Genomic DNA, 57671 nt, shown 5'->3' with positions numbered 1-57671 from the left:
CTGTTCTTCAATCTCATGTGAATCGGAAATCCCACGGAACAGAAGGTCGCGAATGAATGCAACGCCAACTGCGGCAAACATGGCGAGCACTACCACGACAAGGCACAACACGGGCCGCCACAACCGGATCGGCTGGTCTGGCAACAAGGCCTGATCGAGAACGCGGACGTTCCCGATCCGTCCCACCTCCAGAATCTGCAACTGCTCGATGTTGTTCAGCAAACCGACGTATAGGTCGTTGCTGATCTTGACGTCACGCTGGGTCGTCACCACCTGCCGTTGGGTCTCCGGCAAATGATCGATGCGTTGGCTAAACGCAGCCGATTGGAACTGGAGCACCTTGATCTGGTGATCGAGCGCGACCACCGTCGGATTCGTCGGCTCAAAGAGAGTCAGCGCCTCCGCGCGTTTTTGCGTCAGCGTGCCGATCTGGGTCTCATTGTCGGCAGATTGCTGCAGGACTTCGCGGGCCTCACCGTCGAGATCCACCGATCCCAATCTGCTCCGGACCACGGCATAGGCACTCTCCGCCATATCGAGTTTCTGGCGCAAATCCGGTACCTGACTGCGCAGGAACATCAGCGATCGCGCAGCCTGTTCCGCCTTACGTTCCTCGTTCTGGCCGACATAGTGGTGTGCGATATCGTTCAGGATCGACGTGATCAACACCGGATCGCTACCACGCAGCTTGACCTGTAGAACATTGGAGTCCTTGCCTAGCTCACTAATGGAAAGATCACGTTGAAGCTTGTCGATCGTCTCCAGACGCGATTGCCGCGTAAGCCGGAAGCGAGCACCGACTGCCGCGCGAATCGAGCTCACCTGCAAGACGATGGAGCCGTCGTCGGTCATGTAGGTCTCGGTCTTGCCAATCCGGCCAACAACGTCCCGTTCGAGGCCGGCTCCCGAGAGTCTGTAGGTTTCCGCGTCCAGAACCGTCAAGCGGTACTGTTCTCCCTCGAGTCCGACGGGAACGTCGAAGCGCTGGACGCTTGCACGCTCCTCGCCCCACGTGTAGCCACCCATGCCCAAAAATCCCGGTTGCGACAGCCCCTTATTGGATCGCGCGATGGCACGGCCGATGAGTGGGAAACGGGCTGGCTCGGCCTCTATGTATAGGCGCAGGTCGTCGACTGACGAAGCCACGACGAGCCGTGACTGAAGCACCTGCATCTCCGTATCGGCGGACGACTTCACGTCGAGCATCGACGAAAGGTCCTGACCCAGCAGCGACGATGCGGTGGTCGCAGCAGAACCCTCGTCAACCTGGGTGATGATGTTGACCTGATACTGCGGATCCGACAGCAGTACCGCCACGATACCGAGAACGGACACGGTCCCGAAGATCCACACCATCATGCGGCGGTAAAGCATGAAGACATCGAGCATCGCCGCGAGGTTGAACTCTTTTTCGGCGGCTGGTTCGTGCGGAGCGTAAGGCAGCTTCACTGTCCACCTCCACCAATGCAGACCGCCTGGGAACACACGCGGTGAACGGATGGTTCGCCCAGTTTTTTCAACCTCATTACCCAGTAGTCGATGCCCCCTATCAAAGCGTCGCGACATGTACGGAACGCAGAGACAGGCAAGCCCATGGGGTCATCGATATCCACATCGTCGAAGCAGCGTATCGAGAAGATGCGGCCCCGCATCAGGGGATAAATGGATTGCAGGCTTCGTGTTTGTGCCGCCGTCATCGTCAATATGAGTTCCGCGTCGCTCGCGATCTGCCGCGTCAATCGCATGGAACGGTGCGCACGAATGTCGATGCCGATTTCGGAAAGTACCGCGACGGCCTCGGTCGTCGCAGGTTCGCCCGCCTCCGCCGCCAGACCAGCGGAACAGACGTGCAGACCTTCGACGCGCTGCTGAAGCAGTGCCGCAGCCATCGGACTGCGGCAAAGGTTTCCGTGGCAAACCGTTAGAACGTTGTAAATCATCTGGTTTTGCTTTCTTTGTGTTGAGACGTTGCTGACTCGAATGGGTGCTCGGGCACCCAGCGTCATGACGAGCGCCATACCGCCAATTCGTTGATCTCCAACTTCCCGGTCCAACCGATGAAGGTCGTATTGAGGACGGCCTGACTAGCACCGGCCGGAACCACCGCCCGTGCAGTCGGGAGTTCATTCGCTGTGCTTTGCGATTCACTCATTCCCAGCGAAATACCCCCGGCAGCGTAGAACTGGAACGCGAATTTCATCCGGCCCGTAGCGCCCGTCGCTGTCGCCGTACAGGCGGCCATGACGGTATCGCCCGGACTCACCGGGAAAGGTGTTCGCGTGCTTAGGGAGAAGGGCGCGTTGTATTGATCCGGCAAGGTCAACCGCACTGCTTGCCTCGTTTTGGCGATTGCGCTGGTTTTCGCAGCCGTGTCCATAACGACGATTTCGCCAGCAAGGCGCCCAAGTGCCGCTGACGATGTACTCCAATGCGTGAGCGCGCCCACCGGGGTGCCAGGACTGTCCAACGCAAAGAGACTGTCGGCATTGATGACGCTACCCCGCCACAACAGCGCCTGAACCTTCTGAAAGCTCATTGCGTTCAACGATTCGACGGGCACCTCGTCACCGACCAACGGAGTCAACGCACCCTGTTCTGCGGACTCGAAACGCCACTCGATGCCGGACGCGGAGAAATTCGCCGTGCCTGCGACCAATTGACGGGGCGCATTGAGTAGTTCCTTGCGCTTCCAGTGCCTCGGTAGCACGATCGAGTCGCGGAACACGGTTCGAAGATGTTTACCCGCCTCTGCCGCGTTGACCAGCAATCCGTCGATACCCTCTATGTGACAGTGGTTGAACGCCACCGTACCGAAACGCGCCTGTCGACCGAAATGCACTACATCGCCGTTGAAATCGAACGAGCACGCATCGAAGATGAAATCCATACTGTCTGAATCAATATGAAGCGCTCGAGACGATCCCGCAAACGTGCAATCGACGAACGTCATCCGTTCACCGCTGTTCACGCTTCTTCCGCCGGGCGAAGCGACGTAGATGCTGTCTTCACGATTCTGCTCGAACCTTGAAGAGAACCATGCTGCAAGGTATGTATTGATCGGATCGATTCGCAATGCACCGCGCCAACCGCTCACGACGACATTGCGTCCACCGGCATCCCGCACGGCACCCGGGAATCCCGCCTCGCGGTTACCCATGACGACACCCCAGCCTTCGGCCCGGCCGATGCCGGGGCCGAGGATCGAAATCGTGCCACCCGTCCCATCCAGGAAAGGTGACCGGTCACCGGGATATCGCAGATTGGTGGGGGCTAAAGTGGTCTCGTTCCGGCAGGTGATGCCATCCAATCCAACAGGCAATTCCGTGAAGTCCAGCAAGACGCCGCCCACGGAACACAGCTTGACCCATGGCGCAGTTTCAATCGGTTCCGTCAGTACATATCGGCCCGACGCTATGAGCAGAGCTGGAAGATGCGATGTGTCCTGCGTGCGCATGGCAATGCCGCGTATGTAATCAATCGCGCGTTGGAACATGCTCGTGTCGTTGCCCGCGCCTCCTCCTCTTGATGCGAACTCGTGGAGCCACCGGAAGCCTGTCGGAAACGGATCCAATGGCAACGGCTGCTGAGCGATAGCGCACGAGCCGCCTGCAGCGCCGACCAGGCTACCGGCAGCCGCTAGCATCATTGCGGAACGGCGGTTCACGGGGCGCTCCCGGCGGGACCAGTGTCCAGAACGAGTGGTAATTTCGCAATCATTTCGTCACCAATCCCGCAGTCAGACCCGCACTAATTCCGGGAAGCAACAGGCTCAGCACCCGGCTAAAGCGAACAAGGCCATTTCCGTCAACGTAGACAATGTCCTTCGGATGCAGATCGAACTGATTTGCTAAGATCATCGAGACCGGTGAACCCGCATCCAGATGAAAGATACGGGCGTCTTTCCCACGTCCGCGAATCACATAGACCTGCGCAGCGTCGGCGGTATTCGAATTGATGCTTCCCGCCTGCGAAAGCGCGTCGCTCAAGGTGATCTGCCCGGTACGCAACGGAAGCGCTGTTATAGGCTTTGTGACTTCGCCTAAAACAAACACCCCGCTGTCTTCGCGCGCGGGCACGCGAACAAGATCACCTGGTTGAAGCATGACCTTCGATGGATTTAGACCTAGTTGCAGCATCCGCGTGAAGTCGACGCCGTACGAGCGGCCATCGCGAATCAGATTGAGGCGACTCTGGTCAGCTGTTGGACTAAAGCCGCCAGCGTGGCTGATAGCATCGTAAAGAGTAGTCGGTACATCGTTGACTGCCTGAGCACCTGGTGTGCGCACTTCGCCATCGATATAGACCTGTTTCGCACGGAAGGACGCGATTCGCACGGTTAGCTGAGGATCGTGAAACGATTTGCTCAATGCAACCGTGAGCTTGCGCTGAATCTCCTCGGTCTTGAGTCCTTGGACAGATATGTTGCCGACGAAGGGAAAGCGTAGATCGCCGCGGTCGTCGACGACGAACCCGGGAGGCGGATCCGAAACGCGTGAGTTTGCGGGCGGTTGTGTGCCCATCGCGACAGCAAGTTCCGGATGATCCCAAACAGTGATCTGGAGAACGTCTCCGGCGCCCACAGTGTAAGGCGTCGGCGCCGCGAACAGCGCACGAGCCTCGGCATCGCTTGTTTGTGCTGCTTCATTGCTCATCTGCGTCAGGAGCGATATCGTCACTTCGGTGACGGGGACTGGCAGTTGCCCGACAGCGTCGTGCTCGGCGCCACTGGAGACGGGCAAAGCCGATGACTTCTCCATTTTCATCCCCGGTGCAACGACACAGGCAGACAGCACGACAGACGACACAACTACAACCGCGAAACATACCGTCCGAAACACCGTGTTGTTGCCGAATCCCGTAGCAATCACTTTCCCCCTTAACCGCATTACTTTCCCTTTCACATTAAGTTTCAAAGTGGCACCCGATCATCGTCCCGGTATTGCTATCCGGATTTGTTCGGATGCTTGCCTGCCGATGAACCCGCGTAAGATCACCGCGACTACGACCTGAAGATCGAGCGCAAAAGATCGATGACGTAGGTAGTACAGGTCATGTTTAACGCGGGATTCCATCTTTTCAAGTTGATCGGTTTCGGCCCAGTGACCATTGACTTGCACCCAGCCAGTGATTCCCGGATTAATCCGGTAGCGATCCATGCCGCCATCAATCAACATGCGCTATAACTCGTCGTGCTCGATGGCATGAGGACGAGGCCCTACGACAGACTCTCGCTCCTAAAACGTTGAGGAACTGCGCAAGTTCGTCATGGCTTATACGACCCATCAATAAGCCGTACTGTGAGTAAACCCCTTCAACACTGTTGCGGCCACAATTCGCATATCTAACGCGAACGACCAGTGTTGGAGGTAGTAAAGATCGTGCTCGACGCGAGCCACCATCTTCTCGATCTTGTCGGTCTCCCCTCTGAAACCATTGACCTGCGCCCAGCCGGTTATACCGGGCTTCGCGCGATATCGATCGAGGTATCCCTCAATCAACGGTCTATATAACTCGTCGTGCTCAAGGGCGTGCGGGCGCGGCCCCACCACCGACATCTCACCTCGCAGAACATTGAAAAACTGCGGTAGTTCGTCAAGACTCGTGCGGCGCAGAAAACGCCCGACCGCAGTGATGCGCGGGTCATTGCGCGTTGCTTGCTGTACTACGCCATGCGCTTGACCGTGAGGACGCATCGTACGAAACTTGTAGATAGTGAACACTCGCCCATCAAGTCCCTTTCGCTTCTGCCTGAATAGCACGGGGCCTCGCGAAGAAAGCTTGATGGCAATCGCGATAGCAACCAGAACGGGCGATATGACAAGCAGGACAACCGCAGCGAAGAGCCGATCGAATGTCTCTTTCTCTGTCATTGCATCTCGACTCATGGACTGCGCAGACAGGCTGATTGCCGGTGCGCCGAACAGATTCAAGACCCCACCGCGATTGACCGAAAGACCCTGAATGTCAGGGAGGAAGCGAATGTTCACGAGCGTATCGCGGAACAGCTCGATGCATCGAAGCACCAGCCGTTCTTCCGACAAAGGGAAAGCGAGCCACAACTCCCCTATAGCGGTCTCACGCACATGTGCCGCCAGCGCATCCAACTGGTGGAATATGGGCGAGGAAGATCGTGGCGGCTCACTAGTCTCACCTGCTTTCCAGTCTAATCTCGCCGCAATTCGGAACCCAGAGGTCGCATTCTCTTCAATGTCACTCACTATCCGGTGATAGTGAGCCCCACAGCCCACAACAGCGACGGGCCGAACGTCCAGTCCCGCCTGCCTGAAGCAACCCAGCGTGGCGTAAATCGACATCCGCACCGCGACAAAAGCAGCCCCCGTCAGACCTGTCCAATACAACAGCCATGTCATCGGCACAGTTTCCAGCCTGTCCAAACCCAGAATCACCAAAGTTCCCGCAGCCTGCACGACTCCCCATGCGAGCAACAAGCGCATTGCCAACTGGGGCATCGAGCGTGCTCTCCATGATCGATAGATTCCGAATGCGGGAAGCACGTTAGCCGCCAGAGCAAGCGCAATGGCGACGAATACAACGTGTGAAAGCCGATGTGGCATGACGGTCCCGAAGGTCAACCGATCAGCTGCAGCAGCTCCCGCCATGATCAACACGACATCGCATATACGCGCTAGAAATCCCTTCACCCCGTTTCTCCCCTCGAATCGTGCTCGCGTGTCTATGCTCGCTAAGCCGATAGCTGCCAACCAGTGTCAGAGAATCAAATTTCTGATTACGTGCTTTCTGAGCGCAACCAGATCACTGACTCCCGCTCACCCGTGCCTGGTCCTAATCGATGCCTTGATCTACGCCCGACTTTCAACGACGGGAAACGCCGCCCGCAACAGTGCGGATACCTAAGCGTGGGACGATGTGTATTCTTGGGATCCTGATGCTTATAGTGCGTCTTCGGTATAGTCTTGCGCCCGCGCCACCACCGGCAGCATGCGATCTGACAGGGCTTCCGGAAGGACCCGAATCGCCCATCGCCAAACCCAAGGACCTCAAGTACCGATTGATCACTGTTGGCATGCATCATCGCCGCGCACGTGTGACAAGGTCAGTCAAAAACTTGTCGCTGAACGCCATCTCGATGATTTCGGGCATTCAGTTGAGCCACTCGTTTGTGGACGAGCGGCGCACAGGACGACTTTACCGGCACGCCTGCGTCTGGCAAAAAAGACCATGCTTATGTCGGACCAACGCCCCAACCCTCGATTACCCTTTGGCATCGAAAATTGGCTAAAAATCATCTGGAGCGAGCGGTGCTTAAAGAGAATAGTGGCATGCTGCAGGCAATATCAGAATTCAACCGGTCCTATCTGCTGCTTGCGCAACGCGCGTTAAGACAGGGTGATATCAAGGGCGGCCAGTTGCTCGGCGTGTCTGACGAAACCGCCGTTCTGATCAGCCAGTTGACAGAAGCCCAAATCGAAAACCTGTCTAATCGTAGCAATCTCCTTTGCGAGATTCGTCTCTCCGATCCAGCACACCTGATGGCACGGATCTAGCGGAGAAATGATTCCCGAAAGTGACAGTTGGAACGACGGTTCTATAAGCAACCCGCTTGAAATTGGCGGACTGTTGCGTAGCCTTGCCCATCGGCTCGACAACCTGACAGCCGACTATGGAGAACAGCACACCATCACGCGCATCCTCGATGTGGACATTGCCGCGCGGACATTTATATTTGATTCGAATGCTGATCAAATAAAGTTCGAAGTGACACTCAGTGGAGTCCGTTGGATTTTCCACGCGGCACCGCGCGGCATCCGGATGGAATTTTCGGTCGACGGCGTGCAACCTGTCTCCTTCGAAGGGAAGGCGGCCTTCAAGGGAAGGTTTCCATCGGTCCTTCTTTGCAGGCAGAGACGTGAGTATTTCCGGGTCCGGACACCCGTACTGGATCCCTACCTCTGCAGCGGTTCGCTAGCAAACGGCGAGCGCTTCCGTGCAGAGATTGTCGACCTGTCGCTTAGTGGCGTTGCTCTACGCATGATAGATGACCATCTGGGCAACCTTGAGACAGGCAGTATCGTGCGCGGCGCCGAGCTTCATTTCAGCGGCCAAAGTCCTATCTCGCTCGACCTCCAGTTTGTGTCCTATCGCGACCTCGATGGTATTGCCAGAAGCTCACGCTTCATTCTTGGTTTCAAGTTTTTGTCGCTGCCAGGACACACCGAAAATGTGCTGCAACGTCTGATCGCCCGACTGGAGACGGAGCGCCGATTGATGCTGTGACGTGGAGGTATACCCTGCCGTACGTGTCTCGGCGACAATTGCCATGAAAATGGCCGAAGCGTAGTCAAGTGCCGCTCTAAGAGAGCATTCTCTGAAGTTTCGGCGATTCCCCGGACAACCGAAACGTTTAAGCTGACACATGCTGTCGGCTTTTTTCCTGCTTGCACGAAAAACACGTCGCGTGGTGAAGTCAACTCACTGCTAAAACAAATCGACTGCGGCGCGCTCCGATTAAATAATAATTTGCAAACCTAATTTTTTTGATCCTCTGCGGATGATGGTTTAGCAAAACTCGTTACTTGCGCATGTGTCGGTCTTGCACGCGATAAAACGTTGCTTGCCGAAAAAATCATCGCCCCGTCCCACACGAACTATTGGATGCCACCGGCAGTGCGCCTTCCCAAGGATATGCTCAAAAGCGTCAAAATCTTGCCTTCTTATGTAAGGACCTTTCGCCGCATTCATTGATCGCTTAAAGTTTCCTTGCTCGCCTCTCAGTCGAGCGATATAACCTCGGTTTCCTACTCGCCTGCTACCGGGCGAGTAGGTTTTTTTTGGACCTTCTTCGCATCCACCTCGCTGCGCTTTTAGGACCATCCGCATTGGCGAAAGACGTCAAGGTTATGTCGGATCGAATCAATTACCTTCTCTTACAGTTCTACATCGACGGTCGGCCATAGGCGGCGCGAAAACAAGCAGCGAAAATGCAAACTACTGCAAACGCTGTGCGCAGTCTCATAGGCCATGCGATCTTATCTAATCGTTACTTTCCGCGCGAGAGGTGCTTCCCTTCTGGCACATCTGATGACACTCCTTTGGCTGATGACGACTTCTGGAGGATGGTGAAGCCAAACTGCCTTGCAGCACCAACCAATTGAACGCTGCCTGTTTTTACCGTCAGTGAAAGCAGTGCATCGCTCGCTGGAATCGCGTGAACCAATCCGCTCACTCCCTCCCATAATTGTTCAATATAACTAAATAATGATCAAATCGATGCACGGCTTCGATGTTGGATTACATGCATAAAAAAAAACGATGCGATCAGCATAGCCTCGTTCGGGAGGCACATCTCCTTGGAGTCGTACTTGCATTTTCCACGTCGGCGTATGCGGCTGATCCGACGCTTTCGTCGCTGGGCCAGTCAGGGGGGTTGACGATCCCGTCGGCTTTCGTTCTGCCGCAAGGCACTTTCGAGGCACAGGGCAATGACTATATTGATCCCCGGTACGGGAAGGCCGCGACCGGCTCGCAGGTGTACTGGGCTGGCATCGGGCTTTTTCCGTATGTGGAAGTATCCGGCGGCCTGGCGAACTACCCAGCGGACACCCACGTCCAATTCGCCGACGAGGAGCATTTTGTTTTTCGTCACTTGATGGCGAACGCGAAAGTCCAAATACCGATTTTTTTCAGGTATCAACCAAGCATTGCATTTGGCATCACCGACATCGGGGGCCAAACCCATTACTTTCGTTCAAAGTATGGCGTGGTATCACAGACTTTCGGTCCGCTCGCACTGACTGCCGGCTACGGCCAGGGTGATCGGCTAAGCGGCGCCTTCGGGGGGGCAGAGGTATCGCTTTGGAACACCGGTTTGTCGGTACTAGCGGAAGACGATTCTAAAACGCCTTACGCCGGCCTGCGCTATCGCTCGCCCTCAATCCCCTGGCTGGCAAATGCAAGCGTGATCGGGACGCTGGTTCGTTCGTTGAAGGCCACAAATGGCGTTGCGCCAAGAACCTCCTTTGCAGTTGCGGTGCAAATCCCATTCGGTCAGCGATTCACGGCTACAAATTGTACCGGCGACCTATGCGAGAACGCGCCGCCCCCGATAGCTGAAGTGCCCACGCCCATCGACACTGCGCCGTCGGCGTTCAACAGTGTGTCGCTGTCGAATGCATGGGTAGACCACCCGCCTGATTTCAAGAGCGCATCGGTTGCATACGCGTCCACAACGCGCCCATCGATGGCGAGCCTTGACGACAACACCACGTCCACCACCTCGTTCGCGCGCACACTTTCCGTTGCGCCAGACCCCGCGGTGCTGGACGAAATTGTCCAGCGTCTTACATCGGCTGGACTCGAACGGGTGCGTGCCGGCATGGTGGGCGACGACCTGATCGTTGAATATGAAAATCATCGATATAACCAGAACGAAGCGGATGCGCTGGGCGTTGTATTCGGCGTGGCAACGGCCGAGGCTCCTGCGAGCGTTGGATATCTGCGCGTGGTGATCAAGAAAGCGAATCAACCGGTCGGCGAAGTTAGCGTCTCACGGGCCGCTTACGCAGAATTTTTAAAGAACGGCGCGCAAGCGGCGGTCAACACCTCCCTGACGATGCGCACGCGTCCGACCTATGATTCAGACCAGGTGGCCTGGCATGGCGACGAGCACAAGCATGGGCTCGTCCGCGTTCGTGTTCAGCCAATTACGAACTATCTGTTTGGTACGGAATACGGCAATTTCGATTATTCGGTGGGTGCGAGTTTTGAGACCTTCGTTCCGCTCTGGCGCGGGGCTGAGTTTTATACAAACACAATTGCGCCGCTATTCAACAGCCAAAACCTCAACAACGGCCGCGTCTTTAGTCAATACCGATTGCGCGGTGGCCTGACCACGGCAGCGCTTGCTCAAAGCTTCTGGATCGCGCCGCAGATATTCAACGTCACGGCAATAGGCAAGTTCGAACACGACTATCTCGGCGTCGAGAACGAGACGACAGCATTCGTGCCGGGCAGACCGGACCTGATCCGGTTACAGCTCGCTTACCTGCATGGCGAACCTGCGCACGATACGTTGTCGGATGTGAAGAACGCCGTGCTGACTTATCGATGGGTTCAACCATCGTGGAACCTGTGGATCGAAGCAGGCGCCGCGCGATATGTCGGCGGCGACAAGGGACCGTTGCTCACCGTGACCCGCTGGTTCGACGATGTGTCGGTAAGCATCCACGGCGAGCATAGCGGCCACGGCAGCTTTGTCGGTGCAGGAATCAGCTTCCCACTTACGCCACGTGAGGGCATGAAGCCGGGCCTCGTGCAGCTCTCCGGCGCGACGCAGTTCGCGCAAGATTTCCGCACACGGGTCGGTTCAACCAACTACATAGCGGGCAACGCGGATCAAACCCTCGCATTCGACTACAGCACGCAGCTGGATCTGCTGAACAGCGGGAGATTCAGCGCCGGATATTTCGCGACACAGCTATATCGGATGCGCGACGCGTACTTCCGATATGTGGTCCCGGGCTCCACTCCCCCATCGGCACAGACAAGCCCATGAAAATCGCGTATCGACCGTCCCTGCGCGGCGGGCAATTGCCGGGTAAGTGCAAGTACAGGACAGGCCGTGAAGCCTGGTGATTGAGACTAATTTTTTGGGGAAAACCATGAATCGCTTTAACACGCCGGTATTGCGTTGCTTGCAGTTTGGATCGATCGCTCTCGCCACCAGTACGCTATTTGCTTGCGGTGGCGGCGGCAGCGGCAGCTCCCCCAACGGCACAATCAACGGCACCGTTGCTATTGGCGCGCCCATGCAAAACGGCGCAATAACATTCGTTTGCAAGAATGGTTCGGCCAATACCACCACTGATGCAAACGGCGCATTTTCTGTGACGTTCAAATTCGATGGTCCTTGCACGATCACCGCGAGCGGCGGTGCGACGACGCTGCACTCCTTCGCCCCGGGCGCCGGGACGGTAAATATCACGTCGCTGACCGAGTTGCTGTTGAGTTATCTGGCCGGCCAGCTGGGCACGACTGTTGATAACTTGCTTGCCGTTCTTCCGACTAATTCGACCTATCAAAGCGCTCTCTCAAATAGTTCGACGATCGCCAACGCGGAAACGGCAGTTGCGAAGATTGTTAAGGATACCTATGGCATCACGTTGTCGTCGTCGGCATTCCTGACAACGGCATTCACGGTCGGCCAAGGCCAGGATAAGGATCTTGATCAGTTGACGGCGGCTGGTGCGATCAACGTCACTGGCGAGCCAGTAGCAACATTGACTGCGGCGGTGACGGCAGCAGGTACCGCTGCGGGTGGCGGGTCTTCAGGTGGCACACCGGGCGGAGGTGCCACGGGTGGTACCGGCGGCACGGGTACCACCACGCAGTAAGGTCGGAATGCGGAACGTCCGGGTCTGCGCCGTATTGTGGCTGGGTACCAAACCGGTACTATGGCGCTGACCCGATCTGCCAGGATGTGCGTCGCGCCGAAACTACACATCTACGATATCGATCCTGGATACGTCGTTACATCATTGTGCGGAAGGAACCGGCTTGCGGATTTTCTTGCGAATGTCGTTGCTGCGTGATGAGTCGCCCCCGAACTCCCACGGCGGTTCGAGCACGTAACGAACCCCGGAACGAAACGCTTGACCGGGCATACCATCGCCGCATGTCAGCTCAGTCCACGCGTGGGCATGATCTTGACCAGGCGCGCAAGCCTCGCTTGCGGCATAAATACCAACCTATGCATAGGCGACCATGCCCCGGTCGAAGTGTTTCCATTGACTCATCGCGGGCTCGCTTTCGTCGAAACCAAAGCGGAATCGCGTCAACTAACTTGCTAACTGCTAGTGCACACGAGATAACACATCGGGCATCTAAGAGAGAAGCCGCGCGCCAACCCCTTCCCGATACCCGCCATTAGAACCGTGTCGCAGCCTGGACAAACAGGGACACCGACATTGCTGGCGGCACTCCGACTGACCGGCGCGACATCTGCTGGTTCGGTCATTGTTTTTTGTCGATTGGCGGTCCAGGCGATCTTGGATTTGATTCGGTTCATCGGAACTCAGTCACATGAAAAGAGGAAGTCGAAAGCCCGGCAGCAGTTGCTAATCCTGACAGATACGGGATGTCCTCAAAAAACGAAACCTTGCCGAAATCCGACCTTTTCATGCTCATAGGGCGCGCCGGCGAAACCGAACACGCGTTGCCAGCCGAGCTGACAGAGAGAATCGAAACGTTGATTGCGGCCCGCACCCCGCAAACACGCGCATGCGGGGTGATCACCGCTTGGGGGATCGCTTGTCATTGAGCGGTGCCGAGCGCTGCTTTGGAATTTTGTGCACGTCGAGACCAGCGTTATTCATTACCGTGCAGTCACGAACAGCCGTGGCACGACGCCGCGCGTATTGGACTGTCCGAAGGCGAATAACGCACCAAGGTTCGGTACTGGGGGACGGGAAATTACCGTCGACTCGAAATACTTGAGCTAGCCGCCCGGGGTTTGTAAAAATTGCATGGACGATTCCGACAAACGGCAAAAAAGTTGTTATGCACACATCCGTGTCGAATTAGCGGATTACGAGAGATGAGGAAAAATTGGGAAACTCCGGAATATTGGCGGCAGAAAATTCCGTGTTTTGGGCATTGGCGCCATCAATCTGGATAATCCCTTTGTCCAGACGAACTACTGAAGAACGACTGAAGTCTGTGAAAGGCCCATTATTTGGGCTCGGCGCCGGCTCTCTGGCCGACTGAATTTCGCATTCCGCAGCCATTTCGGCTTTTCCGGTTTGGAAAGCTTCAATAATTATTGGCGCGGCGTACAATTGATTCGCCATAATTCCAAAAGCGCATAGCGCCGCAGCGACTGTTTGTTACGGACGCGCTCATGGACTTAGAGAAGTCTTGTCACAACAATGCAATGCGACGCGGCTCGGCGCTCTGGTTTTATTCTCACTCGTTAGCTCTAAATTTTGGATACGCTCATGGCAACCGGTACGGTCAAATGGTTCAACGATGCAAAAGGCTTCGGCTTCATCACACCCGATGACGGCGGCGAAGATCTGTTCGCACACTTTTCGGAAATCAAGGCAGAAGGCTTCAAAAGCCTTCAAGAAAACCAGAAGGTAACGTTTGAAGTAAAGCAGGGTCCCAAGGGCAAGCAGGCATCGAACATCGTGCCAGCCTGAGCTTGATCCGGCCGTCACGACGGCTGGTTTTCAACCGTTACGCGGATGAAAACGGGGTGCGGCCATCTTTGGCCGCACCCCGTAGTAACTTTTTTGCGCGCCAGCACGCGGTAGCGTGTCAGCCGCGATCGAGGCCCGAAGACCCCGGTCTCCCTTCTGTTCGTTCTATCGGCCTATCTGCCAGTCCTGGCAAATGCGTCGTCCTGCACCACCGGTTTCTCTCCATGCACCGCGCCTTGTTTGAAGGCGGGCACGGCTGCATCCGCGGTGGAATGCGACAGACTGAATCGCTCCTCGGGCGCGGTCCCGTTCAAATGGTAATTACCAACCGCAGCCTCACGCTGGATCGCCGGATTGTGCGAAGCAATCACGCGCGCATTGCGCCAGTGGCGATCTAGCCGGCGTGCCTCGCTCGTCGCTGACGCCCCGCCCACTTCGAATAACAGCGTGGCTGCCTCGAGCACTTGCTCAAGCACGATCTGCTGGGCCTGGTAAGCCTGGATATCGACGGCAATGTAGTCCGCTGTCGTTGCCACCCCCGCGTTGCGCGCCCGATGCACCCGGTCGAGCGCCGCAGCTACCGACTCAACCAGCGCTTCAGCCGAATACGCGAGACTCGCGAGGCGTCCCACTACGCGATGCACCAGCGGATTGTCGCGCGGGCTCGACTGCCCCGCTACACCAAACGTGCGGGTACGGCCCTGAACGAAGGCCACGCCATCGCGCAATACCGCGCGTGCAATACCCGCGAGCGTCGCCAGGTGCACGGTCTGGTAGAAAGCGGTCAGCAAGGAATTACGGCGGGGCTCTGACGCCTTGTAGCGCGACAGGATCTGATCGACCGGAACGCGTACGTTATCGAAACGTGTTGTACCGCTGGCGGTCAGACGCTGGCCGAAACCGTCCCAGTCATCGGTGCGCGCAACACCTGGTGCATCGCTTCGAACCAGCACGTGGAGATCGGTCTGCGCATCGTGCGCGGCTACGTTGATCCATTCCGAATAGAGCGTACCCGTGCTGTAGTACTTCTCGCCGTTTAGCAGAACAAAGCCCGCATCCGCGTCGGATGTGACGGTCACGCTGTTGTGCGTGGAGCCGGTGCGCTCCGACGTAGCCGCTCCGATAGTCTCGCCTTTCGCGATACGACCTAGCCAGCGCTCGCGTGTTGCGTCATCGCCGGTTTCCAGTTGCTGCTCGATGAAACCCGAGTGCGCGCGAATGATCTGCGGCAGGTTCGAATCGGCTTCGCCCAAACGCGTCAGAAGACGAAAATACTGCGGTAGAGAAACGCCGCTGCCACCATATTCGCGTGGTACCCGCAAGGCGGTAAAGCCGCTGTCTTTCAAACTCTGGACGGCATCGCGAGCGAGTTCACGGCCTTGCTCGCGTTCTATGGTGCCTTTACCGATCTGCTCGAATATCTCCGCGAAACGCGCGTAAAACGCAGCGTCCGCCGGTGCTGACGTCGTCATTCACTTCTCCACAATTTGAACAGGTGCGAACTGATGAGGATAAGTGTCACGCCAAGCTGCCGGCAACGAACGATAGGTGCTAACCATATGTAGATGTCGGGTTTTGTGGGCGTCGCCCGGGGGGGTTAGGGTTTGTGGGTGGGTCGATGTCGGGGTGCTGGGTTTCCGGGGTTGGCGGTCGGGGTTAGTGCCGGGGGGGGGTTCTGGGGTTAGTGGTCGGGGTCTATGCCGGGGTGGTGCTTTCGGGGTTAGTGGTCGGGGTCTATGCCGGGTTGGTGCTTTCGGCGTTAGCGGTCTGCGAGAGTCGGATATTCTCTTTATCACTATTAGCCACTGTGCGTGGCGGCACGTCATTTCTTTGTCCAAAGCGACAAAGAAACGAAGCAAAGAAAACGCTTTCAACCACGCTACCCTAACAGGCTGCGGAAATACAGGCCGACTTTACTGAGCCATGAGCGTGATCAGAATTTTCAGCGGGGGATTTCTCATAGTTTGGAATATGGACCGGTTAATTTCGGTTTTCGGACTTGTTTATGACGTTCTCTTGCGCATTTTTGGTTCACTGCGGCTGCAACGCACGGAGTTGTCCCAAGGTGCGCATGCGCACGAGGTTGTACGCGGCCATCGTCAGCACGAACATCTGATCGACCTTCTTCAAGCCGCGCACCATCACCTGGCGCATACCGCCGATGCTCTTGGCCCAGCCAAAACCCTGTTCGATGAGCTTGCGCTTTTGCTGTGACACCGCATAGCCCGCACTCCCGGCGATTGACTCGGGCACTGCCGACTGGCGGCCTGACTTGTTTTGCGCCACGTGAGGCGTGATGTTCATTTCCTGGCAAGCCTTGATGAACTCTGCGGCGTCATAGCCTTTGTCTGCCCCCAGCGTGATCTCGCGCGTTGGATCGCCAAGCGCCTGGCGGGCATCGTTGATCAGTACTTTGGCCGCTTCGCGCTCGGCATAGCCATCGGCCAGCGTCACCACGGCACTGGCGATCAGCCCATGGCGGTTGTCGCTCAACGTGTGGCCCATGTAGCGTAGCTCGCTTGCCGTTTTGCCCTTGCGATACAGCCGCGAATCCGGGTCGCTCTTCGATTCATGCGTCTCGTTGCTACGCGTCTCGCCCTTGAAGTTCCCACCGTCTTCGCTATCCTGATCATCGTCTTTACGCACAAAGCTTTTATGGCCGGCCCATGCTTGAATTAACGTGCCATCGACGCTGAAGTGCTCACCGGAAAGCCAGCACTTCTTCTCGGCAATGCCCACAACCTCGTTGAAGAACTCAATGACCGCGTCATGCTTGATCAGGCGCTCGCGGTTCTTGGTGAAGACGGTGGGCACCCACACGGCATCGTCCATCGACAGCCCGATAAACCAGCGAAACAGCAGGTTATATTGAACCTGCTCCATCAACTGGCGCTCCGAGCGAACGCTATAGAGCACTTGCAACAGCATCGCGCGCAGCAGCTTCTCCGGGGCAATGCTGGGCCGCCCACCTTTGATATCAGCCTCGTACATGCCGGCAAACAAGCGATCCATCTTGGCCAACGCTGCGTTGACCATCTTGCGAATCGAGCGCAGCGGATGATCTGCTGGAACAAAGTCCTCCAGCTTACGCAAGGTGAATAGATTCTCGGTAAAGGTATCGGCGCCGCGCATCGCGTCTCTCAGTTGGGGGGCTTTACTAACAACGTTTGAACTGACCTTTTGGGTGACTTCGGAGTGAGGTATTTCCGCAGCCTGCTAAGTGTCCACAGCGTGCAGTTTTCATTCATAGGTGCCCCAAAAGCACGGTGCTCGCCAGAGCGAAGGATGTGTGAACCCCTCCTTCTCCGAACACCGATACCCACACGCTTCGCCACCAGTGACTGAATCTGCCCAAGGAGCACCCCGCGCTATCCGCGGACGACCACCCTCCAAATATGTATGCGCCTCGAACCACGTCGCCAACCCTGCTGAAAACGAGGTCGCGAAAATAAGCGCGTGGTCCACGCAGTTAACCCGCCAAGAAATGAAGTACCAATACGGAAATACAAACACCGAAGTACCAATACGCGAAATGCCATTGCGGGCGGAAACAACTGTTCAGACCACGTAGCCAACGCACCAAAAAACGAAACCGAAAAGACGCGTGAGGCCGTGCTGGTTCCCGGGCAATTCGTGCTTGCCCGAGAGCGTACGGGGCGAAGCGTGTTCGTGTCAGGATTCGCGAGAAGGAGGGGTTCAAACATCCGTGGTTCTGGCGAGCACCGTGCTTTTGGGGCACCTATGAATCAAAACTGCACGCTGTGGACACTTAGGGTAGCGTGGTTTAAAAGCGCTTTCTTTGCTTCGTTTCTTTGTCGCTTTGGACAAAGAAATGACGTGCCGCCACGCACAGTGGCTAATAGTGATAAAGAGAATATCCGACTCTCGCAGACCGCTAACGCCGAAAGCACCAACCCGGCATAGACCCCGACCACCAACCCCAAAACCCACCCCCCCGTCCACCGGCGCGAGCGAAATCTCCTTATCGTATATCGATCGGCGGATTTATTCGTCGCTTTACACGGCTGTCCGATCAAGAATTCAAAGTCAGCTAATAAGCGCTAGAGCAAGATGACCCAACTTCCCAACACTCCCCCCCGACAACTTCACCTCAACGTCAATATCCTGCATTCGGGTTTCGTTCCGTCCGCATGGCGCCTGGCCGACGCCGATCCTCAAGCGTTCATCGACGTCCGTCACTACGTGCGGGTCGCGCAAATCGCAGAAGCAGCCGGCTTCGACGCCGTGTTTCTCGCCGACAACGCCTCCATCGCCGACCAGATCGACTTTCGCCCGATCACCGCGCTCGAGCCGACCATCCTGCTCGCCAGCATCGCGGCAGCAACCTCGCATATCGGCGTGATCGGCACCGCGTCCACCAGTTACAACGAACCGTACAACATCGCGCGCCGCTTCGCCACGCTCGACCATGTCAGCGGCGGTCGCGCCGGCTGGAACGTCGTGACGACCGCGGACCTGGGCTCGGCACGCAATTTCGGCCGCGACGCAGTGCCCGATCACGCCGAGCGCTACGCACGCGCCGCGGAATTCACCAGCGTCGTCAAGGCGCTCTGGGACAGTTGGGAAGACGGCGCGATCATCGGCGATAAAACGAGCGGACTATTCGTCGATACCGCCAAGGTTCATCCCGTCTCGCATCGAGGCACGCATTTCTCGGTGCAAGGTCCGTTGAATGTGCCGCGTTCGCCGCAAGGACATCCGGTGCTGGTGCAAGCCGGCGCTTCCGGCGACGGCCGCGAGCTTGCGGCGCGCCATGCCGAGGCGGTGTTCTCGGCCTCGCAATCGTTCGATGAATCATTAGCCTATGGACGCGATCTGAAAGCGCGCGCAGCAGCCTTTGGACGAGGTCCCGACGCCGTGAAGGTACTGGCGGGACTGACCACGATCATCGGCGCAACGGAGGCCGAAGCGTTGCGTCGCCGCGATGAACTGGTCGACCTGATTCCATGGAGTTATAGCCTCACCCGGCTGGCCGGTGTCCTGGGCGTGACGCCAGACCGTCTCAAGCTGGATGAGCAACTACCGGACAACCTGTCCCTGCCCGGCCAGGGCAACGGCAACCATACGTTCTTTCACGCCACGCTGGCGCAAGCCCGGCAGCACGGCTACACCGTGCGCCAACTCATTCGGGCGCTTGCCGGAGGCGGGGGTCATCGCGTTATCGTGGGCACGCCCGAGCAGATCGCCGATGACATCGAACGCTGGTTCAGGGCCGGCGCCGCCGACGGCTTCAACCTCATGCCCGATACATTGCCGGGTGGATTGCAGGACTTCGTCGATGGCGTCGTTCCAATCCTTCGCCAGCGCGGCATCTTTCGCACCGCCTACGAAGGCACGACGCTGCGCGAGCATCTCGGTCTGGCGCGTCCGGAGAACCAGCACTTATGGCGCAAAAGCGCCTGAGCATGCAGCCGCACCAAGCTAATTCACGCACGACGGCGTCCCCTTTCACGAAGCATCCCGATCCCACACTCCATGGCCAAGCGAACCGGACAACTGCGCCTAGGCGCTTTTCTTTATCCCGCAGGACATCACATTGCCGCGTGGCGGCACCCGGATGCCCAGGCGGACGCCGGCGTTAATTTCCGGCACTACGTGCAGCTTGCCCAAGCGGCGCAAGCAGCGAAATTCGATCTTCTGTTTCTCGCCGATGGCGTCGGCACCCGAGGCGATAACCTGGACTTCCTGAGCCGCACCGCTCACAGCTACATCGCGCAGTTCGAGCCCATCACGTTGCTGTCGGCACTGGCTGCCGTGACAGAGAACATCGGTCTGGTCGGCACGGCGTCGACCAGCTTCAACGAGCCGTATCACATCGCCCGAAAATTTGCATCGCTCGACCATATCAGCGGCGGCCGCGCGGGATGGAACCTCGTTACTTCGTCGAATGAGCATGAAGCGAAGAACTTCAATCGCGACAAGCATTTCGATCATGGCGAGCGCTATGATCGGGCGACCGAGTTTGCAGAAGTCGTCGACCGGCTTTGGGATAGTTGGGAGGACGATGCATTCTTGCGCGACAAGGAGCAAGGCCGTTTCTTTAATCCCGCCAAGCGTCACGTCCTCGATCACAAGGGACGATTTTTCCAGGTCAAGGGGCCGTTGAACGTTGCTCGCTCGCCGCAAGGTCAGCCGGTGGTCGTGCAGGCAGGATCATCGGAAGCTGGCCGGGCGCTGGCCGCCCGTACGGCCGAGGTTATCTTCACGGCGCAGCAAACCCTTCAGGACGCGATCGATTTTTATGCCGATGTCAAAGGCCGCCTCGAACAACATGGGCGTCATCCGGATGAGCTGAAGATCATGCCGGGAGTGATGCCCATTGTAGGGCGCACCGAAAGCGAGGCGCGCGAAAAGTTCGAGCATCTGCAATCGCTGATCGACCCGGCGGTAGGTCTCGCATTGGTCTCGGGCCTTACCGGTGGTTTCGACTTGTCGCCTTACCCGCTCGATGGCCCGATTCCCGAGCTGCCGGAAACGAACGCGAGCAAGAGTCGTCAACTGCTTACGCTTGAATTGGCACGGCGCGAAAACCTGACAATTCGCCAGCTTTATCTGCGCGTGGCGGGCGCACGCGGACATTGGCAAGTGGTCGGAACGCCTGAGCAAATCGCGGATCAATTGGAAGAACGCTTCGTCCAATATGGGGCCGACGGCTACAACGTCATGCCCGCGGTTCTGCCGGGCAGCCTGACTGATTTCATCGAACTGGTGCTGCCGGAGTTGCGCCGCCGTGGGCTGTTTCGGACGGAGTATGAAGGCCGGACGCTGCGCGCTAATCTTGGCCTTGCGCGGCCTGCTAACCAGTACTCTGCCGAGAAGGCCGGCGCGGTGGCGGCCTGAGGGGACAGGGTCGGGCGGAGTTCAACATGAACACAGGCCGACCGCAGCCGCCAGCTCTTTAAAGCGCGGAGCTGTCAGTACATCTCGTGCTCCGGCAACTGGCCTTCGGTCCTGATCTTGTCATCAAGGTATGAACGCCGAAACGCCGGCGTCGACGACATCAAGAGCTTCGTGTACGCATGCTCAGGTGCCGCGAACACGCGTTCTGCCTCGCCTTCTTCGACAATGCGGCCATCCTTGAAGACCAGCACCCGATCACTGATATGACGCACGACGTCGAGATCGTGCGAGATGAACAGCAACGACGTATGCAGCCGTCCCTGCAACTCCGCCAACAAGTCGAGCACCTGTGCCTGGACATAAACATCGAGGGCGGACACGGGCTCGTCGCAGACAATCAGTGCAGGCTCCGGAGCAAGCGCACGCGCGATTGCCACGCGCTGCCTCTGTCCACCTGAGAGCGACGTTGGGCGACGGTCGAGAAACTCTGCACTGAGTCCAACCTGTTCAAGCAGCTCGACGCTTTTCGCAAGCAGCGCCGGCTTCAACAAGCGCTTCGACCACAACGCTTCTTCAAGCAACTGGCCCACTGTATGACGCGGGTCGAACGAACTGAGCGGATCTTGCGGAATGTACTGAAGGCGTGGCCGCAAGTCACGGCGCGCGCGCTCGGAGACTCCGTTGCCGTTCCAGCGCGTATCGAGAAATTCAACGTTGCCGGCATCCGGCTCGACCAGTCCCAGAACAATGTTCGCACAGGTGCTTTTTCCGGAACCGGACTCGCCGACAATACCTAGCACCTCCCCTTCATGCACGGTGAACGAGACGTCCTGCAGCGCAGTAAAAGTCTCACCGCGATTTGCGCCACGCCGCGAATAATGCTTGCCGATACCTTCAACGCGCAGCACGACCTTTTGCGAGCGAGCACGTCGCGGCGGCAAGGGCTCGCGCACGACCAGCGGCGCGTTAGCGGCGGTGTCCCCTTTGGCTTCGCCATGAGCCGTCACTGTCGTCACGAACCGCGCGGAACTTAGCCGATACCCTCGCGACTGCGCCGACGGTTGCGCGGCCAGCAACTGCCGCGTATACGGATGCGAAGGGTTGTTCAGCACGCTCTCGGTAGTTCCGCTGTCGACCACTTCACCGTTGTGCATCACGAGCACACGATCAGCCACACCGGCGACCACCGCCAGATCGTGGCTGATCAGCAGCACACCCACGCCTTGTTCAAGACGCGCCGCAAGAACCGCGAGAACCTGCGCCTGCACGGTCACATCCAGCGCCGTAGTCGGTTCATCGGCGATCACGAGCGCGGGTCCTGCTGCTATGGCCGAGGCAATCAGCGCACGCTGCCGCAAACCGCCCGACAACTCGTGCGCATACTGATTCGCGCGATGTTCCGGCTCGGCAATACCAACGTCCTGCATCACTGCGTGAACCCGCTCGCGGCGTTCGCGGCGCGACCGCGCGAGCCGATGATGCACCAGCACCTCGCCTATCTCCGCACCCACCGTGCGCAGCGGATCGAGCGAAACGAGCGCGTCCTGCATCACCAGTCCCGCGAAGGTGCCACGCAGCGAGCGCCAATCGTGCTCGCTGAAGCGCAGCGCCTGGCGTCCATCGATGTCGAACTGGCTGGCATCGATCAATGCATGCGGTCCCGCCAGACCAAGCAGCGAACGCGCCGTCAGACTCTTGCCCGAACCCGACTCGCCCACCAGCGCCACACACTCGCCAGCATGGATGGAGAGATCGGCACCACGCACAAGCGGTTCGCCCCCGTTAGCGCCTGGAAAGCGAATGGTCAGGCCGCGGATATCGACTAGTTTTTTCGGCTGATGCACGGTGGCTGTCATCGCGTTCGTCCCTCGACCTTGCGTTGCAAAAACTTGCCGATCACAGAGAACGCGATAACGGTCAGCGTAATCGCGAGCCCGGGGAATACGCTCGGCCACCACGCGACCCGCAACACGTCGCGGCCCTCGGCGAGCATGACGCCCCATTCGGGCGTCGGCGGCTGCGGCCCAAGCCCCAGGAAACTCAAACCGGATACCGCGATGATCGCGCTGCCAATGTCGATGGTCGCGATCACCGGCACGACAACCAGCACGTTGGGCAGCACATGACGCAGGAACACGCGGCTGCGCGAGAGCCCATAGCTCACGGCGTGCGTGACATAGTCGGCACGCCGTACCACGAGTGTCTGGCTGCGCAGCACCCGCCCGAATTTCGGAATGCCCGCGATGCCTACCGCAATCGCGATATTGACAATGCCCTGTCCGAGGAACGTGACGACGAACAGCGACAACAGGATGGGCGGAAAGGCCGAAAGCACGTCGAACACGCGCGAAGCGGATTCATCGGTCAGACGTTTTCCGAGGCCAGCCGTCATGCCAATTACAAGTCCGATTGCCAGGCTCACGAGCATGCTTGCAAGTCCGATCAGCAGCGAATAACGCGCCCCGTAGATCACCCGCGAGAAAACATCGCGGCCAATGCGGTCGGTGCCGAACCAGTGCTGCACGCTGGGTGGCTGCAGTGTCTGCGCGATGTCGCTTGTGAGCGGATCGAAGTGCGTGACAAGCGGTGGATAAGCAATGGCAACGGCTAGCGCCAGCAAGAAGATGCCCGCAAGCAATACGCTTGGGGGAATGGTCTGTATCAACCACTCCGAAGGCCGCTTGGCGGGCGGGGCCGGATAAATGATCTCGCTCATTGGCTGCGCAACCTTGGGTCGATGAACAGATAGGCGACATCGAGCAGCGTCGAGATCACCACGTGGACGAAGGCCGCGAGCAGCACCACGGCGAGTACGACCGGCACGTCCTGCGCGGTGACCGCATTGAGCGTCACGCTGCCAATGCCGGGCCGCCCGAACATTTTTTCGGTGATCACCGCGCCGCCGAGCAGGCTGCCAATGAGCCAGCCGCCCAGCGTCACGACCGGCAGTAACGCATGCCGGAGAACGTGCCGAAAGCGCAGTGCAAGCTCGCCCACGCCCCGCGCACGGATCGTGGTGACGAAGGGTTTTTCCAGCGCCGCCTCAAGCGCCTCGCGCATCACTTGCGACAGGATCCCCGCCGTCGGCAACGCCAGCGTAACCGCAGGCAGCACGAGCGAACGCCAGCCGCTTGCACCCGACACGGGGAAGAGGCGCAACTGGAATGAGAAGACGATCAGCAACAACATGCCGAGCCAGAATACCGGCGTGGACGTGAACGTAAGCTCGAGCACCGACGCGATACGAGTACCCCATGCACCCTGTCTCGATGCCGACCCGGCGGTCAGCGTGGCAATCAGGATCGCCAGCACGATGGCCAGCAGCCCGGCCGATCCCGCCAGCTCCGCTGTCGGCAAAAGCTGGCTACGCAGCACGGCAGAAACAGGCTGTTGCATCACGAACGACGTGCCCAGATCCGCATGACCCAGCCGCAACAGGAATTGCCCGTACTGCCAGGGAAGACTGCGATCGAGTCCCCATTGCGCCGCGATCGCTTCGCGCAAGCCGGGATACGCCAGATCCCCGGCAAGCACATCTTCGATACGTCCGGGCAACGCGTGAATAGCCACGAACGCGGCCGTGGCCGCAAGCCACAGCACGAGCACGCCGGTCAGCAAGCGCGTAACGATCTTTTGAAGCATCTTCAGCCTCCCTGCTTGGCCTGCCCGGTCTGCGTCTCGACCCACAGATCGTAAGAACTCGCCGGGCCGTCCAGTTCCGGTTCAAAGCCGATACCATGTACGTTCGACTTCGCGGCCAGGTGATAAGCCGGCGCGAACAGCGGCACAATGAACGCCTGATCCACCGCACGCGTCTGGATCTTGGCGAGCAGCTTTCGGCGCTCCTCGCCCACGGGCAAGAGACGGGCACGGTTGATATCGTCGACGAGGGTTGTGTCGGGATTCTTGATGGCGTTGTAGAGGAAACCCTGGTCACCCAGCATGTCCCATAGCTCCATGGCGACATCCGACGGGTTGTCGGTGTTCGGATAGATGGTCCAGTTGCCGGTCGCCTTCTGGTTGGCAAAGTCACCTGCCGTGGTGATGCGCAAGCCGAGATCAAGCCCAATGTTCTGACGCAACTCGGACTGCACCGCGCGAATCAACACGTCGCGGCTGTCGCGTACGTAGGGCTGCGGATAGCCGACCTCAATGGAGAGCCGCTTACCCTCGCGCGTACGAAAACCGTCGCTGTCGCGCTGCGTCCAGCCGGCATCGTCGAGCAGCTTGTTAGCCTCGGCGACCTTGTTGCCCCACGATCCTTTGAGACTCGCGTCATAGTCCGCGTTGTCCGGTCCGATGTTCGAATAAGCGCGCCGCACGGTACCCAGATACACGCTCTTGACGATCCCGTCGAGATCGAAACCGTCGCGCAACGCACGGCGCACGCGTACATCGTTCGCTGGCGCAACGGTGTAATTGATGTTGAGCGTGAACGAGGTCGTCGCCGACGGGCCGGTCAGGTACTGGAATCCATCGACCTTGTCGAATACGGCGATATCGGTGGGCTGCACGCCTTCTATCAAATCGACTTGTCCCGAACTGAGTGCGCCAGTGCGCACTGCAGCTTCCGGCAGGAAGCGATACGTGACGCGATCAAGATAGGCCGGTCCTTGATGCTGCGCATTCCCGGGTCCCCACTGGTAGTCCGGATTGCGTTCGAAAATCGCTGACTGGCCGCGCTGATATGACTTGAATACGAACGGTCCGGTCCCGACGATGCCGGGTCCGCCCCCGCACAGGTCCTTGTTCTCGGCGAGCGCCTTAGGCGAAATAAAACCGAGCTTCACGCTCGACAGCGATTCGAGTGTCGTCGAATCGGCCTGCTTCATGACGAGCTTGATCACCGTCGGCGACACCACCTCCGCATGGTCGAAATGCACCAGTAGCGAAGCCGATGCCGAGGTCGTGCTGACATTGTTCAGGATGTAGTCGAAGTTGGCCTTGACCGCTGCCGCGTTGAACGGAGTGCCATCGGTGAACTTGACGTCGTCGCGCAGCGTGAACGTGTAGCTTTTGCCGTCGTCCGCGACCGTCCATGACTTGGCCAGCCACGGCGCGTAGGTACCGTCGGTTTTCTTGCTGATCAATGAATCGATGAAATTGCGGATCACCCAGAACGCGTTTTGTTGCGATGAACGATGGGGATCGAAGCACGCGGGTTCCGTCGTGACACCCCACGTGAGCGCACCGCCCGAAACCGGTTTGGCTGACGTTTGTTGCTGAGGCAAAGCGGATTCGGATTTGCTGCAGCCACTCAGTACTAAACCGGCACTGAGGGTCGTCACGCCCACGAGCGCGAGAAGTCTTGCGTTCATCTAACCGGATTCCTGTCGAAGGTCGAGCGGCCCGTGGAAGGGTCCGCTGCGGTCATGCGGTCGCTTGAGGCGATCACGCGAAAATTGACCTTGCATCGTAGGCGGCGAGACAGGCGTGGCAAACGTAGCAATTATTCTATGTATAGAGGATGCGATTTCATATCGATCGGAAGGATTGGCTTACGCTCGGGTGTTCAGACCGAGCGTAGGGAAGCGGCAAACCGGACAGGAAAGTCGCGCACCCACTAAAATCCATACCGAAGACACGTTTTTCCAAGGTGAGCATCTGAGCTGGCATCAACAAGGTTTTATTCTGACGCGTCATTGGCGGGACACCGCCGATGGAACGGAGGTCGAATTCTGGCTGGCGACGGACGAGGGTCCCCGCCACCTGCGCTTGCGCCCGCAGGATTCGGTCGCGTTCATTCCGGCTGAACAACGCGAGCGCGCCGAAACAGTCTTGCAGCGAGAGAAGCAGGTGAAGCTCCGCCCGCTGGATCTCGTCGACTTTAATCATCGGCCGGTGCTGGGCCTGTATAGCAAGCAATATCGGCAATTAACGGGGTTGGAGAGGCGCTTGAAGCAAGGTGGCGTCGATGTGTACGAGGCCGATGTCTTTCCACCCGACCGCTACATGATGGAGCGCTTTATTACGGCGCCGGTCGTGTTCACCGGCGAATCTCACGGAGACGGTCCGCTTCTGAACAGCGAGTTGAGGCCCGTGCCTGGCTATAGGCCGAACTTGAAACTGGTTTCGCTCGACATAGAAACCAGCGCCAAAACGGAGCTCTATTCGATCGCGCTCGAAGGTTGCGGCGAACGCCAGGTTTATATGCTGGGACCGCCTAACGGCGACAGCAGCGGCATCGACTTCAAGCTTGAATACTGCGAAAGCCGCCCTCTCCTGCTGGAAAAACTCAACGAGTGGCTTGAGAAGCACGATCCCGATGCAATCATCGGCTGGAACCTGGTTCAATTCGATCTGCGCGTATTGCAGGAACACTCGCAGCTTTACCAGGTTCCGCTGCGGCTGGGTCGCGGCGGGAGCGTGATGGAATGGCGGCAGCATGGTCTCACTCAAAACCATTTCTTCGCAGGCGCGGCGGGACGATTGCTGATCGATGGCATTGAAGCGCTCCGGTCGGCAACATGGAGCTTCCCTTCGTTCAGTCTCGAGTATGTCGCGCAGAGCGTGCTGGGTGAAGGCAAGGCCATCGACAACCCGTACCAGCGGATGGATGAAATCCAGCGTCGTTTCGATGAAGACAAGCCTGCTCTCGCACGCTACAACCTGAAGGATTGCGAGCTCGTCACGCGGGTCTTTGCGAAGACTGAACTGCTCCACTTCCTGCTCGAGCGTGCAACGGTCACCGGCCTGCCGGCTGATCGCAGCGGTGGATCTGTGGCGGCTTTTACGCACTTGTATATGCCGCGGATGCATCGGCAAGGCTTCGTCGCGCCCAATCTTGGCGATGTTGCCGGTGCGGCAAGTCCAGGTGGATTCGTGATGAATTCGCGTCCGGGCCTTTACGACTCCGTTCTGGTTCTCGACTATAAAAGCCTTTACCCCTCGATCATTCGCACGTTCCTTATCGACCCCGTCGGGCTGGTGGACGGTTTGCGCCATCCCGACGATCTGCACTCGGTGCCCGGTTTTCTTGGCGCACGATTCTCGCGCACGCGTCATAGTCTGCCGGCCATTGTCGATCAGGTCTGGAAAGGTCGAGAGGAAGCCAAGCGCGAGCACAACCAGCCGCTGTCGCAAGCGTTGAAGATCATCATGAACGCGTTCTACGGCGTGCTGGGTTCCACCGGATGCCGCTTCTTCGACCCTCGGCTCGCCTCGTCGATCACCATGCGCGGTCATGAAATCATGCGTAAAACGCGTGAGTTGATTGAAGCCGAAGGATACGAAGTGATCTACGGTGATACGGATTCAACGTTCGTCTGGCTAAAGCACGCTCGAAGCGAGGAAGAAGCGGCGCGCATTGGCGGGCTGCTCGTCCAACGCGTGAATGCGTGGTGGCAGGATCATGTGCGAGAGCGCTTCGGCCTGGAGAGCGCGCTGGAGTTGCAATTCGAACGACATTACCGCCGGTTTTTCATGCCCACGATTCGTGGCGCGGAAGAAGGCAGCAAGAAGCGTTACGCCGGTCTTAGCCTTCTGCCCGATGGTAGCGAAGAGGTCGTCTATAAGGGACTTGAAACCGTTCGCAGCGACTGGACCCCGCTCGCGCAGCGATTCCAGCGAGAACTCTATTTGCGAATCTTCAAGGGCGAGCCGTATCAGGACTATGTTCGCGACTACGTGCGGCGCACGCTGAGCGGCGAATTCGACGAGCTGCTCGTATATAGAAAGCGCCTGCGCCGGCCATTGGATGCGTACGAGCGCAACGTGCCGCCGCATGTCCGCGCGGCTCGCCTGGCTGATGAGTTCAACCGAGAGCGCGGCCGGCCGTTGCAGTATCAACGCGGCGGCTGGATCAGCTATGTGATGACCAGCGCGGGACCGGAACCGCTTGAAACCTTGCAAGCTGCCATTGACTACGATCACTACATGACACGGCAGTTGCAGCCCATCGCCGACGCTATCTTGCCGCTTCTGCAAAGCGACTTCCAGACGCTGGTCTCCGGTCAGCACGAGTTGTTTTAGCCGCGACGATATCCACAGAAATTGTTGGCAAGGCTGTGGACAAGTCTTGGGGAGGTCAGGCAAGGTGTTGATTTGGTTGGGGCTTGGGCTCTTGCTTCGTTATGAGCGGGGCAAGAGCCGTATGCGTCGTCGCCACGGTGCCCTCACCCGCTTCCTGAACCCCAAGCGTCATTGGCTTCGAGCGCGGCAATCGCAGGTGGAGCGATAGGGACGGCCGGCATGACGGACGCATCGAAACCGGCAAAGAACTGCCGAGCCGCCGCGATGGTCGTAACTGCCGGGCAGATCTCGTCGGATATGGGGCTTCGAGACCCGGAACGGGTCGGGGTGTTTGTATCTGCGTTGTCGGTGGATATACTCGCCGCACAAAAAATTGAAATACCGAAACGAATTGCGATATTAATTCCATTATTTATTGAGTCCCTGATGCTTTGCCAAATGACAATGCTTGATATAACCTCCTACCCTATTAAACCCTCGATTTAATCTAAGCGAGAATCGCCGGGTCTGATCCCTGAGTCTTCACAGTTTGAATTTGTCGCTCATGCAGGCTGGTTATGCGTGGTGCGACGCGGTCCTGGCTGATCCAGGCAATGAACACGCCTATTGTTATTAAGCGTGTCGCCATTCACCAACATTCGCAATGTTTTCTTGAATACTCCAAATAATGTCATTAAATATTCAATCATTTCAATAACAGCAACGGCAGTTGGTCAGTTTATTGATTCAAGTTATTCGCCCGCGCGCGCGGACACGTTCCAAATTAAAAACGCTAACCGTCACTACCATTGATAAAGCGCATCTGCATCGAACACCCAGCGAACCACCCCAGGCCGTATTCAACCGGATACGGCCGATCTGCAAGCGGAGTTGACCTCATGGCCCAATGCATCAGACTGATCCTCGTTAACCTGCTGTTGCTGCTTGCGACCTCCTGCTCGACTTCACAAATACCCCCGACCAACGGGGTCGACCCCGATCTGGAGGCAAAAGCGCGCGCAGCACTGCAGCAGTTGTATAGCACTACGCCCAATGCGAAGTTGCTCCAGTCCCGAGCGAAAGCGGTGCTCGTATTTCCGGAGATACTCAAGGCCGGTTTGATCGTCGGAGCCGAGGAAGGAAACGGCGTGATGTTCGGCGCGGATGGGAAAGTGATGGGCTACTACAACGCAACGTCGGTTTCGTATGGCCTGCAAGCCGGCGCACAATCGTTTCAGGAAGCCATGTTCCTCACGACCGATTCGGCCATCAAGTATCTGCAAACCAGCGGCGGCTGGTCGATTGGCGCAGGTCCAAGCGTTGTTGTCGTGGATTCCGGCACGGCCCGATCGTTGACATCGACTACGCTGCAATCAGACGTCTATGCGTTCATTTATGGCCAGCAAGGGTTGATGGCCGGGGTAGGCATTCAGGGCCAGAAAATTTCCAAGCTCAGTCCGTGAGGGATTGGTCGTGCAGATGATTGGCGAGTAATCCTTATGGTTCATCGGGCGCGTTCCCGGCACCCCACCGGTACGCGGCCGTATACATCTGAAAATCGAAGGTGCCGAACCTCAGCGCCTTCTTGTCGGTGGTCGAGTGCACGCACACCGTGTTGGAAAAGTCCTTCGTAATCTTCAGATCGAAATCCTGGCAGCCAAAGCTCGTACCGGGATGACCTTGTCTTCCTATGCTGCTTGCAGCATGAAATCGACGTGGACGGCCTCGTAAGGGAACACTATCGCGCCCTCTGCGTTACGTTCGATGACTCCGGCATCAAGCAACGCATGCACGTCTCGATGCACGGCCTTTACGTCTCGCCCCACGCGACGAGCAATCTCACGAATAGATAGCGGCCCGGTCCCCGTAGTGGCTTTGATGATGTTCCAACGCATTTGTGTAAGCGTCTGGAACAGCAGTTCCGGCGATTCGAATGTGATGTATGCGCCTTGCGCCTTGCCTTCGAACGCTGCCAAAAACCGCTTGTTGACGGTTTCGCGCGAGGCGACGCCTAGAGTTACGGTTTTCATGATGGGCTCCAGTTGTCTACGTCAGCCCAAAAATCCACGAGGAGCTGCGCAGGTGTCGAAAAAGAGTAGAGGGTTTCAACGTCGCCAATGTGACGGTGATCCCCCTTGCCGCGCTCGTTGTCGTATCGCAAAACGCACTCGCCCACGACGATATAGGCAAGGCTGTATTTGAACAGGTGAGCGCTCCCACGCAACGGCTCAGGCACCTTCCAAACAAGCAATTCGGCAAAAGCCTGCTCGTTGACTGCATGACGCTCTTTTAGTAACAAGGTGGCTTTCATGTTGGACATGATAACAACACTTTCAAGTGTTGTCAATTACTCCAACACGCTTTGTTACGAATCACAGCGTCGCATACAAGCTCACTCGCCTTGAACGTAGCCTTGTCCATATTGATGGTGTAGCTTCCTGCTGCAGCTAATCCGGCAAGGGTTGCTTGTTCCGACTCATACCGGCACCGCCTCAGCGACCACGGCTTCACGAAATTTGTCCGGTAGTGCGTTCGGAGTCAGCACGTCTACCGACACGCCAAGCAACCGTGCCAGTTGGCGCCGGATCGAACCGATATTGAACAGGGTCATCCCCGGTTCCGGGTCGACCAAGATATCCAGATCACTGTCTTCGGTATCTTCCCCGCGCAAGACAGAACCAAATACGCGCGCATTGACGGCGCGATTTGCCTCGACAATAAGGCGAATTTCCGCGCGGTGCGCATCGAGTGCAACGGACGGTTTCATCGAACGAACTCCTTAGCTGGTTAACATCGGTCGGGCGCCAAGGCCAAGATCATGTGCGAAACCGCGAACCAACACATTCAGCCCGCTTCCGCGGGCCGTTTTCACACGCAGCGCAACAACTCAATCCGCTGCGCGCAGCTTCGCCACTTCCGCGTCGGAAGGCTGGACGCTCGCACCATCGATATACCGATAGTTTGTCATGATGCCCTTGCCGTCCTTCAACGCCGAGGTGCCCACATACGCGCCCATCGTCGACTGGTTGTCCTGTGTGCGGTACGTGATGGGACCAAACGGTGTATCGACCTTCAAGCCCTTGAACGCCGCCGCAAGCTTGTCCGGATCGGTCGACTTGGCCTTCTTCAAACCATCCGCAATCGACATCAACGCCGAATAACCCACCACCGATCCCACGCGCGGATAGTCGTGATACTTCGTCTCGTAGGCCGCGACGAACTTGCGATTAGCAGGGGTATCGATCGAGTACCACGGATACCCCGTCACGATCCAGCCAACCGGCGCCTCGGACCCGAGCGGATCGAGGTATTCAGGCTCGCCCGTCAGCAACGACACCACGGATACATCCTTGAACAAGCCACGCGTATTGCCCTCGCGCACGAACTTGCCAAGATCGGCGCCGAACTCGACGTTGAAGATTGCATCGGGCTTCGCGTCCGCAATCGCTTGCGTGACCGCGCCGGCGTCCAGCTTGCCAAGCGGGGCCGCCTGGTCCGCAACGAACTCAACGTCAGGCTGCGCCGCTTTCAACAGACGCTTGAACGTCGCCACGGCGGACTGGCCGTATTCATAGTTCGGATAGACAACCGCCCAACGCTTCTTATGCAGCTTGACGGCTTCGGGCACGAGCATCGCGACCTGCATGTAGGTCGACGGACGCAGCCGGTACGTGTACTTGTTGCCGTCCTGCCAGACGATCTTGTCGGTCAGCGGTTCGGCAGCCAGGAAGAAAACCTTGCGTTGCTTGGCATAGTCGGCAAGCGCCAGGCCCGTGTTCGACAGGAACCCGCCGAACAACAACGAGACCTGCTCACCCGTGACCAGTTCCTGCGCCACGCGCACGGTGTCACCCGGATTGCCGTTGTCGTCGCGCGAGATGACTTCGAGCTTCTTGCCGTCGATACCCCCCGCCGCGTTGACCTCATCGAGCGCCATGTTCCAGCCGTTCTTATACGGGCCGAGGAACGCAGGCTGCGATTTATAACTGTTGATTTCGCCAATCTTGATGGTCTGAGCGGCAGCGCCAACTGACACTAAAGCGGTGGCCAGGGGCGCAACCATGAAGGCGGTTAAGCGCAGCAACGATCCAACACGCGTGGTCATAGTTTTTCTCTCCGGATAAAGCGGCTAGGTTGAATGCTAAATGACATGGCTAAGGCTGATTGAAGGATACCCTTGGTCGATCTTTGCTTGGGCTGCGCGCTTAAACACTCAGGTAGGCTCGCCGCACTCCTTCATCGCGGGCGAGCTCGTCTATCGTGCCGCTAAAGCGTATCTGCCCTTTTTCGAGCACATACGCGCGATCGCTGACGAGTTCGGCGAAATGCATGTTCTGCTCGGATAGCAAGATAGACAGCCCTTCGCGCTTCAACTCGAGAATCATGTTCGCCATCTGTTCGACAATGATTGGCGCCACGCCTTCCGACGGTTCATCGAGCAGGACCAGCGTGGGATTGCCCATCAGCGTACGCGACACGGTCAGCATCTGCTGCTCGCCGCCGCTCATCTGGCTGCCCGGGCGATTCGGCATCTCGCCAAGATTCGGGAACAGGCGGAACAGTTTTTCAGGCGTCCAGCGGGGTGCGTCGTCGCGCGGCGGCTGGCGGCCGGTATCGAGATTCTCCATGACTGTCAGATCGCCGAACACGCGCCGGTCTTCGGGCACGAAGCCCATGCCGAGTCGTGCAATACGGTACGGCGGCAACTTCGCGATGTCGTGCCCGCAGAAATGGATCGCACCCTGCCGTGACGGCAGCATGCCCATCAGCGCTTTCATCGTGGTCGATTTGCCTGCGCCGTTGCGGCCCATCAGTGCGACCACTTCGCCGCGGCCGACTTCGAGTTCAACGTCGTACAGGATCTGCGCGCGGCCATAGAACGCGTTCAGGCCGGAGACTTTCAACATGCTCTTGTCTTGCGTGGATGTGCTCATCAGGCGACCCCGTCTGCTGCAAGCGATGCACGCGGCGTGAACGATTTTCCCGTGCCGAAATACACTTCGCGCACACGCGGATCGTTGCGGACGGTCTCCGCATCGCCCTCGCCAATCAGCTTGCCGCGAGCAAGCACGATCAGCTTGTCGGCGTAAGCGAACACCACGTCCATGCTGTGCTCGGTGAAAAGCACACCGAGCTTGTGGTCGATCACCAGTTGTTTGGTCAGCGCCATCAGGTCGTTGCGTTCCTTGGGCGCCATGCCCGCCGTCGGTTCGTCCATCAGCAGGAGTTTCGGTTTATTGGCAAGTGCAATGGCCAGTTCGACGCGCTTCACATCGCCATAAGCCAGCACGCCGCACGCACGCTTCGCATGCGCCGCCATGCCGACTTGTTCGAGCAGGGCGAGCGCTTCATCGGCGTGAATGGACGATGCCGGTTTCCACAAGTTGAATAGCTGGTGGTCCCGCGAAACGAGCGCCATCTGCACGTTTTCAATCACAGTCATCGAATTGAAGGTCGCGGCAATCTGGAAGGTGCGGCCAACGCCGAGACGCCAGATATCGCGCGGACGTTTGCCTGCGATCTCGTGGCCGTCAAACAGGATCGAGCCTGAACTCGGTCTCAACTGCCCGTTGAGCATGTTGAAGCAAGTCGACTTGCCGGCGCCGTTCGGACCAATCAGCGCGAGCAACTGGCCGGCGTGCAAGTCGAAGGAAACGTCGTCGACCGCTTTGACGCCGCCGAATGACCTCGCGAGATGAGAGACGCGCAGAAGGGTCACAGGGCCTCCTTGGCGGGTTGCGAGGCCACGCCGCCATCGGCATTTTTGTGCGACCCCAGCTTGTCCCGCACGAACCCCACGATCCCCTGCGGGAACGCGATCACCAGCACCAGAATCGCTGCGCCCAGCAGGGCTTCCCAGTAGTCCGTCTGACGCGCTACCGTATCTTGAAGCCAGGTGAACACCGCCGCGCCGACAATCGGCCCGGTGAGTGTCTGCAAGCCTCCCAGCAGCACCATGACGAGGCCATCGACCGAACGCCCGACGCTGATTACTTCCGGCGAGATCGACCCCTTGGAGAATGCATACAGCGATCCCGCGAGGCCGCAGAACAATGACGAGATAATGAAAGCGACCCACTGCACGCGCTTCACATCGATACCGATCGCTTCTGCCCGCAAAGTTGAATCGCGAGAGGCACGCATGGCATAACCGAGGGGCGAGAACAACATTCGCCGCAAAAGCCATACGCCCAGCACCGCGAACACCAGGGTCACGTAGTAATACGCCACCGTCGAGCTGAGCCAGCTCGACGGCCACAGGTTGAGAATGCCGTTGCTGCCGCCGGTCACCGCGTCCCACTGGAACACGATCGACCAGACGATCTGCGCGAAGGCCAGCGTCAGCATCGCGAGATAGACACCCGACAAACGCACGCAGAACCATCCGAACACGATCGCCCCGACGCCAGCAAGCAAAGGGCCGAGCACGAGCGCGGCCTCCATCGGCAGGTTCAAGACCTTCAGGAATAACGCTGCGCCATACGCGCCCAGGCCGAAATACGCGGCATGACCGAACGAATGCATGCCGCCCGGACCCATGATGAAATGCAGGCTCGTCGCAAACAAAACTGCGATCAGTATCTCGACAAGCAGCACGGGCATGTAGGGGAACACGCCTGAAAGCAGCGGTGCGAGCACAAGTACGGCGAGCACGAGACCAGCGAAAATTTTCAGACGCGTATCGGCGGGACGCAGCGGTGTTTCGGCGGCAGCCATGGTACGAACCGCGGCCTGTGCGCGACCGAGCAGACCCCACGGCCGCACGACGAGCACGATAGCCATCACCACGAACTCAGCCACCAGCGTGAACTTGCTCAACGAAAACACCACGCCGCCAATGGTGACGTCGCCTATGCCAATGCATAGCGCCTTGATCTCCGCGATCAGCAACGCGGCCACGAACGCGCCGGGAATCGAGCCCATTCCGCCGACCACCACCACGACGAACGCATTGCCGATCGTATCGATATCAAGCGACAGATTCGCCGACATGCGCGGCACCTGAAGCGCGCCGCCAAGACCCGCGAGAAATGCGCCGATAAAAAACACGCCCGTAAATAGCCAGGCCTGGTTGATACCGAGTGCACCGAGCATTTCCCGGTCACCGGTCGCCGCGCGCACAAGCGTGCCCCAGCGCGTTTTAGTCAGACCGAACCAGAGGATAGCCAGCACCACGGGACCGATCACGATCAATGCAATGTCGTAGGTGGGCAATGCGTGGCCAAGCAGATTGACTGCGCCGCCGAGCAGCGGAGCGCGCGGCCCGAACAGGTCTTCCGGGCCCCAGATGTACAGCGCGGCGTCGCGAAAGATCAGCACCAGCGCAAAGGTCGCCAGAAGGTGGAATAACTCGGGTGCCTGATAAATGCGACGGAGCACGATCACTTCGACCAGCGCACCCAGCACGGCAACGACGATCGCGGCTGCAAGCATCGAAAGCCAGAAACCGGCGACGGTCGAACCAAAACGGCTGGCGATGCTATAGGCCACGTACACGCCAAGCATGTAGAACGAGCCGTGCGCGAAGTTGACGATTCGCGTCACACCGAAGATCAACGACAAACCGGACGCGACAAGAAACATGGCGCAGGCGTCCGCTAGTCCGTTGATGAGTTGTATAGCCAGATTCGAAAGCATCGACGCCTCTATCGCTCGAGATTCATCAAGGTGTACGTGTCCGCAAGCTTGCTTTTTACAGCGATGTCTTCGCCTGCTGATACAAATGTACACACTCTAATTCTAGTCTTCTATGCAATGACCATGCCCACTTTATAGCTAGTGACTTGTACTAGGTATCGTGGCGTTTATCCCTTGTTTTATCGGGGTTTATAGCTAACGCGAAGCTGACAGCCATACAAGGATGCTGGTTGTGCTGCACCTTATAAAATCAGCGTACACGCCATAATCGCTTTTCCGGTGCGACGGTCCCGCTATTGGTGCAATGCGAGGAAGCGGCGAATGGCATTGCACCAGATGAAGCGGCTAAATAATAAGCGCGGCCATAACCGCGCAAACGCACTGCACACAATCGCGCTTACTCGACATCGGGCGCACTTAGCTTGCGCAGCAAATAGAGCACGGCCACTCGCTCCGCTTCGTTCAGCTCGCCCATGGTCAGTTCGCTGATACGCAAGGCGGTTGGCGTGATCTGCTCAACCAGGCTTTCACCCGCCCGCGTCAGTTGCACCGTCACCTTTCTGCGGTCGTCGGGATTTGTCTGCAACTCGATCAGCTCTCGCGTCCTCAGACGTTCAATTATGCCGCGCACCGTGGCTGCATCGATCGCGGTCGCCTTGCCCAGGTCGCTCATTGAAGATGGTCCTAGCCTTCGGCTGGCACTCAATACCGCAAACTGCACGGCGGTCAGTTGAGGGTCGTCGATGGTCTGGCTGAAGATGGCGAGATGGCGCTGATAGGCCTTGCGAAGCAGATGCCCGATCTGCTCCGACACCTCATAGCGGGACACGGCGTCCTGTGCAGCTTGCGATGAACCGGAAGGAAGCTTCGAAGGCGCCATGATAGTTCGAATGTCGGTGAGGTGGAATGGTGGGATGGGGATAACCGCTCGCGCGGACCGGGCGGCGCAATTCGTCAAGGTAGCCGCAGCAACATTCCCCCTAACGCTAATGCACGTGTTTCCGGATTCGCGCCGACGCCTGAGCCACGTCTTTCCACGACGCTTCATTCGGTGCGAATGAAGCCCGGATATAAGACACGAGATCGGCGATCTGATGGTCGTCGAATGAATCCTTGAAGCCCGGCATGTAACCAAGCGCATCGGTTGCGGGGGCATCAATGCCATTCTGGATGACGTTCAGCAGATTGTCCGGCGTCGCTTCGCTCACGCTGGTGTTCAGCGAGAGCAGCGGACGCACCCCGAAGTTGCCGACGCCACCCGTCGCAGCATGACAGACCGCGCATGCGCCTTCAAAGATCCGCCGGCCGCTATCGAGTCCCTGCAGGGTCACGGCGTCCGTGGCGGGATCGTACGTGGGTTTTGAAACAGGAACAGCGGCCGGCTGCGGCGAGAGCGACGCCACGTAATGCGCCATCGCGCGCACGTCCTCTTCCGGCAGCGTCGACAAACTCGCGACGACCGGCGCCATCGGGCCAGCCGCGACGCCATGCTCATGCGAGAAGCCCGTCTTCAGATAGTCGTACAACGCCTGCTCGGTCCAGCGCACCGGCGCCTTCGAATTGGCGACAAGCGACGGCGCCACCCAGCCTTCGGCGCTCCCGCCTGTCAGGTACAAACGCCCGCCCTTCTCCGCCCCGAATGCATTGCGCGGCGAATGGCACGCGCTGCAATGTCCGGCGCCATCCACGAGATACGCGCCGCGATTCCACAACGCCGAGCGCGCCGGGTCGGGCTTGAACTCGCCCTGTTTCAGATAGAGCGCATTCCATCCAGCGACCAGTGCGCGCTGATTCAGCGGAAACGGCAAGCGTGTGGCAGGCGGCGTATTTTCGACCGCCGGCTGCGACATCAAATACGCGTACAGCGCGGTCATGTCGGCCTCGCTCATCTTCGTGAACGCGGTATAGGGGAATGCCGGATATAGATGATGGCCGTCGCGTGAAATGCCCTGGCGCATCGCCCGGTCGAACGCGGCGAACGACCAGTTGCCGATACCCGTCTTCGGATCGGGCGTCAGGTTGGTCGTGTAGACCATGCCGAAAGGCGTTTCCAGGCCCAGGCCACCGGCATTGACCACGCCGCCGGGCGCCGTATGACAGACCGCGCAATCTCCGAACTCGGCAATCTGGCGGCCGCGGGCGATGGTGGCATCGGACCAGGTCGATGCAGCCGGGCGGGCGATCGCTTCAATCGGGGCACGCAGGGGCCACGCGGCGCAGGCCAACCCGATCAGGCTGCCCACCCCACCGGCCGCGAGCGCGGTCCACAGCGAGCGTTTTACGCGCCTCAGTCCGCTGCCGATCGCCCCTTCCGGCTCGCGGGTACGCCCAAGCGCCGCAAGCACGCATTCCGGCGTGAAGGGCGGCGCCCGAAAACGCACACCGGTTGCATCGTAAAGCGCATTGGCGATAGCCGCTGCCGCTGGCGAGACATCGATTTCCAGACGATCATTGGCCGTCACCTGCGTAGCGACCTCGCTGCTCGCCGCCGATGCGGGAGCAAGTTCATGCGATACGGCTTGCGCACCCGGCGTCTCGTCGTGCGAGGGTCGCGCGGTGAGTTGCAGACCCAGGGCACGCGAAGCCGCAGCAGCGATCTGCCGGGCCGGAATTCCATTCAACCGGCCAATCCTGCGCCGGCCGCTCGCCCGCCCCGCTACCACCCGCTTAAGCGCAACGTCACCGGTCAGGCGGTTTACATCGAGATCGACGATCCACGCCGAATAGTCGGGCGTCGGGTTATCGCCGGATGCGGCATCGTGTTTGTCGAACGCGAAACCGCGGCCATGTGCGACTTCATTGTTCGCGCGGCGGGTCTTGCGATCCGGCTTACCGGCGTTCCACGCTGCCCGCTGCGCCACCGTGTCGATCAGTTCCCTCGCGCCGCCATACTCCACCGGATCGAGGTGATCGAGACGAAACGAAACCGGATCGCGATGATGATCGCGCGCGATTTCATCGACGAAAGACTCGCGTGCAAAGGTATGCGCCGAGCCGGGAATCAGCGCGGCGGGGTCGTCGACAAGCGACGTGGCACGGGATGAAGAATAAGGACCCGGATCTTGCGCAACTGCTTCTCCGCCTGTTAAGCCCGGCGTTCGCGCCATGTAGCGCCAGTCGAGCAGCGCGCCTTCTGTGTCCAGCGACGCCGCGACGCAAACTTCCGCCTCCCTGACCTGAGACATCGACATATAACCGCCAACGCATATCGCCCGGCCAGTCTCCGCCATCAAAACAACCGCAGCGAGCGCGGCATGCGTGGCGATTAGCGGATCAGCGTGCTCATCGAGGGAATGCAGCGCAAAGCGGTCGGGCAACAGGCCCGTGATAGCGGCAAGCTTCGCCCGTAGATCCGCGGTCTCGGGAGCACTGCTCCAGACCGCGATACTCCCGGCCTCGTTGCGCGCAATGGCCTCGCACGGCACCAACCTGTCCGCCGGAATCGGCCATATGTAATGCGCTTCCTGCTGCAAGCCGGAATGTTGCACGGGTAACGAGGCGGTGTCGCCGGCATGCTGCGCACGAGTCGATAACACCAGCCGGCAAGCAGCGTCGTGTGCCAGCTCGAAACGCTCGGCCACGAACGCGGCCACGTTGCCCACAACGACCCAGCGCACACCAGCTTGCACCGCCAGCTTGTGCCCAAACGCGAGCAGCGCAGCGTCGGCATTTCCCAGCACGCACGCGTGAAGCATCGACTCGGGCATCAGCACGGGTCCGCCAGAACTTCCTTCGTGCACGGCGTCCATTACATCGGGTCCATTACAGGGCGTCCATTACAGGGGATCCAATGAATCAGCGTTTTTGTTCGCGTTTCAGGTATTCAGCCGCGCGATGCACGGCCTTCATGATTTCAATGTGCGTGCCGCAACGGCACAGGTTGAAGCGCAGCGCGTCGCGGATGTCGTCGTCATCGGGCGTGGGGTTGCGATCGAGCAGCGCCTTCGTGCTCATGATCATGCCGTTAAGGCAGTAGCCGCATTGCGCTGCTTGTTCATCGATGAAAGCCCGCTGGATCGGATGCAGCACGTCCAGCGTTCCGAGCCCTTCCAGCGTAAGCGTTTCACGTCCAATAGCCGCCGCAACCGGCACGACGCACGAACGTGCAGGGCCGCCGTCCAGCAGCACCGTGCATACACCGCACTGGCCGAGACCACAACCGTACTTCGGCCCGTTCAGTTCGAAGTCGTTGCGCAGCACATACAACAAGGGCGTGTCGCGGGTCACATCGACCGTGCGCGTGCTGCCGTTGACGGTCAGCGTCAACGGTCCGGAAACCTGTGTTGCGGAAGCAGACACGCTCATTTTCAAGTCATCGAATCAAGACCGCGCGCGGCAATGTCTCTAGACAGGCAGCTTATCCAGACACTGCCGCGCGCAGCCGGGTCGAAATATCAGGCGGCGGCAGTTGTTGCCTGCTTGGCCGACGGCGACTTCAAGGGCTCGTTGAACACGTCATAAGCGAACACCCATGCCGGATCTTCGTTAGTGCGCAGCCACGTGTTGTTATGCGAGACCAGTTGCACCTTCGATGCACGCTCCGCACGATTCGCTTCATACAACGCGAACACTCCGGCGTAATCGGTTGCCCCAACCTCGTCCAGGCAGCGAGTCAGCATTGCCGCATCCTCGATCGCCATGGCCGCGCCCTGCGCCATATGCGGTTTCATCGGATGGCATGCGTCGCCGAGCAGCACCAGCCGGCCGCGGCTCCACAACGGCAGCGGATCACGTTCCAGCAGCGGCCACTTCGTGACTTCGGGCGTGGCGTCGATCAGCTTCTGCACCGACGGATGATAGCCCGCGAACGCCTCGCGCATTTCGTCACGGCTGCTGGGCGCAACCGACTGCCCTGCCGGCCACTCAGCCTGTGGAACGCCAGTCACGTAGTAGATTTCATCGCGCCTGGACGTCACGTAATACACCATCATGTGCCGATCTTCCGACCACCACTTTACACACAGATCGAAAGGATCGGAGCCGAGCAGCGACGCGGGAAATACCGCGCGATGCGCAACATAACCCGTATAACGCGGCGGTTCCGCGCCGAGCAGATGGTCGCGGATCTTCGAGTTCACGCCGTCCGCACCAATCACAATGTCCGCGGTCTCAACACTGCCGTCGGCGAACGTCAGCCGCACTTCGTTGTCCACCTCTTCAATTCCGCTCAGGCACTTGTTGAACTCGATCGTGCCAGGCGCAACCGCTTCGGTCATCAGCGCATGGAAGTCACCGCGATGCACAGTCAGGTACGACGCGCCATATTCTTTCAACGCGAAATCGCCCAGCGGAATCTGCGCGATGGCTTCGCCCGTTTTCCAGTCGCGGCTGTACCAGAAGTCCGGGTGCGAACCCATGACGTTCAGCGCATCTTCGCAATCCATGCGGCGCATGATCTTCATCACGTTGGGGCCGAGGTGAATGCCCGCGCCGAGACGCGAAAATGAGGGAGCCTGCTCGTAAAGGCGAACCGAATACCCGGCGCGCTGCATCAACGCCGCTGCTGCTGTCCCGCCAAGGCCCGCGCCAATGATCGCGATACGGGGTTTGCTCATGATGATCTCTCCATGTCTGGCGCTCGCCGAAAGTCGTTCAGCCGAGCCTGTTGAATAAACCTATATAGAGTGTACACATTGAATTTTTTTGAGTAAAGAAAATTTGCATTGAGTCTACACAGGTGCGCTTTATCCCTTTATATGTGCATTTAATGAGGGTTTTCACCAATCTAAAGCATGCTTGCACCATTAAAAAATGTTTTCGGAATCTTGTTAAATTCCAATGTGTACACTAGACTTTATCGAATCAAATTGTTGCATCGCTTGCCAGACCAACAACGCCGCCGCGGGCGGCCCAAGACATACGGAGTCGACTAGATGACGAAGACCTTGCGCATCGGCCAGATCGTGCCGAGTTCGAACACGACGATGGAAACGGAAATCCCGGCCATGCTGCTCGCCCGCCAAACCATCCGCCCGGAGCGTTTCACGTTCCATTCCAGCCGCATGCGCATGAAGAAGGTGGTCAAGGAAGAGCTTGCGGCCATGGACGCGGAATCGGACCGCTGCGCGCTGGAACTCAGCGACGCGCGCGTGGACGTGCTCGGTTATGCGTGCCTGGTAGCAATCATGGCGATGGGACACGGCTACCACCGCGTGTCGCAAAAGCGGCTGCATGAGCGCACCGTCGAGAACGGCGGCGCCGCGCCGGTCATCACCAGTGCGGGCGCCCTGGTCGATGCATTGAAGGTCATCAAGGCCAAGCGCATCGTGGTGGTCGCGCCTTATATGAAACCGCTGACCGAACTGGTCGTGGACTACATCCGCAATGAGGGTTTTGAAGTCGTCGCCTACCGGGCGCTCGAGATTCCCGACAATCTGGATGTCGGCCGCCACGATCCCCGGCTGTTGCCGGACATCGTGAAAACCCTGCCCTATCAAGATGTGGATGCGATCGTCTTGTCGGCCTGCGTGCAGATGCCATCGCTTGCCGCAGTGCCGCAAGTCGAAGCAATGACGGGCAAGCCGGTCATCACCGCTGCCATTGCCACGACCTACGCCATGCTGCGCGAGCTGGATCTCGAGCGTGTGGTGCCAGGCGCGGGCGCGCTGCTCTCCGGCGCTTATTGAGCGGCTTAACGATCGGCCGAACGATCGGCTTATTGATCGGCTGAATGATCGATTACCAATCGCTTTCGACACCATAGCTTTCGATCCATCCACGGACTCCGCGATGAACTCAACTCTTCTCTACGGCGCGAACGTCAACGCCAACGGCATTCGCCAGCATTACCTGCGCTACGGAGGCACAGAGGGCGTGCGTGCCGGCCGTCCCGCCGTGATCCTGATTCCGGGCATTACCAGCCCGGCGGTCACGTGGGGCTTTGTCGGCGAAACGCTTGGCCGCCAGTTCGATACCTACGTGCTCGATGTACGCGGCCGCGGTTTATCCGAAGCATCGTCAACGCTCGACTACAGCCTCGATGCGCAAGCCGCCGATGTCATCGCGCTCGCTGAAGCGCTTGGCCTTGAACACTATGCGCTTGTCGGACATTCAATGGGCGCACGCATCGCGATCCGCGCCGCCCGCAGCGCGCCAAAGGGCCTGACGCACACGGTGCTCGTCGATCCGCCGGTGTCGGGTCCGGGCCGCCGCGCGTATCCGGCGAAGCTGTCGTGGTACGTTGATTCAATCCGCCTGGCTTTGAAAGGCATCGACGCCGACGGCATGCGCGCTTTCTGCCCGACCTGGACCGAAGACCAGTTGCGTACACGCGCGCAATGGCTGCATACCTGCGATGAACGCGGCATGCTGACGTCGTTCGAAGGTTTCCATACTGACGACATCCACGCCGACCTGCCCCTGCTTCGCGTACCTTCGCTGCTGATCACCGCCGCGCGCGGCGACGTGGTGCTCGACGAAGACGTGCAGGAAATGCAGACACTTAGCCCCGGACTGCTGCATACGCGCGTACCGAATGCAGGCCACATGATTCCGTGGGACAACGAAGCCGGCTTCTATGAAGCCTTCGGCGATTTCCTCGGCGCAAAGCTCGTCTAAGTGCAACGCAAGACAAGCCGACACTGACACTCATTCTTCAGGAGTCAACATGCCAATCAGCGATTACGAAATGATCGCCGCATGGAAGCAGGTACTGACGTTGTCGAAGCTGCAAGCGGGCCAGACCGTCACCATCCTCACCAGCGCGTCCACGCATCCGCAAACGCTTTCAAGCGCGCTGATCGCCACGCAGTCCATGGGCGCGATCGTCAACCGGCTGGACCTCCTGCCAGTGAACGGCGAAAAGGCCCTGAGCCGCGACTCGCTCGCGTATCTCGGCACCACGCCTCTCACCGGCAACCTGGCCGCTATCGCTGCGTTGAAGGCGAGCGATCTCGTACTCGACCTGATGACCTTGTTGTTCTCGCCCGAGCAGCACGAAATCCTCGCGACCGGCACGAAGATCCTGCTCGCAGTCGAGCCACCCGAAGTGCTCGCGCGCCTCGTGCCGACCGAAGCCGATCGCACCCGCGTGCGGGCAGCGGCCGAGCGGATCAAGGCGTCGCGTGAAATGCGCGTCAAGTCAAAAGCGGGCACGGAACTCGTGTGTCCGCTGGGCGAGTTCCCCGCTATCTCCGAGTACGGTTTCGTCGATGAACCCGGCCGCTGGGATCATTGGCCAAGCGGTTTTGTGCTGACGTTCCCGAACGACGGACAAGCGAGCGGGCAAATCGTGATCGATCGCGGTGACATCTTGCTGCCGCAGAAAAAGTACGTGACGGATCCAATCACGCTGACGGTTGAGAACGGTTATGCCACGCGCATCGATGGCGGTGTGGACGCGGCCTTGCTGAGCGACTACATGGCTTCGTTCAACGATCCGGAAGGCTACGCAATCTCGCATATCGGATGGGGTTTGCAGCCTCGTGCACGTTGGTCGACGCTCGGGCTGTATGACCGCGAGGCGACCATCGGCATGGATGCGCGCGCGTTCGAAGGCAACTTCCTGTTTTCGCTCGGCCCCAACAATGAAGCAGGCGGCAAGCGTACGACCACGTGTCACATCGACATCCCCCTGCGCCATTGCGACGTGATGCTCGATGGCGAAGCCGTGGTCCGCGATGGCGTGGTAATGGACCGATAGAACAATCACCATGCGGAGAGTTTGAATGAGCGACATCCAGAGCCACGCCGAATCGGGCGTGTACAAACAGCAGGGATTCGGCACGCCCTTGCCTGTGAAAGGCAATATCGGCTTGCTGATTGTCGACTTCGTGGTCGGCTTCGCGGACCCCAAGACCTTCGGCGGCGGCAACATCGGACCGGCTATCGAACGCACGGTACACCTGCTGGCCGCCGCGCGCCGGCATGGCTGGCCGGTTGCGCACAGCCGCATTGTGTACGCAGCGGACGGTAGCGACGACAACGTGTTTTCGCTGAAAGTGCCAGGCATGGCGACGCTCACCGAAGACCATCCGAACAGCGCGATCGTGCCTGAGCTGACGCCAGCAGCGGGCGAACTCGTCGTGCGCAAGACCGTGCCTTCCGCGTTCTTCGGCACGCAACTCGCGCCGTGGTTATCGCAGCGTGCGGTGCAAACGTTGATCGTGGCGGGTGCAGTCACGAGCGGATGCGTACGCGCAAGCGTGGTCGATGCGATGTCGCATGGTTTCCGTCCGCTGGTTGTGTCGGACTGCGTCGGCGACCGGGCGATCGGCCCGCACGATGCGAATCTCTTCGACATGCAACAAAAATATGCCGCTGTCATGACGCTCGACGAAGCCCTTTCCACGATAGAGCAACGGCACGCCTGAGCGCAGGATTTGCAGAGATAACGCTAGCGGGTACGATGCGAAAGCGTATCGTTGATCTTGAAGCCCCACGCGTTGAAGCGGTTTAGTCGAATGAAGCGGCATTTTCAGGGACCATCATGCCCACTGCAGCAGCGCTCACCCGAGGTGAACTGCTCGCGCGCAGCGGCTGCCTGACCATCGTCAGGCAGCCGATCGCGCCGGTCAAGCCCGCGCCCGGTCAACCGGGCAGCGGGTCTTCCTACGTTCAGGACTCGCCGGAAATTTTCGTCGCGATCCTGGACGATGGCAGCATCCTGGCGTTCAACGGTCACGTCGATCTCGGCACCGGCATCCGCACGTCGCTCGCGCAGATCGTGGCGGAGGAACTCGACGTGCCGGCCCCGCGCGTCAAGATGATCCTCGGCGACTCCGCTCAAGTGCCCAACCAGGGCCCGACCATCGCCAGCGCGACCATCCAGATATCCGCCGTGCCGCTCAGGTTTGCCGCGGCGCAAGCACGGCTCGTGTTGATCGGGCTGGCAGCAGAGCGCTGGGGGCTCGATGCCGCCCGCCTTGCCACCGACGACGGTTATGTCATTGCTCCGGACAAGACCCGCATCGGCTTCGGCGAGCTGCTACAGGGGCAGCGAATCTCGCTCCCCATCGACTCATCCATCGCGGTTAAGGACCCGTCAACCTACCGGATTGTCGGGCGGGCGACACCGCGCGTCGACCTGCCCGCCAAGGCCACCGGCACCCTGACCTTCGTTCACGACATGCGCGTGCCCGGCATGCTGCACGGGCGCGTCGTGAGGCCACCCTATGCAGGACATGACTGCGGCGCGTTCGTCGGCAAGACGCTGATCGACGTGGACCGTTCATCGGTCGATACGCTGCCGGGCGTGCGCGGCGTGGTCGTGATCGGTGACTTCGTCGGGGTGGTGGCCGAGCGCGAGGAACAGGCGATTCGCGCGGCCCGTGCGCTGCGTGTCCGCTGGCGCCCGCTGCCGCCGCTGCCCTCCCTCGATAACCCTGCAGAGGCCATCGCTCAGGCTCCGGCCCAGCGGCGCCTGCTGCTCGAAGAGGGCGACGTGGAGAGCGTGCAGGACCAAGCCGGCACGACGACGCTTACACGCAGTTATGTCTGGCCGTACCAGATGCATGGCTCGATCGGGCCGTCCTGCGCCCTCGCGGACTATCAGGACGGGCGCATCACGGTATGGTCGGGCACGCAGAACCCGCAGACCTTGCGCTACGACTTGTCGCGTCTGGTCGAGCGGGACGAAGCCGATATCGATATCGTCCGCATGGAGGCCTCTGGGTGCTATGGCCGCAATTGCGCCGACGACGTTGCCGGCGACGCGCTCCTGCTCTCGCGTGCCATGGACCAGCCGGTGCGGGTCCAGCTATCGCGCGCTGACGAACATCAGTGGGAGCCCAAGGGCACGGCACAAGTTGTGGATGTGACCGGCACGGTGTCACGCAGCGGCGACACGCTGGGTTATACGTTCGCCTCGCGCTATCCATCGAACGATGCGCCCATGCTCGCCCTGCTGCTCACCGGCGCGACACCGGCCGAGCCGCGCATCTTTGAAATGGGCGACCGGACCGCGGTGACGCCCTACACCTTCGCGCATCGCCGTTTCGTCTGCCACGACCTGGCGCCGCTCGTCAGGGCATCGTGGTTCAGGGGTGTTTCCGCACTGCCGAACTCCTTCGCCCATGATGTATTCATCGATGAACTCGCGTTCGAGACCGGCGCCGATCCTCTGGCATTCCGGTTGCGTCATCTGAAGGACGATCGGGCCGTGGCGTTGCTTGAAGCGGTTGCCGAACGCGCAGGCTGGCAAGCCCGTGCCGGACGCCTTCCAGCTCGCGATACCGGCGAACGCGTGCTTCAAGGGCGCGGCGTGGCGTATGCACGATATGTGCATAGCCGCTTTCCCGGTTTCGGTGCGGCCTGGTCAGCGTGGATCGTCGATCTGGAAGTCGATACTGTCAGCGGAGAAATCCGCATCAAGCGGGTGACGGTCGGTCAGGACACGGGCACCGTGATCAATCCGGACGGCGTGCGCCATCAGATCCACGGCAATGTGATCCAGACGCTGAGCCGCACGATGAAAGAGCGTGTGCGCTTTACCGACGGTCTGGTCGCAAGCAAGGAATGGGGCAGCTATCCGATCCTGACATTCCCCGAACTGCCCCCCGTGGACGTGGTGCTGGTCGACCGGCAAGGCGAGCCGCCGCTCGGCGCCGGCGAGTCTGCTTCGCTCCCCGGTGCGCCCGCTATCTCCAATGCGTTATTCGATGCAACCGGCGTGCGCTTCCGCGAACCGCCATTCACGCCAGACGCGGTCAGGGCCACGCTGCAGGCCGCCGCAGCGCGGGTGCCTGTCGAGCATCGATAAGCGCGTAGCAGCGGCTTGTCTATCGATACGCACAAGCTCAGCTATCTTCCGCCCGCGTCATGGCGCGCAGCAGATACACAATGGCAACCCGCTCCGCCGGGTTCAAACCCCCATACGTTTGCTCGCTTACTTGCCGGGCAAAAGGCACGGTCTGGTCGATCAGCGCGAGGCCTTCCGGTGTGGTACGCACCAGCAGCTTGCGGCCATCGAGTGGGTCGGGCGAAACCACGATCAGTGAACGCGCTTTCAACCGCTCGACCACGCCACGAATGGTGGCCTGGTCGATCGCTGTCGCCTTGACGATGTCGTTAAGCGAGCAGGATTGCTGTTCCTTGACCGCGCACAGAGTGACGAACTGCGCCGCGGTCAGGTCGGAATCTGGAATGGCCGCCTGGAAGATGGCGACGTGGCGCTGGTACGCGCGTCGCAGCAAGTGGCCGATCTGCTCGGAGAAGTGATACTCCTCGCTCGCGGAAACATCCGCAGGGGTGGGCGGTTTTTTGGACATGGGAAGAATTGTAGGGTACACGTTCTATTATGCTTCGATTACGGCGGCGCACCGTTTTCTTCAGCCCTACCGTGCGTCCCTTTTTATCATAGTCTGCGGCGGACTTTCGGCGGCGTTGTAACGCCCTGCCCTGGGTGTTCCGACCCGAGTCAGAACGCCACGATGACAAACCCTTGAGTTCCGGCGAAAATGGTATAAAATTTTATACATAAGGACGCCATGACGCCGGAGAAATAAATCCGTTGGGTAGGGTCCGCCTACGACGACCTACTGGAGTTTCCAGAGGAGCCACGTAGGGATGCCGGCTTCCAGTTGAGCAAGGTTCAGTCTGGGTTGGACCCCGAGGACTGGAAGCCGTTTGGGGAGGTGGGTGCTGGAGCTCGGGAAATCCGTATCAGGGACAGCAGCGGCATTTTCCGGGTGATGTACGTAGCCAAGTTCGAGGAAGCGGTATATGTCCTGCACTGCTTCCAGAAGAAAACCCAGGCAACCAGCAAGCGGGATAAAGAAATCGCCGAGGCGCGCTATCGCGCCGTGGCCAACGCAAGGAAGATCAATCAATGACGATCGATACTGAAATCCGCCATGTGACAAAACCGGGCGCAAATCTGTTCCGTGAACTCGGGTTTTCGGTCGAGGAAGCCAAGCTGCTTCAGGCCGCTTCGCGCAAGCAAATCAACGACACGCAGCAGCTCAAGGAACAATTGATGTCGGAGCTTGCTGAATGGATCGAGCAGCATCATCTCAAGCAGGCGGAGGCAGCAAAGATCCTGATGGTGTCGCGGCCTCGTGTATCCGACGTGGTGAACAAGAAGACGGCCAAGTTCACTATCGATACGTTGGTCGAGATGCTAAGCAGAGTGGGAAAGCCGGTCCGGCTGGCAATCGGTTAATCGCCGAATATTGGGAATGGGAAAGTCGGGACCGTGTTACCCGCTAATGCCCAACGCCGGGTCAAGCACCGTCGCCAGCTTTTCAAACGCCGGCTCGATTTCCTCTTCGGCCACGCAGCCGTACCCAATCAACAAGCCCGACATCCCCTCGCCCGGCCTCAAGAAATAACCCGATAGCGGCCGCACCACAATATTGACCGCGAGCGCCGCTTTCGCCACTTCGCGATCATCCACACCATCAGGCAAACGCAGCACGAGATGCAGCCCTGCATCGCCACCGACAATCTGCAACGCGTCGCCATACCGCTTCCTGATCGTGTCCAGCAGGATCTGGCGACGCTGCCCGTAGATTCCGCGCATTCGCCGGATATGCGACGTGAAATGCCCCTCCGCGATGAACTCGGCCAGCACCGCCTGCTGCAACAACTGCCCCTCGCGATACAACTCGGCGGACGCTGTTGCAAAGCTCGTCGACAATCCCTCGGGCACCACGATATAGCCAATCCGCAGACCCGGGAAAAGCGTCTTGCCGAAGCTGCCCACGTAGATCACCTGACCCGATGTATCGAGTCCTTGCAGCGACGCGAGCGGCCGGCTGCCGTATCGAAACTCGCTGTCGTAATCGTCCTCGATGATCCAGCAGCCGTTTTGCCGCGCGAACTCCAGCAGCATCCGCCGCCGCGCGAGGCTCATCACCATGCCGAGCGGGTATTGATGCGATGGCGTGACCAGCATCAGCTTGGGCGGGTCTGCAAGATCGTCCACAGAAGGATTGATGCCCTCTGCATCCACCGGAATGGCCTTGAGCGATAGCCCGGACACTTGCAACACGCTACGCACGCCCCAGTAGCACGGGTCTTCGGTCCAGATGACATCGCCGGAATCGGACAGCAGGCGCACGGCGAGATCGATGGACTGATGAATCCCCGTCGTCACGATGATTTGCTCCGGCGTGCAACGCACCGACCGCGAGGTCCGCAAATAATCGGCGAGCACCTGACGCAGCTTGGGCAAACCACCACCAGGCGCGTAGGTCAGCAGATCGGGCGGCAAGCGACGCCAGTATTTCGATTGCAAGCGGCTCCAGACGGCCGCTGGAAACTTCGATACATCGGGCACGCCGGGCATGAACGCGCCGCCTTGCCGCTGAGACACACCCGCCCCTTGCAACAACCGTGCGCCACGCGCGGACAGCACACGCGGTTCCGCTAGGACCGCATCGGGCGCCATGGATTCCGCGCCTACGATATCGTCCGGCGCGCTGTCCGAGACAAACGTGCCCTGCCCGGTCGCCGACCACACGTAGCCTTCCAGCGCGAGTTGCTCATACACCTGCGTGACCGTATTGCGGCCGAGACCCAGCTCGCTCGCGAGCAATCGGGACGACGGCACTTTGGTTCCGGCCGGCAATTCCCGCGACAGAATGGCCTGCTGCAACAAACCATATAACTGCCGATAAATCGGCAGCCCGCCCGTTCGTTCAATCCGCTGAGCCAGCCAGTCGGACAACATGCTTGCACGCATCGCGGCCATCGAATAATTGGCTCCTATAAAAACGCGGAAATGGCTCTGATTGAAAGAGCCAAATCTTACTATAGTCGAGGCAACGCCTAAAAACCCGCCAAGGAGCGATGCCGTGAGCCAGACCCTGAAGAATGCCGACCTTAAAGCCCGCAAAGATGCCGCCACGCCGCGCGGTGTCGGCGTGATGTGCGATTTCTACGCCGAACGTGCGGAAAACGCCGAGCTGTGGGATGTGGAAGGCCGCCGTTTCATCGACTTCGCGGCGGGCATCGCGGTATGCAACACCGGGCATCGTCACCCGAAAATTGTCGCGGCAATGCGCGCGCAACTCGAACGCTTCACGCATACGGCGTATCAGATCGTCCCTTACGAATCGTATGTTTCGCTCGCCGAGAAGATCATCGCGCGCGCACCCGGCGACTATGCAAAAAAGGCCGCGTTCTTCACGACCGGCGCGGAAGCAGTCGAAAACGCCATCAAGATCGCGCGCGCCGCGACGGGCCGGCCGGGCGTGATCGCGTTCACGGGCGGGTTCCACGGCCGCACGTTCATGGGCATGGCGCTCACGGGCAAGGTAGCACCCTATAAGATCGGCTTCGGGCCGTTCCCGTCCGACGTATTCCACGCCCCGTTTCCGAACCCGCTGCGCGGCATCACGACGGAAGATTCGTTGCGGGCCATCGAGCATCTCTTCGCGGCGGATATCGAGGCCAAGCGCGTTGCCGCGATCATCTTCGAACCGGTTCAGGGTGAAGGCGGTTTCTATCAGGCACCCGTGGAATTCGTCCGCGCGTTACGCAAGCTCTGCGACACCCACGGCATCCTGCTGATCGCCGATGAAGTGCAAACCGGCTTCGCGCGCACGGGCAAGTTGTTCGCGATGCAACATTACGACGTCGTGCCGGACCTGATGACCATCGCCAAAAGCCTGGCGGGCGGTATGCCGCTGTCGGGCGTGGTCGGTCGTGCCGATGTGATGGACGCGGTCGCGCCCGGCGGTCTTGGCGGCACGTATGCCGGCAATCCGCTGGCGGTGGCGTCGGCGCATGCGGTGCTTGAGATCATCGATGAAGAGAAGCTTTGCGAGCGTGCCGTGCGACTGGGCGATAAGCTGAAGTCGCGGCTGTCATCGATTAAGGCAGACGTGCCGCAGATCGCCGATGTGCGCGGCCCCGGCGGCATGATCGCCGTTGAATTCTGCAAGCCCGGCACCACCGAAGCCGATGCCGCTTTCGCCAAGCGCGTGCAAACCCTGGCGCTTGAGCGCGGCCTGCTTTTGCTGATTTGCGGCGTGCATAGCAACGTGATCCGGTTCCTGTTTCCGCTGACCATTCAGGACGCCGTGTTCGATGAAGCACTCGCTATTCTCGAACGTGTCCTGACAGAAGAAGTGGGGGTCGCAGCATGAGCGCGCAACGTTCACCCATGCTGTTAAAAGACCCGGCGCTGCTGCGTCACGACGCGTTCATCGACGGCGAGTGGCAAGGCGCCGACGACGCCTCCACCTTCGAAGTCATCGACCCGGCGAACGGTCAGTCGCTCGGTCATGTGCCCAGGATGGGCCCGGCGGAAACGCGTCGCGCGATCGATGCGGCGAACACCGCGTGGCCGCTCTGGCGCAAGAAGACCGCGAAGGAACGTGCGGCTGTCCTGCGCCGCTGGTACGAACTGATGCTGGAACACGCCGACGATCTCGCCATGATCCTCACCCGCGAGCAAGGCAAGCCGCTCGCCGAAGCCCGGGGTGAGATCGTCTACGCGGCATCGTTTATCGAGTGGTTCGCGGAGGAAGGCAAACGCGTCGCGGGTGACACGCTGGCATCGCCCGCCGCCGATAAACGCATCGTGGTGACCAAGGAGCCGATCGGCGTCTGCGCGGCTATTACCCCGTGGAATTTTCCGAGCGCGATGATCACGCGCAAGGTAGGTCCGGCACTCGCAGCCGGTTGTTCGATCGTCGTCAAGCCCGCGGAGGCAACGCCGTTTTCCGCCTTCGCCATGGCCGTGCTGGCCGAGCGCGCGGGGTTGCCCAAGGGGGTGCTGAATATCGTGACGGGTGACCCGAAGTCGATCGGCGCCGAGCTGACTGGCAATCCTATCGTCAGGAAGCTGTCGTTCACAGGATCAACGCAGGTCGGCCGTCTGTTGATGGCGCAAAGCGCGCCGACGGTCAAGAAAGTATCGCTGGAACTGGGCGGCAATGCGCCGTTTATCGTTTTCGATGACGCCGATATTGATGCCGCCGTCGAGGGCGCCATTGCGTCGAAGTATCGCAACAGTGGGCAAACTTGCGTGTGTACGAACCGGTTTTATATTCATGACCGGGTGTATGACGAATTTGCCGCCAAGCTGGGCGCGGCCGTTGCGAAGCTCACGGTGGGCAATGGGTTGGATAGCGGGGTTTTGCTCGGACCGCTTATTAACGACGCCGCCGTGCAGAAGGTCGAATCGCATATTCATGACGCGCTGGACAAAGGCGCCAAGGTCGTAGTTGGCGGCAAGCGGCACGCGCTTGGGTTCGGCTTCTTTGAACCGACCGTGTTGGCTGGGGTGACTTCAGAGATGAAGATCGCGAAGGAAGAAACGTTTGGGCCGCTTGCTCCGTTGTTCCGGTTTTCTTCCGATGACGAAGTGATTCGCATGGCTAACGATACCGAGTTTGGATTAGCCGCGTATTTTTATAGCCGCGATATCGGTAGAGTTTGGCGTGTCGCCGAAGCGCTGGAATATGGCATGGTCGGGATTAATACCGGACTCATTTCTAACGAAGTCGCGCCGTTTGGCGGGGTTAAGCAGTCCGGGCTCGGAAGGGAAGGGTCGCGGTATGGGATCGATGATTATCTGGTGATCAAGTATTTGTGTATGGCCGTTTGAGGGACGTTCGCACTTGAGGGGGTGGTTTGGGCTGGGGTTCTTCGGGGCGGACGGTCGGGGTTGATGCCGGGTTGGTGCTTTCGGCGTTAGTGGTCTGCGAGAGTCGGATTTTCTCTTTATCACTGTTAGCCACTGTGCGTGGCGGCACGTCATTTCTTTGTCCAAAGCGACAAAGAAACGAAGCAAAGAAAACGCTTTAACCGCTCTACCCTAAGTGTCCACAGCGTGCAGTTTTCATTCATAGGTGCCCCAAAAGCACGGTGCTCGCCAGAGCCACGGATGTGTGAACCCCTCCTTCTCCGAACACCGATACCCACACGCTTCGCCACCAGTGATTGAACCTGCCCAAGGAGCACCCCGCGCTATCCGCGGAGAACCTCCCTCCGATACGCTTACCCGGAGCAGCGCGCAGCCAACCATCAGCGGTACTTGCGGTGGTATGCCGCAAGTACCGCTCTGTTCAAACCTCAACCGTAACCCGCTCCGTGCTCTCTACCGGGAACGTCGTATTGAGCGCCGCATGCAGCAACGCTGCATGCGCAGCCCCCGCGTCCAGCACGATCAGGTTGTCCGCAAAGGCCTTCTCCAGCGAAAGCCTACCCTCGATCACCGCCTCCATCGCAATTTCCGTTGCAATAAAGACGACGTCCCGGTCCTCCTGGTTTTCCGCAGTCACATCAGGCGGCTCCGGACTGCAGTCAGGATCAAACCCGGTCTCCGTCGCATGGAAAAATCCCCACGTCCCTATTTCAATCAGCAAAACATAGAAATCCGGCAGCGCCATCAACTCGCTCACCGGCATGGACGACTCAAGCCGGTGCTGCAACGCTTTCAACGTATCAATGGCCGCCACGCGCAACTTCACATTGGCTAGCGGACCATCGAAAACTTTTTCCGGCAGCACCCCCACATCAATCGCTTCGCGAGTGGCGACCGCCACCGTCAGCGATCCGGGATGATCCACATTAAATTCAATCTTGAGGTCACAGATAGAGCACATTGTCTCAATTCCTTTGCAAGCGCCGCATGAACCTAAATGGGCCTCATGGCGTCACGATGTTGAACCAGAAGTCGAAGTTATCCAGCCACGATACGAATTCCCCCAGCTTCTGCGTGTTGCCGGTAATCTTCGCCTTGCCCGCAATAATCTGCTTCTGCATCGTCGTGACGCCCATCATCACGTCGTTAAGATCGGTCCGGGACATGGTCACGGAAGCGTCGGCGGTGTCCGAAGTCTTGCCCTTCGAGTAGTGCAGCGCCGAATTCTCCACACCGACCAGATAACTCTCCTGCGTGTCGGTCATGATGAAGTTGAATGAAATCGACTTGCCCGCCGCCCGTTCCGCATTCAAGCGAACACCCTGGTAATCCAGGAACATTTCCAGCGGCATCGCCCGGATCGTGTCAGGACTTTGTGAACTGCCAAACGGCACCTTATGCACCCCATTACGCAGTTCCATGGCGCCGGTCAGATAGAAATTGCGCCAGCTCGATGCCTCCGACTGGTAACCAAGTTGCTCATACGCGTCAGCGAGCATGTGCTTGGCAGCGACGTTTTGTGGATCGGCAAACACAACGTGGTTCACCACTTCAGCAACCCAGCGGTACTCGCCCTTGTCGTAGTATTTCTGCGCCTTCTGCAAGACGGCATCTGCGCCACCCATAAATTCCACGTAACGCTTGCCGTTCTCAACAGGCGGCAATCTATGAAGATTTGCGGGCACACCATCGAAAAAGCCCAGGCGCAAGTTGTATTGCGCAACCACATCATGGAAAACAGTGCCGTAATAACTACGGCAGTACCATTGTTTTGCCAGAGTGTCAGGCAACCGCAGCATCTCCCCTATCTCAAGAGGCGTGTAGCCGGTATTGGCCAGGCGCATGGTCTGGTCATGCAAATACCGGTACATGTCACGCTGCGCTTTCAGGAAGGCAATGATCCGGTCATTACCCCACGTCGGCCAGTAATGCGAAGCAAACAACACCTGCATGTCGCTGCCGAACATATCAATAGCAGCCTGAAGGTACTTCGACCACAACAAGGCATCGCGTACTTTTGCACCGCGCAATGTATACAGGTTATGCAGCGTGTGAGTGGCGTCTTCAGCGGCGCAGAATGCCTTGTATTTCGGAATGTAGAACATGAATTCCGACGGCGCCTCGGATTCCGGCGCCATGATGACCGTCATTTCAACGCCATCCAACGTCAGCTTCTGGCCAGTCTCGGTGGCAAAGTCGGTCGGCACCAGCAACGTAATCGCGCCAATGGACGTCGTTTTGCCCAGTCCCGCGTCGACCACACCGTCCACGCCTCGCGGCAACAAATTGCCGTACATGTACGCGGCCCGCCGGCTCATCGCGTTACCCGCGATGACGTTTTCGCCCACTGCAGCCTCGGTGAACCCAGCCGGAGCGTATATCTTTACCTTGCCCGCTTTCAGATCGGCTTCGTCGACAATACCGCGGATGCCACCATAATGGTCCGCATGGCTGTGCGTATAAATAACGTGCGTAATCGGCCGGTCGCCAAGATGCGGTATTACCAGTTGCTTCCATACTACAACCGATACATCCGCGGTCATCAAAGGATCAATGACAATCCAGCCGGTATCCCCGCGGATAATACTCATCACCGAAAGGTCATAACCCCGGACCTGCCAGATACCGTCAACCACTTCGAACAGACCGTGATTCATGTTCAGCTTGGCATTTCGCCAAAGACTGGGATTGACTGAATCCGGTGCGTTATTTTCCGGACCACCCGTAATAAACGCGAACTGCCCCAGGTCCCAGGCCGCGCCGCCCTTGGAACTCGGAATAATGCCGGGGCTCGGCAACGTGGCGATCAAACCACGGCTCGCATCCTTGAAATCCTGGGTGTCATTGAAAGCTAATTGATTGGCATAAACCGAATTTGCTTCCAGCGTTGCCTTGGTCGGTGGCTTTGAACCAATCCCGGTTGGCATGGCGGGCGAGGCGCCTTGCGCCAGCGCCTCGCCGCCTACCGCGCTTAAACCTGATGCAACGCCCACCGTGACAACACCCCGAAGAAACTCTCTACGCTTGCTCACGGAAGCCGGCATTTTTTCGTCGGACATATGAATTACCTCCTGGGTTTCCGATTGTCCTACTGGCAGATCGCCTGATAGGCACTTGTAATTAACGTCCTGCAATCAATGCTTTATCAATTGTTGCAAACTTGTATCAGTACACCGAACAAACTGATTCAATCCCTGATCAAGCGTTTGATAAGGTGCATTGGGATGCCTTGAAATCTGCCTCGACCAATATCGTTTTTTCGCAGCGTTTGGGTGAGATTGGCGAAAAATTTTTCTCTTGATATTTACGCTCGTTTCGCCTAGCGCTTGCAATGGATCGCTGAAACGTTAAAAAAATTTAATAGAGCCGTAGTGATAAACCATTCGCGCCGGCGTTTTCCTTTTTGCAGCATTCGAGGTCGGTCGCGCCAAGCGGTTCTGATGAGCACCCGCAGCCCTTTGCAGCAGCTTCCCAGATCGAGCACTATGTAAAGCATTTTTGATCATTTG

46 protein-coding genes and 1 pseudogene (1 of these 47 only partly in view) are annotated in these 57671 nt (G+C 59.0%); 19 read left to right on the top strand and 28 right to left on the bottom strand.

Going from position 1 to position 57671, the window contains the following annotated elements; genetic code table 11:
* The 6 genes and pseudogenes from HB376_RS23125 to HB376_RS23100 form a co-directional block, all read right to left on the bottom strand.
* On the bottom strand, window positions 1-1449 hold the 5' portion of the coding sequence (locus HB376_RS23125; protein ID WP_213765988.1) for a polysaccharide biosynthesis tyrosine autokinase. Its footprint begins 813 nt before the window's first position; the window shows 1449 of its 2262 coding nt (coding positions 1-1449); the start codon lies at window positions 1447-1449; its stop codon lies beyond the left edge, outside the window.
* The gene (locus tag HB376_RS23120) at window positions 1446-2018 is read right to left on the bottom strand and encodes a low molecular weight phosphotyrosine protein phosphatase (protein ID WP_213765987.1); all 573 of its coding nucleotides are present in this window, start codon (window positions 2016-2018) and stop codon (window positions 1446-1448) included. The genes HB376_RS23125 and HB376_RS23120 overlap by 4 nt, the downstream gene beginning before the upstream one ends.
* Complete coding sequence (locus tag HB376_RS23115; protein WP_213765986.1) at window positions 2003-3664, bottom strand: hypothetical protein; 1662 nt, start codon at window positions 3662-3664, stop codon at window positions 2003-2005. The genes HB376_RS23120 and HB376_RS23115 overlap by 16 nt, the downstream gene beginning before the upstream one ends.
* Window positions 3665-3713: 49 nt before the next feature.
* Window positions 3714-4913 carry a polysaccharide biosynthesis/export family protein gene (locus tag HB376_RS23110; RefSeq protein WP_255631511.1) on the bottom strand — a complete coding sequence of 400 codons (1200 nt, stop codon included), beginning with the start codon at window positions 4911-4913 and terminating at the stop codon, window positions 3714-3716.
* A 12-nt stretch (window positions 4914-4925) separates the two neighbouring features.
* Window positions 4926-5253 (bottom strand): annotated as a pseudogene (locus tag HB376_RS23105) (sugar transferase); the annotation flags it as partial.
* A 29-nt stretch (window positions 5254-5282) separates the two neighbouring features.
* The gene (locus HB376_RS23100; protein ID WP_213766033.1) at window positions 5283-6698 is read right to left on the bottom strand and encodes an undecaprenyl-phosphate glucose phosphotransferase; all 1416 of its coding nucleotides are present in this window, start codon (window positions 6696-6698) and stop codon (window positions 5283-5285) included.
* Window positions 6699-7139: 441 nt separating this feature from the next.
* Here HB376_RS23100 and HB376_RS41170 point away from each other — a divergent pair, with 441 nt between their 5' ends.
* The 4 genes from HB376_RS41170 (at window position 7140) to HB376_RS23080 (ending at window position 12371) form a co-directional block, all read left to right on the top strand.
* Window positions 7140-7526 (top strand): flagellar transcriptional regulator FlhD, encoded by a 387-nt coding sequence (locus HB376_RS41170; protein ID WP_255631509.1) that lies wholly within the window; start codon window positions 7140-7142, stop codon window positions 7524-7526.
* A gap of 7 nt (window positions 7527-7533) precedes the next feature.
* The gene (locus tag HB376_RS23090; protein WP_213765985.1) at window positions 7534-8256 is read left to right on the top strand and encodes a flagellar brake protein; all 723 of its coding nucleotides are present in this window, start codon (window positions 7534-7536) and stop codon (window positions 8254-8256) included.
* A gap of 1018 nt (window positions 8257-9274) precedes the next feature.
* The gene (locus HB376_RS23085) at window positions 9275-11533 is read left to right on the top strand and encodes a YjbH domain-containing protein (protein ID WP_213765984.1); all 2259 of its coding nucleotides are present in this window, start codon (window positions 9275-9277) and stop codon (window positions 11531-11533) included.
* Between the two features lie 106 nt (window positions 11534-11639).
* Window positions 11640-12371 carry a carboxypeptidase regulatory-like domain-containing protein gene (locus tag HB376_RS23080; RefSeq protein ID WP_213765983.1) on the top strand — a complete coding sequence of 244 codons (732 nt, stop codon included), beginning with the start codon at window positions 11640-11642 and terminating at the stop codon, window positions 12369-12371.
* A gap of 1185 nt (window positions 12372-13556) precedes the next feature.
* Here the strand turns inward: HB376_RS23080 and HB376_RS23075 are convergent.
* A complete protein-coding gene (locus HB376_RS23075) occupies window positions 13557-13826 on the bottom strand; it encodes a hypothetical protein (protein WP_213765982.1) in 270 nt (89 codons plus the stop codon).
* A 147-nt stretch (window positions 13827-13973) separates the two neighbouring features.
* Between HB376_RS23075 and HB376_RS23070 the strand changes: the two genes are divergently transcribed.
* Window positions 13974-14177 carry a cold-shock protein gene (locus HB376_RS23070; RefSeq protein ID WP_031356584.1) on the top strand — a complete coding sequence of 68 codons (204 nt, stop codon included), beginning with the start codon at window positions 13974-13976 and terminating at the stop codon, window positions 14175-14177.
* 173 nt (window positions 14178-14350) lie between these two features.
* Here HB376_RS23070 and HB376_RS23065 read toward each other — a convergent pair whose 3' ends face one another.
* Together HB376_RS23065 and HB376_RS23060 are read right to left on the bottom strand one after the other, a co-directional pair.
* Window positions 14351-15649: an acyl-CoA dehydrogenase family protein gene (locus HB376_RS23065; RefSeq protein WP_213765981.1), complete on the bottom strand. Its 1299-nt coding sequence runs from the start codon at window positions 15647-15649 to the stop codon at window positions 14351-14353.
* A gap of 559 nt (window positions 15650-16208) precedes the next feature.
* Window positions 16209-17309 carry an IS5 family transposase gene (locus HB376_RS23060; RefSeq protein WP_213765980.1) on the bottom strand — a complete coding sequence of 367 codons (1101 nt, stop codon included), beginning with the start codon at window positions 17307-17309 and terminating at the stop codon, window positions 16209-16211.
* Window positions 17310-18248: 939 nt separating this feature from the next.
* On the opposite strand from HB376_RS23060, the gene HB376_RS23055 reads away from it, so the two are divergent.
* Complete coding sequence (locus tag HB376_RS23055; protein WP_213765979.1) at window positions 18249-19601, top strand: LLM class flavin-dependent oxidoreductase; 1353 nt, start codon at window positions 18249-18251, stop codon at window positions 19599-19601.
* A gap of 72 nt (window positions 19602-19673) precedes the next feature.
* The gene (locus HB376_RS23050) at window positions 19674-21038 is read left to right on the top strand and encodes an LLM class flavin-dependent oxidoreductase (protein ID WP_213765978.1); all 1365 of its coding nucleotides are present in this window, start codon (window positions 19674-19676) and stop codon (window positions 21036-21038) included.
* Window positions 21039-21112: 74 nt separating this feature from the next.
* Here HB376_RS23050 and HB376_RS23045 read toward each other — a convergent pair whose 3' ends face one another.
* The 4 genes from HB376_RS23045 to HB376_RS23030 are packed head-to-tail and all read right to left on the bottom strand — an operon-like array spanning window position 21113 to window position 26356.
* Window positions 21113-22894, bottom strand: coding sequence for an ABC transporter ATP-binding protein (locus HB376_RS23045; RefSeq protein WP_213765977.1), 1782 nt, complete (start codon window positions 22892-22894; stop codon window positions 21113-21115).
* A complete protein-coding gene (locus HB376_RS23040) occupies window positions 22891-23754 on the bottom strand; it encodes an ABC transporter permease (protein ID WP_213765976.1) in 864 nt (287 codons plus the stop codon). The genes HB376_RS23045 and HB376_RS23040 overlap by 4 nt, the downstream gene beginning before the upstream one ends.
* Entirely contained in the window at window positions 23751-24680 is a 930-nt protein-coding gene (locus HB376_RS23035) for an ABC transporter permease (protein WP_213765975.1), read from the bottom strand. The genes HB376_RS23040 and HB376_RS23035 overlap by 4 nt, the downstream gene beginning before the upstream one ends.
* A 2-nt stretch (window positions 24681-24682) precedes the next feature.
* Window positions 24683-26356 (bottom strand): ABC transporter substrate-binding protein, encoded by a 1674-nt coding sequence (locus HB376_RS23030; RefSeq protein ID WP_213765974.1) that lies wholly within the window; start codon window positions 26354-26356, stop codon window positions 24683-24685.
* A 286-nt stretch (window positions 26357-26642) separates the two neighbouring features.
* On the opposite strand from HB376_RS23030, the gene HB376_RS23025 reads away from it, so the two are divergent.
* From HB376_RS23025 to HB376_RS23015, 3 genes are all read left to right on the top strand, one after another.
* Complete coding sequence (locus HB376_RS23025; protein ID WP_213766031.1) at window positions 26643-29009, top strand: DNA polymerase II; 2367 nt, start codon at window positions 26643-26645, stop codon at window positions 29007-29009.
* A 219-nt stretch (window positions 29010-29228) separates the two neighbouring features.
* On the top strand, window positions 29229-29495 hold the full coding sequence (locus tag HB376_RS23020) for a hypothetical protein (RefSeq protein ID WP_213765973.1): 267 nt from the start codon (window positions 29229-29231) through the stop codon (window positions 29493-29495).
* A 392-nt stretch (window positions 29496-29887) separates the two neighbouring features.
* Window positions 29888-30451 (top strand): lipid-binding SYLF domain-containing protein, encoded by a 564-nt coding sequence (locus HB376_RS23015; RefSeq protein ID WP_213765972.1) that lies wholly within the window; start codon window positions 29888-29890, stop codon window positions 30449-30451.
* Between the two features lie 225 nt (window positions 30452-30676).
* Here the strand turns inward: HB376_RS23015 and HB376_RS23010 are convergent, their stop codons facing one another.
* The 11 genes from HB376_RS23010 to HB376_RS22960 form a co-directional block, all read right to left on the bottom strand.
* Window positions 30677-31018, bottom strand: coding sequence for a winged helix-turn-helix transcriptional regulator (locus tag HB376_RS23010; protein WP_213765971.1), 342 nt, complete (start codon window positions 31016-31018; stop codon window positions 30677-30679).
* Complete coding sequence (locus HB376_RS23005) at window positions 31015-31335, bottom strand: DUF6516 family protein (protein WP_255631508.1); 321 nt, start codon at window positions 31333-31335, stop codon at window positions 31015-31017. Before HB376_RS23005 ends, HB376_RS23010 begins: the two co-directional genes overlap by 4 nt.
* A gap of 129 nt (window positions 31336-31464) precedes the next feature.
* A complete protein-coding gene (locus HB376_RS23000; protein ID WP_213765970.1) occupies window positions 31465-31755 on the bottom strand; it encodes a nucleotidyltransferase family protein in 291 nt (96 codons plus the stop codon).
* A 120-nt stretch (window positions 31756-31875) separates the two neighbouring features.
* Window positions 31876-33093, bottom strand: a complete 1218-nt coding sequence (locus HB376_RS22995; protein WP_213765969.1) for an ABC transporter substrate-binding protein — start codon at window positions 33091-33093, stop codon at window positions 31876-31878.
* Between the two features lie 100 nt (window positions 33094-33193).
* On the bottom strand, window positions 33194-33922 hold the full coding sequence (locus tag HB376_RS22990) for an ABC transporter ATP-binding protein (RefSeq protein WP_213765968.1): 729 nt from the start codon (window positions 33920-33922) through the stop codon (window positions 33194-33196).
* Window positions 33922-34707: an ATP-binding cassette domain-containing protein gene (locus tag HB376_RS22985; protein WP_213765967.1), complete on the bottom strand. Its 786-nt coding sequence runs from the start codon at window positions 34705-34707 to the stop codon at window positions 33922-33924. The genes HB376_RS22990 and HB376_RS22985 overlap by 1 nt, the downstream gene beginning before the upstream one ends.
* The gene (locus tag HB376_RS22980) at window positions 34704-36626 is read right to left on the bottom strand and encodes an ABC transporter permease (protein WP_213765966.1); all 1923 of its coding nucleotides are present in this window, start codon (window positions 36624-36626) and stop codon (window positions 34704-34706) included. The genes HB376_RS22985 and HB376_RS22980 overlap by 4 nt, the downstream gene beginning before the upstream one ends.
* Before the next feature lie 397 nt (window positions 36627-37023).
* The gene (locus HB376_RS22975) at window positions 37024-37506 is read right to left on the bottom strand and encodes a MarR family transcriptional regulator (RefSeq protein ID WP_213765965.1); all 483 of its coding nucleotides are present in this window, start codon (window positions 37504-37506) and stop codon (window positions 37024-37026) included.
* 106 nt (window positions 37507-37612) lie between these two features.
* Complete coding sequence (locus HB376_RS22970; RefSeq protein ID WP_255631507.1) at window positions 37613-40375, bottom strand: c-type cytochrome; 2763 nt, start codon at window positions 40373-40375, stop codon at window positions 37613-37615.
* 46 nt (window positions 40376-40421) lie between these two features.
* Window positions 40422-40931, bottom strand: coding sequence for a (2Fe-2S)-binding protein (locus HB376_RS22965; protein ID WP_213765964.1), 510 nt, complete (start codon window positions 40929-40931; stop codon window positions 40422-40424).
* Between the two features lie 89 nt (window positions 40932-41020).
* Window positions 41021-42181, bottom strand: a complete 1161-nt coding sequence (locus tag HB376_RS22960) for an FAD-dependent monooxygenase (RefSeq protein WP_218627348.1) — start codon at window positions 42179-42181, stop codon at window positions 41021-41023.
* 318 nt (window positions 42182-42499) lie between these two features.
* Between HB376_RS22960 and HB376_RS22955 the strand changes: the two genes are divergently transcribed.
* The 5 genes from HB376_RS22955 to HB376_RS22935 all read left to right on the top strand — a co-directional run bounded on the left by HB376_RS22955 (window position 42500) and on the right by HB376_RS22935 (window position 48324).
* Window positions 42500-43252 (top strand): Asp/Glu racemase, encoded by a 753-nt coding sequence (locus HB376_RS22955; RefSeq protein ID WP_213765963.1) that lies wholly within the window; start codon window positions 42500-42502, stop codon window positions 43250-43252.
* A 103-nt stretch (window positions 43253-43355) separates the two neighbouring features.
* Window positions 43356-44183, top strand: a complete 828-nt coding sequence (locus HB376_RS22950) for an alpha/beta hydrolase (protein WP_213765962.1) — start codon at window positions 43356-43358, stop codon at window positions 44181-44183.
* 49 nt (window positions 44184-44232) lie between these two features.
* Window positions 44233-45267: a 2,5-dihydroxypyridine 5,6-dioxygenase gene (locus HB376_RS22945; protein ID WP_213765961.1), complete on the top strand. Its 1035-nt coding sequence runs from the start codon at window positions 44233-44235 to the stop codon at window positions 45265-45267.
* Window positions 45268-45292: 25 nt separating this feature from the next.
* On the top strand, window positions 45293-45937 hold the full coding sequence (locus HB376_RS22940; protein ID WP_213765960.1) for an N-carbamoylsarcosine amidohydrolase: 645 nt from the start codon (window positions 45293-45295) through the stop codon (window positions 45935-45937).
* Between the two features lie 116 nt (window positions 45938-46053).
* Window positions 46054-48324, top strand: a complete 2271-nt coding sequence (locus HB376_RS22935; RefSeq protein ID WP_213765959.1) for a molybdopterin cofactor-binding domain-containing protein — start codon at window positions 46054-46056, stop codon at window positions 48322-48324.
* Window positions 48325-48361: 37 nt separating this feature from the next.
* On the opposite strand, the gene HB376_RS22930 is transcribed toward HB376_RS22935, so the two are convergent.
* Entirely contained in the window at window positions 48362-48832 is a 471-nt protein-coding gene (locus HB376_RS22930) for a MarR family winged helix-turn-helix transcriptional regulator (RefSeq protein WP_213765958.1), read from the bottom strand.
* Between the two features lie 237 nt (window positions 48833-49069).
* Here HB376_RS22930 and HB376_RS22925 point away from each other — a divergent pair, with 237 nt between their 5' ends.
* Together HB376_RS22925 and HB376_RS22920 are read left to right on the top strand one after the other, a co-directional pair.
* A complete protein-coding gene (locus HB376_RS22925; protein WP_346730556.1) occupies window positions 49070-49396 on the top strand; it encodes a type II toxin-antitoxin system RelE/ParE family toxin in 327 nt (108 codons plus the stop codon).
* On the top strand, window positions 49393-49725 hold the full coding sequence (locus HB376_RS22920) for an XRE family transcriptional regulator (protein WP_213765957.1): 333 nt from the start codon (window positions 49393-49395) through the stop codon (window positions 49723-49725). The genes HB376_RS22925 and HB376_RS22920 overlap by 4 nt, the downstream gene beginning before the upstream one ends.
* 36 nt (window positions 49726-49761) lie before the next feature.
* Here HB376_RS22920 and HB376_RS22915 read toward each other — a convergent pair whose 3' ends face one another.
* Entirely contained in the window at window positions 49762-51249 is a 1488-nt protein-coding gene (locus HB376_RS22915) for a PLP-dependent aminotransferase family protein (RefSeq protein WP_213766027.1), read from the bottom strand.
* A gap of 124 nt (window positions 51250-51373) precedes the next feature.
* Here HB376_RS22915 and gabT point away from each other — a divergent pair, with 124 nt between their 5' ends.
* Both gabT and HB376_RS22905 read left to right on the top strand, forming a co-directional pair.
* On the top strand, window positions 51374-52657 hold the full coding sequence (gene gabT, locus HB376_RS22910) for a 4-aminobutyrate--2-oxoglutarate transaminase (protein ID WP_213766026.1): 1284 nt from the start codon (window positions 51374-51376) through the stop codon (window positions 52655-52657).
* Complete coding sequence (locus HB376_RS22905) at window positions 52654-54123, top strand: NAD-dependent succinate-semialdehyde dehydrogenase (protein WP_213765956.1); 1470 nt, start codon at window positions 52654-52656, stop codon at window positions 54121-54123. Before gabT ends, HB376_RS22905 begins: the two co-directional genes overlap by 4 nt.
* A 460-nt stretch (window positions 54124-54583) precedes the next feature.
* Here HB376_RS22905 and HB376_RS22900 read toward each other — a convergent pair whose 3' ends face one another.
* Together HB376_RS22900 and HB376_RS22895 are read right to left on the bottom strand one after the other, a co-directional pair.
* Entirely contained in the window at window positions 54584-55123 is a 540-nt protein-coding gene (locus HB376_RS22900; RefSeq protein ID WP_213765955.1) for a hypothetical protein, read from the bottom strand.
* A 43-nt stretch (window positions 55124-55166) separates the two neighbouring features.
* On the bottom strand, window positions 55167-57221 hold the full coding sequence (locus tag HB376_RS22895; protein ID WP_255631506.1) for an alkyl sulfatase dimerization domain-containing protein: 2055 nt from the start codon (window positions 57219-57221) through the stop codon (window positions 55167-55169).
* Window positions 57222-57671: the final 450 nt, after the last annotated feature.

This window comes from Caballeronia sp. dw_19, assembly GCF_018449515.1.
GTDB lineage: Bacteria > Pseudomonadota > Gammaproteobacteria > Burkholderiales > Burkholderiaceae > Caballeronia.
The sequence above is the reverse complement of the archived record's forward strand: the minus strand, read 5'-3'. Positions and strand labels throughout refer to the sequence as shown.

Bases quoted from the DNA above. Each gene is read 5' to 3' on its own strand.
- HB376_RS23120 (WP_213765987.1), bottom strand. From the start codon at position 2,018: ATGGCGCTCGTCATGACGCTGGGTGCCCGAGCACCCATTCGAGTCAGC.
- HB376_RS23090 (WP_213765985.1), top strand. From the start codon at position 7,534: ATGATTCCCGAAAGTGACAGTTGGAACGACGGTTCTATAAGCAACCCG.
- HB376_RS23085 (WP_213765984.1), top strand. From the start codon at position 9,275: ATGCATAAAAAAAAACGATGCGATCAGCATAGCCTCGTTCGGGAGGCA.
- HB376_RS23080 (WP_213765983.1), top strand. From the start codon at position 11,640: ATGAATCGCTTTAACACGCCGGTATTGCGTTGCTTGCAGTTTGGATCG.
- HB376_RS23075 (WP_213765982.1), bottom strand. From the start codon at position 13,826: ATGGCGAATCAATTGTACGCCGCGCCAATAATTATTGAAGCTTTCCAA.
- HB376_RS23070 (WP_031356584.1), top strand. From the start codon at position 13,974: ATGGCAACCGGTACGGTCAAATGGTTCAACGATGCAAAAGGCTTCGGC.
- HB376_RS23065 (WP_213765981.1), bottom strand. From the start codon at position 15,649: ATGACGACGTCAGCACCGGCGGACGCTGCGTTTTACGCGCGTTTCGCG.
- HB376_RS23060 (WP_213765980.1), bottom strand. From the start codon at position 17,309: ATGCGCGGCGCCGATACCTTTACCGAGAATCTATTCACCTTGCGTAAG.
- HB376_RS23055 (WP_213765979.1), top strand. From the start codon at position 18,249: ATGACCCAACTTCCCAACACTCCCCCCCGACAACTTCACCTCAACGTC.
- HB376_RS23050 (WP_213765978.1), top strand. From the start codon at position 19,674: ATGGCCAAGCGAACCGGACAACTGCGCCTAGGCGCTTTTCTTTATCCC.
- HB376_RS23045 (WP_213765977.1), bottom strand. From the start codon at position 22,894: ATGACAGCCACCGTGCATCAGCCGAAAAAACTAGTCGATATCCGCGGC.
- HB376_RS23040 (WP_213765976.1), bottom strand. From the start codon at position 23,754: ATGAGCGAGATCATTTATCCGGCCCCGCCCGCCAAGCGGCCTTCGGAG.
- HB376_RS23035 (WP_213765975.1), bottom strand. From the start codon at position 24,680: ATGCTTCAAAAGATCGTTACGCGCTTGCTGACCGGCGTGCTCGTGCTG.
- HB376_RS23030 (WP_213765974.1), bottom strand. From the start codon at position 26,356: ATGAACGCAAGACTTCTCGCGCTCGTGGGCGTGACGACCCTCAGTGCC.
- HB376_RS23020 (WP_213765973.1), top strand. From the start codon at position 29,229: ATGACGGACGCATCGAAACCGGCAAAGAACTGCCGAGCCGCCGCGATG.
- HB376_RS23015 (WP_213765972.1), top strand. From the start codon at position 29,888: ATGGCCCAATGCATCAGACTGATCCTCGTTAACCTGCTGTTGCTGCTT.
- HB376_RS23010 (WP_213765971.1), bottom strand. From the start codon at position 31,018: ATGAAAACCGTAACTCTAGGCGTCGCCTCGCGCGAAACCGTCAACAAG.
- HB376_RS23000 (WP_213765970.1), bottom strand. From the start codon at position 31,755: ATGAAACCGTCCGTTGCACTCGATGCGCACCGCGCGGAAATTCGCCTT.
- HB376_RS22995 (WP_213765969.1), bottom strand. From the start codon at position 33,093: ATGACCACGCGTGTTGGATCGTTGCTGCGCTTAACCGCCTTCATGGTT.
- HB376_RS22990 (WP_213765968.1), bottom strand. From the start codon at position 33,922: ATGAGCACATCCACGCAAGACAAGAGCATGTTGAAAGTCTCCGGCCTG.
- HB376_RS22980 (WP_213765966.1), bottom strand. From the start codon at position 36,626: ATGCTTTCGAATCTGGCTATACAACTCATCAACGGACTAGCGGACGCC.
- HB376_RS22975 (WP_213765965.1), bottom strand. From the start codon at position 37,506: ATGGCGCCTTCGAAGCTTCCTTCCGGTTCATCGCAAGCTGCACAGGAC.
- HB376_RS22970 (WP_255631507.1), bottom strand. From the start codon at position 40,375: ATGGACGCCGTGCACGAAGGAAGTTCTGGCGGACCCGTGCTGATGCCC.
- HB376_RS22965 (WP_213765964.1), bottom strand. From the start codon at position 40,931: ATGAGCGTGTCTGCTTCCGCAACACAGGTTTCCGGACCGTTGACGCTG.
- HB376_RS22960 (WP_218627348.1), bottom strand. From the start codon at position 42,181: ATGAGCAAACCCCGTATCGCGATCATTGGCGCGGGCCTTGGCGGGACA.
- HB376_RS22955 (WP_213765963.1), top strand. From the start codon at position 42,500: ATGACGAAGACCTTGCGCATCGGCCAGATCGTGCCGAGTTCGAACACG.
- HB376_RS22950 (WP_213765962.1), top strand. From the start codon at position 43,356: ATGAACTCAACTCTTCTCTACGGCGCGAACGTCAACGCCAACGGCATT.
- HB376_RS22945 (WP_213765961.1), top strand. From the start codon at position 44,233: ATGCCAATCAGCGATTACGAAATGATCGCCGCATGGAAGCAGGTACTG.
- HB376_RS22940 (WP_213765960.1), top strand. From the start codon at position 45,293: ATGAGCGACATCCAGAGCCACGCCGAATCGGGCGTGTACAAACAGCAG.
- HB376_RS22935 (WP_213765959.1), top strand. From the start codon at position 46,054: ATGCCCACTGCAGCAGCGCTCACCCGAGGTGAACTGCTCGCGCGCAGC.
- HB376_RS22930 (WP_213765958.1), bottom strand. From the start codon at position 48,832: ATGTCCAAAAAACCGCCCACCCCTGCGGATGTTTCCGCGAGCGAGGAG.
- HB376_RS22920 (WP_213765957.1), top strand. From the start codon at position 49,393: ATGACGATCGATACTGAAATCCGCCATGTGACAAAACCGGGCGCAAAT.
- HB376_RS22915 (WP_213766027.1), bottom strand. From the start codon at position 51,249: ATGCGTGCAAGCATGTTGTCCGACTGGCTGGCTCAGCGGATTGAACGA.
- HB376_RS22905 (WP_213765956.1), top strand. From the start codon at position 52,654: ATGAGCGCGCAACGTTCACCCATGCTGTTAAAAGACCCGGCGCTGCTG.
- HB376_RS22900 (WP_213765955.1), bottom strand. From the start codon at position 55,123: ATGTGCTCTATCTGTGACCTCAAGATTGAATTTAATGTGGATCATCCC.
- HB376_RS22895 (WP_255631506.1), bottom strand. From the start codon at position 57,221: ATGTCCGACGAAAAAATGCCGGCTTCCGTGAGCAAGCGTAGAGAGTTT.